Here is a 57,671-nt window from a genome sequence, read left to right as displayed (position 1 = left end):
CTCAGTGTCCGGGATGCGCGATTGCACCGCCGCGGAGGAGATGCCGATAAGCGCGCGCAGATCGCGCATGTCGGTTTTGCCGATTTGCTCCCCCATCACAAAGGCGGTGCCTTTCGAAGGGAACTCTTCGGCCGCAGCCATGCGCACCAGCGAGGTCTTGCCCGCGCCATTGGGGCCAATAATGACCCAGCGCTCATCGAGCTCTACTTGCCAGTCCACGGGTCCGACGAGGGTCTTGCCGCCGCGGCGCAGTTCTACGCCGCGAAAATCTACGAGCCAATCTTGATCAGTGGGAGTTACGTCGTTCACGCCTTCCATTGTGACTGATTTGTTCTTTGCCCGGTGAAATTGACACAGCTGCATTAGTCTTATGGGCATGACTACTCGCCTTGGTATTGACGATGTCCGCCCGCTTATCTCCGCCGGTTCTGTAGCCTCCAAAGCCGTTGTAGGCGAGGTAATTCCTGTCACCGCCCTAGTCTGGCGCGAGGGCCACGACGCGGTCTCGGCAACCCTGTCTGCGTGGGCGGCACGGACCACGGCTACCTCCTCCGTCACCATGCAGATCGACCCTAATGACCAAGATCGCGTACACGGCGTATTTACCCCGGGCACCCAAGGCACCTGGTACTTCCGCGTCGATGCCTGGTCCGATCCCATCGCCACGTGGAAGAACGCGGTAACCAAGAAGATGGCCGCCGGGCAATCCGCCGCGGAGCTGGCCAATGACCTGCAGCATGGCGCGGATTTGTTTTCTCGCGTGGCTCTGCAAACCCCGTCGGATGTGGTGGAACCGCTCTTTGTGGCTGCGCGGGATTTGGAGGATGAGTCCTTGGACGTCGATAAGCGCGTGCAGGTAGCGCTCTCGGAAGAGGTAGCAGGCATCCTGCACTCGCATCCCTTGCGCGACCTGCTGGTAGAGGGCGCAATCCACGAGGTATATGTGGAGCGCCGGGCCGCGCTCTATAACTCGTGGTACGAGCTTTTTCCCCGCTCCACGGGAGGCTGGGATGAAGAGGGAAATCCAGTCCACGGCACTTTTGACACCACTGCCAAGGCACTGGAGCGGGTGGCCGATATGGGCTTCGATACGGTGTACTTTCCGCCCATTCATCCCATCGGCAAGGTACACCGCAAAGGAAAGAATAATTCGGTCGTTGCCGAGCCCGGCGATGTGGGAAGCCCCTGGGCCATCCAAGACCACTCCACCACCCATCCGGACTTGGGCACCATGGAGGATTTCAAGAAACTAGTCTCCCGCGCCCAAGAACTCGGCCTAGAGGTAGCGCTCGATTTCGCTCTTCAAGCATCGCCAGACCATCCGTGGGCGAAGAGCCACCCAGAATTTTTCACCGTCCTTCCGGATGGCACCATCGCCTACGCCGAGAACCCGCCGAAGAAGTATCAGGATATCTATCCGCTGAACTTCGATAACGCTCCTGATGCCATCTACCACGAGATCTATGAGACCTTGATGATTTGGGTCGAAGCCGGTGTGAGTACTTTCCGCGTGGATAACCCGCACACCAAGCCGGCAAATTTTTGGAACTGGCTGATTACCCGCGTGCACGCCACCCATCCGGATGTCATCTTCTTGGCTGAGGCCTTTACCCGCGCGCCTCGCCTCTTCGGTCTAGCGAAGGCGGGGTTTTCCCAGTCCTATACCTATTTCACCTGGCAAACCTCCAAGCACGAGCTCACCCAATTTGGCCAGATGCACGTCGACCAAGCAGATATCTGCCGCCCCAACCTCTTTGTTAATACCCCGGATATCCTGCACGAGTCCCTGCAGACCGGCGGGCGTGCTATGTTCGCCATTCGCGCGGTCCTAGCCGCCACCATGTCGCCTCTATGGGGTGTGTACTCCGGCTTTGAGCTCTACGAGCACACCCCAGTAGCCCCAGGCTCCGAGGAATATCTCGACTCTGAGAAGTACGAACTACGCCCGCGCGATTTTGCGGCGGCGGCTGCGTCAGGAGATTCCCTCGAGTCCTATATCCGGCTGCTCAACCAGATCCGCCGCGATAATCCCGCTTTGCAGCAACTGCGCACCCTGCGGTTCCATGACACCGACAATGAAGCCATCATTGCCTATTCCAAGGCGGATCCGGCCACCGGCAATGTAGTCCTCGTCGTGGTCAACCTAGATCCGCGCAACGCGCAGGAAGCCACCGTGACGGTAGATATGCAGGCTATCGGCCGCCACCCCGGCGAGTCCTATACCGTCCAGGACACGATTACCGGCTCTGCCTACCACTGGTCCGAGCGCAACTTTGTGCGCTTAGAGCCGCTTCGCGACGTCGCCCATGTCTTCGTCCTTCCCCCTGCCGACCACGCCCTCCAGGAACAGCTCACCTGGCGGGCAGTAAGCGACTATCGCCCGTAAATATTCGCCCACCCGACCGCACCCGAACTAGGTACTGTGATTGTATGACTATCCCGGCCGCTGACCTCGCTCGCCTCAATGACTGCCGCCACCATGACCCGCACGGTTTCTACGGCTGGCACGAAGGTACCGTCCGCACCCGCCAACCAGGCGCTTGCGAGGTGCAGCTTCACACTCCCACGCAATCCGTGTCCATGGAATTGGTGGGCGATGACATCTGGGAGGCGGAAATTGGCGATAACTGCGATTACCGCTTAGAAATCTCCTATCCGGAGGCCCCTACCCGCACCGTGGCAGACGGCTATCACTTCCTTCCCACGGTGGGCTCGCTGGATCTGCACCTGATTGGGGAAGGCCGACACGAGCGCCTCTGGGATGTCCTCGGCGCCAACCTGCGTTCCTATGACACTGAGATGGGTACCGTGTCCGGCGTCTCCTTTGCCGTGTGGGCACCCAATGCCCAGGGCGTTGCCGTCGTGGGCGATTTCTGTGGCTGGAACCCCACCCAGTATCCGATGCGTTCGCTTGGCTCTACCGGCGTCTGGGAGGTCTTTGTTCCTGGTATCGGTGCTGGCGAGCACTATAAGTTTGCTATCTTTAGCCACGAGGGCCGCAAGGACAAGGCCGATCCCCTAGCCAAGCGCACCGCCTGCCCGCCGGAGACGGACTCTATCGTGGATTCCACCAGCTTCGCCTGGTCCGATTCCGCCTGGATGGACAAGCGCACCGGCAACCTCGATTTGCCTATGAGCATCTATGAGGTCCACGTTGGCTCGTGGAAGGTTGGCGCCGACTACAACCGCTTGCGCGAGGAGCTCATCCCATACCTCAAGGAGCACGGTTTCACCCACGTCGAGCTCTTGCCCGTGGCCGAGCATCCCTTCGGCGGGTCCTGGGGATACCAAGTCTCTGGCTATTACTCGCCTTCTGCGCGCTGGGGCTCGCCGGATGAATTCCGAGAGCTGGTCAATGCCCTGCACGAGAATGGCATCGGCGTCATCGTGGACTGGGTGCCGGCACACTTCCCCAAGGATGATTGGGCCCTTGGTCGCTTCGACGGCCAGGCTCTCTACGAGCACCCCGATCCCCGCCGCGGCGAGCAGGCCGATTGGGGCACCTATGTCTTTGACTTCGGCCGCAATGAGGTCCGCAATTTCCTCGTAGCCAACGCCCTATACTGGGCCGAAGAATTCCACATCGATGGCCTGCGCGTAGACGCCGTGGCTTCCATGCTCTACCTGGACTATTCCCGCGATGAGTGGCTGCCCAACCAATATGGTGGCCGCGAGAACCTAGAGGCGGTGCAATTCCTGCAGGAAACCAACGCCACCCTCAACCGCACGCATCCAGGCGTGCTCACTATTGCCGAGGAATCCACTTCCTGGCCGGGTGTTACCGCCCCAACCTCTGAAAACGGCCTGGGCTTTTCCCTGAAGTGGAATATGGGCTGGATGAATGACACCTTGGAGTACTTCAAGCACGAGCCCATTCACCGTTCCTATCACCACGGCGAGCTCACCTTCTCCATGGTCTATGCCTACTCCGAGCGCTACGTACTGCCCTTTAGCCACGACGAAGTAGTACACGGCAAGGGCTCGCTGTGGGAGCGCATGCCTGGCGACGACTGGAATAAGGCCGCCGGACTCCGCGCCCTCTATGGCTACATGTTCTCCCACCCCGGCAAGAACCTGCTTTTCATGGGGCAGGAATTTGGCCAGACTACCGAGTGGGCCGAGGGGCATTCTGTGGACTGGGGTAACCTCCACGGTTGGGGTAGCGAATGGCACCAGGGCATCAAGCGCCTCGTACGTGATATTAACCTCGTCTACCGCGATACCCCTGCCTTGTGGTCGCAAGACTTTAGCCAAGAGGGATTCCAGTGGGTCAAGGCGGATGATTCGAATAATAACGTGCTCGGCTACGTCCGCTACGGCGCAGACGGCTCTGCGCTGCTCGCCGTGTGCAACCTTTCTGGTTCTTCCATCCCCAACTATGGCCTCTGGGTTCCACACGACGGCGAATGGCGGATGGTGCTCAACACTGACGACGCCGTCTACGAAGGCGCTGGGAACCCACTTCCCCAGCGCATCCGCGTGGAGAACAACTCCACGACGCTGCATCTGCCGGCCAATTCCGTGCAGTGGTATGTGCTAGGGCGCTAAGTCCTAGTACAGGGCGCTCGCCAGCTTGGTGCGGGCGTCGAGCACGCGCGGGTCATTGCCTTCAAAGAGCCCAAAGAGCTCCAGCAGGCGCTCGCGCACGCGGGACTTCTCGTCGCCGGCCGTTGTCTTCATCGTCTCGATGAGGCGATCAAAGGCCTTTTCTGGGGCTCCGGCTACCACTTCGGCGTCGGCAGCCCGCATTTGCTTATCGACGTCCCCCTTATCCCCTTCCGCGGCCGCAATCGGGTCTTCGGTCTGGTTGGCAGGATCGAGGCGCTTGAGCAAGACTGTGGTGTCGCGCGCCTGCTTGATCTGCACATTATCGGGCTCGGATTCCAAAATGGAGTTGTAGACGTTGAGCGCCCCATCAAAGTCGCCGGCGTTCAAGAAGCTTTCTGCTTCCTGAAGGCGCGGATCCTCTTCTTCCTCCTGCGGCTGTTCCGATGCCTCATTGCCTTGCAAGCCCTTCAGCTGTGGACCAACATTCTGCACTAGGGTGTCCACCCATTGCTTTAGGGCTTCTTTGGGTTGCGCGCCCTCAAAGTTCGTCAGTGGCTGGCCAGCGCCCAATGCCACCACGGTCGGCAGATTCTTCACACCAAAGGCCTGCGCAACCTGCGGAGTAGCATCCGCATCCACGTAAGCAACCAAGAAGCTCAAGTTTCCTTGCGCGGCCAAATCCGCAAGGTCAGTTTTCAACTGCTCCGACTGGGTAGAGCGAGCAGTGCCGATGAGGACCACGACCGGAACTTCCGTAGAACGGCGAACCACATCTTGGTCGAAGTTGGCCTCGGTCACCGTGAAGAAAGGCTGGGCGCCGCCGGCACTTGTCTGCGGCGATTCCTGCGCCTTCTGCCGGGCCTCGGCTCGCGCCTTGACCTGGCTGAGGTCGAGCGCTCCTCCTACATAAGCATTATTTGGTGAAGTCATCTAGTCCTCCTTTGCAAGGCGGCGGTTAACCGCATCTACCTTGTCCGTTAGCTGATTAGTTACGCCTTCGCGAATATCGGCCTTGACCACCAAAGAAGTGCGTGGGGATACCGCACGCACTGCGTCGGTGGCCTTCTTAATCGTGTCAAAGACCTCGTCCCATTCGCCTTCAAGCAAGGTGAACATGGCATTGGTCTCGTTGGGCAGGCCGGATTCGCGGACTACGCGCACGGCCTCGGACACGGCATCGGCCATTTCTTGGGAGTCATTATTGACCACCGCAGGGGCTACAGAAAATGCAACAATCATGCCCGCTAGTCTACCTACGCTCCCAGCAGTGGCGGTGCCAGTGCCGGCGATCGTCGCCCTGGCGGCCCACGTCCCGCGGCCAGGCGACGATGTGTGCCACCCCGGGCGGAATGTTTTGGTTACAGCCAGGGCACAAGTAATACTTCTGAGCGCGAGCAGAACCGATATGCCGCATGACATAGGGCTCGCCGTGCGTCCAACTTGGTCCCTCGACAGTTTGCGAACCTAGAAAGGTTGAACCGTCTTTGGGCAGGGACCGGACTTCCACGGGTTTGCGCCTATTTCGCCGTGGCATTAGAACAGTCGCAATTCGTTCGACTCGAGCCCGCGTAGCTCCTGGTAATCCAGTACGACGCACCGAATGCCGCGGTCCTCAGCCAAGGTACGCGCCTGCGGCTTGATTTCCTGGGCTGCGAATACACCGGAGACAGGGGCGAGAAGCTCATCGCGGTTGAGCAGCTCCAGATACCGTGTCAGCTGCTCAACGCCATCAATGCCTCCGCGGCGCTTTACCTCGATGGCGACGTTATTATTGTTCTCATCCTTAGCCATGATATCCACAGGACCGATGGCCGTGGGATATTCGCGGCGCACCAACGTGTAGCGCTCGCCCAAGGTATCAATCTGGTCTGCCAAGAGCTCTTGAAGGTGAGCCTCGACGCCATCCTTGACTAGGCCTGGATCCTCACCCATGTCATAGGAGATTTCTTCATGAATCTCGGCAATGGTGATGCGCAACTGCTCGCCCTTGGGGTTTTCCACCAGCCACAAGATCTCGCCAGTGTCTTCACCGTCGAGGTCCTCAATCGCGGACTCCTTCAGGGTGCACGGTGGTGTCATCCAGTTAAGTGGCTTATAAGCGCGGTCGTCGGCATGCACGGACACGGAACCGTCTGCTTTGACGATGAGCAGGCGGTCTGCCATCGGCAGGTGGGCATCCAAGCGGCCCACGTAATCTACTGAGCATCGGGCGATTACTAAACGCATGTTCTCTACCCTAGCGGGTGGAGCTATCGCTTGGATTGACGGGTAGCGCGTTCGCGCAGTTCCCGGAAGTCAAAGCGCTGCTGGCGCTTGGATGGAGCGGCCTCTACCCACGCCCCGAAGGCCATGATTCCGTGGGCGTCCGACGCCAGTTCATATTCTCTTCCCTTGGCCCGAAAGCGAACGACTTCGGTGGCAGCGGACATAAAAGAAGCCTCGTCATCATCAAGCGGGCGGGTGCTCACTACTTCGATGTCGAGGCGGTTGATGCGCAGATCGCAGCGCGGAGAGACAGAACGGAGCTTGAAATACTCCACAAATTCGCCTTCATAACGCAACGAACCATGGCGCCAGGAAAGGGAATTCTTAGCCGGAACTCGGCGCAGAAGGACAGAAGTACCGCGCGATCGCACAGTGAAAAAGCGAAGCGCAGCCAGAAAAATAACTAGCAGCAGGGCCACTCCAAGGGCCCACAGAAGCACTGCAACCACCGTTGAATTCATGGGCCTTTCACGCCATCCTCGCTCTGTGGAGAAACTGATTCTTTGGATTGTAGCGCCTTGAAGGGCCACCACGCCAATAAGAAAAGGCAAAGAAAAAACGAAGAAGGCGCACCGGCTATAAACCGATGCGCCTTAAGAGAGCAGGAAGGGCGGCTATTGCTGCCCTCTCCTACCAATCCAAGGTATTAAGCCTTGGCGCGGCGAACTGCACGCTGTGCGGCCTCGCCACGGGACTTGGTGAGCTCGTGCTCAGAAGCGAAATCCTTCTGAGCCTTCTCCTCATCCACCTCATCGGACCAGATGGCCCAATCAGCGAGGACGGTGATCTTGTCCTGGGTAACGGAGAGGAAACCACCCTGCACGGCGGCGACGCGGCGCTCGCCGTCCACTGGGTGGATGGTCACCACGCCATTATCGATCAACTGACCGATCATTGGCTCGTGACCGGGAAGCACGCCGATCTCACCCTCGGTGGTCTCAGCCGTGACCATGGAGGCCTGTCCAGACCACAGCAGGCGCTCGACGGAAACCAATTCGGCGGTGATGTCAGCCATGTGCCTCTCCCTACTTCTCGTTCAACTTCTTGTATGCAGCCTCGACGTCGTCCAAGCCACCCAAGCCGTTGAAGGCCTGCTCTGGGTAGTGGTCAAACTCGCCATCGCAGATGCGCTCGAAGGCATCGATGGTCTCAGACAGCGGCACGTAGGAGCCCGGCAGGCCGGTGAACTTCTGTGCGACGAAGAAGTTCTGGCCCAAGAAGCGCTCGATACGGCGGGCACGCTGAACGGTGACCTTGTCCTCCTCGGACAGCTCGTCCATACCAAGGATGGCGATGATGTCCTGGAGTTCCTTGTTCTTCTGCAGAATACCGATGACGCGCTGTGCAACCTCGTAGTGCTTCTCGCCAACGATACCCGGCTCGAGGATACGAGAGGTAGAGGTCAGCGGGTTCACTGCTGGGTAAATACCCTTGGAAGCAATAGCACGGTCCAGCTCGGTGGTGGCGTCCAAGTGAGCGAACGTCGTAGCCGGAGCTGGGTCGGTGTAGTCATCGGCAGGAACGTAAACGGCCTGCAGGGACGTAATGGAACGGCCCTTGGTCGAGGTAATGCGCTCCTGCAGAACACCCATCTCATCAGCCAGGGTTGGCTGGTAGCCCACAGCGGAAGGCATACGACCCAGCAGGGTCGAAACCTCGGAGCCGGCCTGGGTGAAACGGAAGATGTTGTCGATGAACAGCAGCACGTCCTGGTTCTGCACATCGCGGAAGTACTCCGCCATGGTCAAGCCGGACAGAGCCACGCGCATACGGACTCCTGGCGGCTCATCCATCTGGCCGAAGACAAGTGCGGTATCTTGCAGCACGCCCATTTCTTCCATCTCCAGGAAGAGGTCGGTGCCCTCACGGGTACGCTCGCCGACGCCGGCGAAGACGGAGGTACCGGAGAACTCACGGGCGATACGGGTAATCATCTCCTGAATGAGAACGGTCTTACCCACACCTGCGCCACCGAAGAGGCCAATCTTGCCGCCCTTAACGTACGGGGTCAGCAGGTCAATGACCTTAATGCCGGTCTCCAGAATCTCGGTCTTACCCTCGAGCTGGTCGAACGCTGGCGGCTCGCGGTGGATGCCCCACTGCTCACCATCGCGGCCGAGGCCCGGCTCGTCGAGGCAGTCACCGAGGGCGTTGAAGACGTGGCCCTTGACGACGTCGCCGACCGGCACGGAAATTGGCTTTCCGGAGTCGATGACCTCGGCACCGCGGACGAGGCCGTCGGTCGGTGCCATGGAGACGGTACGGACAAGGTTGTCACCGAGGTGCTGAGCGACCTCGAGGGTGACGGTCTTTGCAACAGCTTCGAGCTTAATGTCGACGTGCAGTGCGTTGTACAGGGCCGGCAGTGCCTCACGTGGGAATTCCACGTCCACAACCGGACCGATGACGCGCACGACACGACCGGCGACTGCCGAAGACTGTGCATTCTGCTCTTGCAGAGCTGTAGTCATAATCTAGTCACTTTCTGCGCTGTCAGATAGCGCGCCAGCGCCACCGACGATCTCTGAAATTTCCTGGGTAATCTGTGCCTGACGAGCCTGGTTAGCCACGCGAGAGAGGTCCTCGACCATCTCGGTTGCGTTGTCAGTAGCAGACTTCATAGCTGTACGGCGTGCAGCGGACTCGGAAGCAGAAGCTTCCAAGAACATAGCAAACAGGATACGCGAGACGTACTGCGGAAGCAGCGCTTCCATCAGCGTATCTGCGTCTGGCTCAAACTCGAATCCTGCGGCAACATCGTCCGCAGACTCGGCGTCAGTCAGAGCGGAGTCACCGAGGTGATACTCCTCATCCTGAATGACCGGCTGAACTGGCAACAGCTGCTGAGCACGCGCGGTCTGGGTCAGCATGGACTCAAACTCGGTGTAGACAACGTGTACCTGGTCAAAGCCACGTACACCGGCGCCCTCACCCTGCGCATGCAGGCCGTCGCGGCCCTTGGTAGTGCCATGAGAACCAGCGATAAAGCCATCAATCAAGTGACGGCGCACATCGTGGGTGGTCTCCCAGGTTGGATCCTGAGAGAAACCGCCCCAGCTGCCAACTACCTCGTCCTCGCGGAACTTGTAGTGGCCGATGCCTTTATTACCAGTAACGTAGCGAACTACCTCGTAGCCCTTGCTTTCCAGGAGAGCCTGCAGCTGTGCAGCCTTCTTGAAGACGTTGTTGTTATAGCCACCGCACATACCGCGGTCAGAAGTGACCACGAGGATGGCGGCAACGTTCCCGTCTTCACGCTCACGCAGCATGTCATGCTCCAACGTAGAAGCCGCAGCCAGCTTGTTCATCATGCTGGTCATCTCAGCCGCGTACGGCTGAGAGGCCTCTACCCTAGCCTGCGCCTTGGTAATGCGCGAGGTAGCAATGAGCTCCTGGGCCTTGGTGATCTTCTTAGTCGAATTGACGGACCGGATGCGGTCACGTAGTTCGCGAAGATTAGCCATCGTTTCTCCTCCCTTCTTTAATCTAGACGGTTAGTTGTGAGTTCTGAACTCTACTTAGCCGTCTTGCGGGAGACGTTGAGCTCGGTGTTCTTTACGTCGCTTTCGTCCAAAGGCTCTACCGGTGCCTCGGAGCCCAGGTTATGGCCCTCGGAGGTGCGGAAGGTCGGCTGGAAGTCCTTAGCTGCCGCAACCAATGCGTCCTTGGACTCATCGGTCAGCGGCTTGCCACCGGAAATCTGCTCAAAGACCTCTGGGGTATTGGCGTTGAGGTACTCGTGTACCTCGTCCTCGAAGCGGCGGACGTCTTCAACGGGAACGACGTCGAAGATGCCAGCCTCGGCGAGGTAAATGGACACCATCTGGTACTCCACCGGCTGCGGGGAGGACTCGGACTGCTTCAGCAGCTCGACCAGACGGGAACCGCGCTCCAGCTGAGCCTTGGAAGCAGCATCCAGGTCAGATGCGAATGCCGCGAAGGCCTGCAGGTCACGGTAGGAGGCCAGGTCCAGACGCAGGTTACCGGCGACCTTCTTCATGCCCTTGGTCTGTGCAGCGCCACCGACACGGGAGACGGAAACACCGACGTTAATAGCCGGGCGAACACCCTGGTTGAACAGGTCGGACTCCAGGAAGACCTGGCCGTCAGTAATGGAAATGACGTTGGTCGGAATGAAGGCGCCGACGTCGTTTGCCTTGGTCTCGATGATCGGCAGGGCGGTCATGGAGCCAGCACCCATGTCGTCGGAAAGCTTTGCAGCACGCTCCAGCAGGCGGGAGTGCAGGTAGAACACATCGCCTGGGTATGCCTCGCGTCCCGGCGGACGGCGCAGCAGCAAGGAAATGGCACGGTAGGCCTCAGCCTGCTTGGTCAGATCATCGTAGATAACCAGGACGTGGTTGCCCTGGTACATCCAGTGCTGCCCCAGCGCTGCGCCGGAGAACGGTGCTAGCCACTTGAAGCCGGCGGAATCGGAAGCCGGTGCGGCCACGATGGTGGTGTAATCCAGTGCACCGTGCTCCTCAAGGGTGCGGCGCACGCCAGCGATAGTCGAGCCCTTCTGGCCGATAGCGACGTAGATGCAGCGTACCTGCTTGTCCTTGTCGCCGGACTCCCAGTTAGCCTTCTGGTTCAAAATGGTATCGATGCAGACCGCGGTCTTACCGGTCTTACGGTCACCGATGACCAGCTGGCGCTGGCCGCGGCCGATCGGGGTCATTGCGTCGATAGCCTTGATGCCGGTCTGCATTGGCTCTTCAACCGGCTGGCGCTGCAGCACGGATGGTGCCTGCAGCTCGAGGACACGCTCCTCTTCAGCGTTGATTGGGCCCATGCCGTCAATCGGCTGACCCAATGGGTTAATTACGCGGCCGAGGAATTCCTCGCCCACTGGGATGGAGAGAACCTCGCCGGTCCTCTTAACCTCGTCGCCCTCCTTGAGGGACTCGAAGTTGCCCAGGACCACGACACCGATGGAGTTAGTGTCAAGGTTCTGTGCGACGCCAATCACGCCGCCTGGGAACTCGAGCAGCTCATTCGCCATAACGGATGGCAGGCCAGAAACCTGCGCAATACCGTCAGCTGCCGAAATGACCACGCCGACCTCCTCACGGGAGGCCTCCGCGGAGTAGCTCGAGGTGTAGTTCGCAATCGCACTACGGATCTCGTCGGAGGAGATCGTCAGCTCCGCCATGTTCTTCCTGCTCTCGGTAGTATCTTCCAGCACTTACTTAAATCGTTTCTGTCGTTTCGGCTACGCCATCTGGGCACGCAGGCGGGCAATCTTGCCTGCCGTGGAGCCATCAATGACTTCATCGCCGACGCGGATGCGCATGCCACCGAGGAGGCTGGTGTCAACCTCAGAGTGAATGGACATCGCACGACCATAAATTTTGCCCAGCTTCTCAGCGAGTACTGCTTGCTGGCCTTCGTTTAGTTCACCCGCTGCGGTAACGCGCGCAATGGTGCGGTCCTGCAGGTCAGCTGCAGAATCAGCCAGTGCGGCGACATCATCGATCGGGTTCTGCTCTGGGCGGGAGATGGCCTGAAGCACGAGGGCCTCAGTAAACATCGTGACTTTGCCGTAGAGCACGTTTGCCAGCAATCCGCGCTTGCGGGCGGAATCAGCAGTTCGGTCGGAAAGCAGCTGGGTGAGCTCGCCCTCACGGTCAAGGATCTGAGACAGGCGGAAGAGCTCGTCTTCTACCTGGCCCAGCTGACCCTGCGCCTCAGCACCGCGCAGCAATGCGCGGCGGCCCAGGGACACCAATCCCTTGACAAAGTCCTTCGGGGTGGACCACTGTGCGGCCGCAGCTTCCTGGATGATGCGCAATGCGCCATCGGAAATCTTGGAGCCGAACAGGGTCTCTGCCAGGGACTTGCGTGCCTCGCTCGGGGCGGCGATATCGGTGAATGCAACGCGCAATTCGCGGTCTGCATCCAAGACATCGACAACCTCGAAGATATCCAGGCCCGCCTGCGCGGCGGTGGCGACATTGTTGTCGCCTGCCAGGATTTCATCCAAGCGGGTTTGCGAGGTTGCGAGTGCTTCGCGGCTAGCTGCCTTCATAGTTGCCTACTTTCCGGCCGGTGCCACAGAGTCGAGCTCGGACAAGAAGCCATCAATGGTGGAGGACTTCTTAGAGGCGTCGGAAAGCTCGCCGCCCAGAATCTTCTCCGCCAGGTTGATGGAGTTCTGGCCCATTTCGGAACGCAGCTCAGTAACAACCTGCGAGCGGGAAGCCTCCAGCTGCTTCTCGCCATTGGCGACGATGCGGCGGGACTCTTCTTCCGCGTTGGTCTTAGCCTCGGCCTCAATCTGCTTACCGCGCTCGCGCGCTTGCTCGCGGATCTCGGCTGCCTCTGCACGGGCATCGGCCAGCTGAGCATTGTACTTTTCCAGAGCAGCCTTAGCCTCGGCCTGCTGGGCCTTGGCACGCTTCAAGCCGCCCTCGATCCGGTCTTCACGCTCCTGCAGCATCTGGCTGTACTTCGGAAGAACGAACTTCGCGAAAATCAGCAAGATGATGGCGAACGGAATGATTGACCAGACTAAGTCGTACATCTTGGGCAGAAGGATGGAGTTGCCGCTCTCCAGCGGCAGGTGCTCACTTCCTTCTGCTGCAAGGTAGTAAATGACGTTGTTCATGGGTCTCCGTTCTTAAAGTTCGATTTACTTGTGTAAAGCGTTCTTTAGAACAGGAAGCCTGCAACGAGGCCGATGAGGGCAAGTGCCTCAACGAAGGCGATACCCAGGAACATGGTGGTACGCAGCTGGCCGGCCATCTCAGGCTGGCGTGCCATGCCCTCAACGGTCTTGCCAACGAGGATGCCGATGCCCAGGCCCGGGCCGATGGTGGCCAGGCCGTAGCCGAGGGACTGAAGGCCGTCGAAGGAGGTGGTTGCTGCGTCCTGAGCCAGGATGATCTCGTTCATGTGAAAGTCGTTCCCTTTCAATGTATATCCCGCGGGAGTGTCCTGCGGGGCGGTGTTGGTTTGATTTTGGGGTATTTAGTTAACCGCGAGGTTCGCGTTGTTGTTAGTGCGAATCTGCATGCAACGACAATTCGATGTATACCGCCGTCAGCAGGGCAAAGATGTATGCCTGCAAGAAGATGACGATAAGCTCGTAAAGCGTGAACAGAACCGCTGCGACCAGGGTCAAGCCACCCACTGCGGTCCAGGCGTTGAACTGGAAGAAGAAGAAGTTCGTAGCCGAGTACAACAGGACCAAAATGAGGTGGCCAGCCAGGAAGTTCGCCATAAGACGAAGAGCCAGGGTGACTGGGCGCATAACAAACGTAGAGAAAGCCTCAATCGGCACGACAAGAATGTGCAAGGCCGGCGGCAGGTTAGGAATGACCACCGAGGACTTGATGAACTTGCCAAAGCCATAGCGCTTAGCGCCGGCGTAAATCATGGCGATATACGCAACAGCTGCCAAGACGATTGGCATACCGATACGGGCGTTCGGAGAAATGTTCAGACCCGGCACAATAGTTGTGAGGTTCCAGAACAAAACTGCAAAGAAGATAGAGGCCAAAAGTGGAAGGAAGCGACGTCCTTCCTTCTTGCCCAAGATGTCTTCTGCGATCTGAACTCGCACGAAGTCAATCGCATGCTCGCCTACGTTTTGAATTCCTTTAGGAACCAGCTTGGGGTTCCTGAAGGCGACAACAAATAGGAGCACCAGCACGGCCGCCATCAGAAGGCGAACGAGCATGATGCGATCCAAAGCGAACCAACCGTTGGCAAAATCGCTCAACCAGAGGTCAACGACTCCGCCATCATCGGTTACGTGCCCCGGGAAAAATTCTGGGTCCAGTTCGGGTGCGTGAAAGCTACCCTTCATGGCCAATGTTGTAACGCTCAGCGTTCTCTCCCGTGTTCGGGCCACACAGCTTGTCGAAGGCCGTGTGGTGCGATGGACGTCTCAAACTCTCTGCCTCACACACGGACTCCGTCGCACATCAGCGTGCGTAAGACAGGGATTCACCGCTGCGAAAGCCAGCTTTTGCGCTAGCCCGCGGTAACCCGAAGAAAAGCGTATCAGTTAGATCAAGAGTTTTCGCACGTGGGGGGCCACTAACGAGCCTAGTTTCACCGCTGCGGGCCCAATTCCGCCACAAATTCACAACAAAAAGGCCACATTCTGCCTAAATCCTGCTACGTGGAGTTCATCACACCTGCCTATTTCCCCACCTTGACGGGGGTAACCACAACAGAAACGATTGCATGCACACAGAGCAAAAGGGCCCACTACCTTTCCTTCCAGAAAAGCGGTGGGCCCCAACAAAGGCCTCTTCCCTATTACGAGACGTAGGTGACGCGCGAGGTAACTACTGCCCACACCTCCGTGCCCAAGGTGGCAAAAAGTGCCAGCATGACGGTTACGAACAGCGCCATGGTGTCATAGAAATCCATATCTCGGATTACGAGAAGCACCATGACCAAGACGATGACCTTGAGCAGCCAACCGCCCAGCACCACGGCCATGGTGTTGGCAGGAGTGGTATTGGCGGTCAGCAAAACCGACAAAGCGGTGAACAAGACGAAGCCGCCACCGATAGCGGCACCGACCAGGACTCCCCAAATGCCGGGGAGACCGCTGATACCGCCCCAGACAGCCAAGGAGACCACCGTAATGACCAGCAGGGCTAGGCCGCCCAGTCTGACCGCCCTTTGCATGGGACGGCGGTGGTCATCAAATTCCGAGGGTTGCGTAGTCGCTTGTGCTTCACTCACGGCTACACACCCTACCTCACGAGGGCTCGGATTCCTTCACCACGACGGTCTCTCGCGCAGCAGGCCCAATCTTTCCTTGGCGTAAAGGGACGAGGGTCGCCGCGAACGCGAGGAGCAAGGCAACGACGGTAACACCAATGGCCACTGGTGCGGGCACGATGGAAAAGGACACCGCGCCGAAGGCTACGGCGGAGACCCACAGATAAAGGACCAGCACGGTCCGGCGGTGGGTATGGCCGAGCGAGAGTAGGCGGTGATGGATGTGCGCCTTATCCGCAGAAAACGGTGAGCGCCCCTGGGACAGGCGGCGAATGACGGCCCAGACAAGGTCCAGGACTGGAATAAACACCGCTGCGACCACAACGATGATGGGCGACATCAAGGCGACAATGTCCACCGTGCCGTAAAGAGACATGTTGATCTTGCCAGACGCAGAAGTCGAGGCCGCAGCGAGCAAGAGACCAATAAGCATCGAGCCAGAATCCCCCATGAAGATGCGCGACGGTTCGAAGTTATGCGGCAAGAATCCAGCGCACATTCCCACCAAGGCAGCGCTGATGATGGCCGGTGGGTAGGCCGAGACCGCACCGCCTTGGTCATGGAGAACGGTCAAAGAAAACACCAGAATTGCCCCGCCCGCAATCATGCCAAGGCCTGCCGCTAGGCCATCGAGGCCGTCGACAAAGTTGATGGCATTGATGAGCAGAACGGTAAAGAAAGCGGTGAGCAGGGTGCTTTGCAATTGGTCGAGGACGACCGTGGTGCCGCCGCCAAAAGGGATGAAAAGCAGGGTCCAGGTAAGGCCCAGCCCGCTCATCAAGGTGGCAGCAAAGAGCTGGCCAAACAGCTTCACTATGGCACTCAGCTCCACCAAGTCATCGACCACTCCGACAAGCACTAGCGCCAGGGCCGCCCAGAGCACCGCATTCATCTCCGGAGTGACGGGCATAAAACCCCGAGTCAAGGCTGGAAGCTGGGCTGCGAGGAATATCGCCGCCGCGAAGCCGGTAAACATGGCCACCCCACCCATGCGCGGGGTGGGCTGCGTGTGGGCGTCGCGCAGGCGAATCTCCGCCACGCGGCCGGTGCGCACCAAAACGGAGCGCACCACGCCGGTGGTGAGATACGTAAATGCTGCTGCGACGAGGATGACGAGGGCCAGCTCGCGCAGCGGTACACCACTGCCGCTCACGCGCATTCCTCCCTTAAGCCTGTGGGCGGGTACGCAGGGTCTGCGCGTCGACGCCAATGACCTCGCCGATTTCCTCGGCCGAGAGTGCCCCTTCTCGCAGCAGATACGGGCGCTCGCCGGAGAGATCAATGATGGTCGAGGGCTTGCCGACGGCCGTCTCTCCCCCATCCAAGTAAACCGTCACGGCTTTACCAAGCTGCTGCTTCGCCATGAGCGCCGTGGTCGGCGGCTGGTGGCCAGAAATATTGGCGGAGGAGACAGCCATGGGGCCAACCTCGCGCAGCAACTCGATGGCAATGGGATGCAACGGCATGCGCAGCATCACGGTGCCGCGGGTATCGCCAAGGTTCCACGGCAGCGATGGTGCTTGCGGGACTACGATGGACAGGCCACCGGGCCAGAAGGCCTCAACCAAGTCACGCGCGGTATCGGTATAGGAAGCAACGAGGCCGCGAACGGTATCCCAGGACCCCACTAAAACCGGCACCGGCATATCCGGGCCGCGCTGCTTGGTGGCCAAGAGGTTGGCTACGGCATCATTATCAAAAGCATCGCAGCCGAGACCGTAGAGCGTATCGGTGGGCATGACCACAAGGCGGCCGGATTGCGCAGCCTTGACCGCAATATTCATCCCCTCTTCGCGCTCGGCATCATCGGCGCAGTTAAAAATCTTTCCTTGCATAATCTTTTCCCCTTCTTGCCCTCAATGGTGTCTTAGTCTACCCCGCGCACCGCAGTGACAAAGCGGGGCGTTCCCGTCAGGTCTTGCAGCGGGGCGATCTGTTCAAAGCCGCCGTGGCGGACCAATGCGGCTTGTACGGCCTCGCTCGTGGAATCGTCGTGTTCGATGGCTAACTTGCCGCCTGGGCGTACAAGGCGCGCAATGGTCGGGATAAGGCCTGTGATGACCCCCATCCCATCCGTACCGGCAAAGACCGCGTTATGCGGGTCATGATAGACCTCCGGTTCAAGATCCGAGGTCTCTGGCACATAGGGCGGGTTGGTCACGAGCAGGTCCACGGTCCCATTCCATTCCGCCAAAGTATCGTCGACCGTGGCGTCAGCCTGGATGACCTCTACCCCGGTGTTACGGGTATTGGCTTGGGTATAGGCTAGGGCGGCGTCGGCAAACTCCACTGCCTTCACCTGCGCGTCAGGCAGATAGTGGTGGAGGTAGAGCGCCAACGCGCCCGTGCCGGTGCACAAATCAACCAGCCGCGGGCCTTCCGCATTGCGCACCGCCCAGTCCGCCATAACCTCGGTTTCCGGCCGCGGGATAAACACGCCCGGGCCCACCTTGAGCTCCAGCGGGCCGAACCAGGCGCTGCCTAACACGTACTGCAAAGGCTCGCGGTCCTCCCGGCGGCGAAGCAGCGCATCAAAGGCCACGTCGAAGCCGGGCATAGAAGACTGATTGAGCGGGATATCCATGTGGCCGCAGTGGATGAGGTGCGCGGCCATAATGCGTGCATCCCATTCAGGGCTGGCCACCCCGGCAGCACGAAGGCGCTGCACCCCGCGGCGCAGCGCCTGTCCATACGTGTTATCCACGCTGGTTTAACCCTCGGCCTCGAGGCGCTCGGCACGCTCTTGGTCCTGCAGGGCCTTAATAAGGTCATGCATGTCGCCATTCAACACAGAATCCAAGTTATTGGCCTTGTAACCAATGCGATGATCCGTGATGCGGTTTTCCGGCCAGTTATAGGTGCGGATGCGCTCGGAACGGTCCATGGTGCGCACCTGGGAGGCGCGCTGCTCGCCGGCCTCAGCCTCGCGGGCCTCGCGCTCCATCTGATCCAGGCGGGCCTGCAGGACCTGCAGCGCACGCGCCTTGTTTTGAATCTGGGAACGCTCCTTCTGGCAGGTCACGATAAGCCCAGTGGGCAGGTGGGTGATACGCACCGCGGAGTCGGTGGTGTTCACGCCCTGACCGCCCTTACCGGAAGAGCGGTAAACGTCGACGCGAATATCCTTGTCATCGATATTGACGGACTCGACCTCTTCCGGCTCCGGGTAGACCAGCACGCCGGCGGCAGAGGTCTGGATGCGGCCCTGGGACTCAGTGACCGGAACGCGCTGTACGCGGTGCACGCCGCCCTCAAACTTGAATACGGACCATGCACCATCGCGCGACGGGGACTTGGAGCGGAAGGAAATGGTCATATCCTTCACGCCGCCCAGATCGGACTCATTGAGGCCCAAGACCTCCCAATTAAAGCCCGTCTTATCCGCATAGCGCTCGTACATGCGGGCCAAGTCACCGGCAAAGAGGGCTGCTTCTTCGCCGCCCGCGCCGGCCTTGATTTCCATAATGATGTCCTCGGAATCCTGCTCATCGCGCGGCGCGAGCAGGTCAGCGAGCTTTTCTTCCAAGTTCTCCACGGACTTTTCTAGCCGGTCCGCTTCCTCCTGGAAGTCATGGTCCTCATAGGCCATCTCCTTGGCATCGGCGAGATCCTCGCGCGCCTGGGTGAGCTCATCATTGACCATGATGATGGGTCGCAGCTCCGCGTAGCGCTTGGAGAGCTTGCGGAATTGCTTCTGGTCGCCGGCTACTTCCGGATCGGCCATCTGCATCTCAATGCCCTGGTACTCGGACACGATGTCATCAACGAGTGAAACCTGATTAGACATAATCTTCTTCATCCTTATCCGCAGCCATCGGGGCCGAGGAGGCCACCTGCATCAAGAACTCGCCATTGGAGCGGGTCTTCTTCAGCTGCTTAATGAGCAGGTCAATGGCCTGGTGGGAATCCAGGGCGGAGAGGATGCGACGCAGCTTGGTCATGATGCGTGCTTCCTCTGGTACGAGCAGCAGCTCGTCCTTACGAGTACCGGACGGGTTAACGTCCACGGCTGGGAAGACGCGGCGCTCAGAGATGCCACGGTCCAGCTTCAGCTCGGCGTTGCCCGTGCCCTTGAATTCCTCGAAGATGACGGTATCGCCGGTAGAGCCGGTCTCCACCATGGCGGTGGCGATAATCGTCAGCGAACCGCCCTCTTCGATATTGCGGGCGGCACCCAGGAAGCGCTTTGGCGGGTAGAGCGCGTTAGAGTCCACGCCGCCGGAGAGAATGCGGCCAGAAGCCGGGGAGGAATTGTTATAAGCGCGACCCAAGCGGGTAATGGAATCCAGCAGAACCACGACGTCCTTGCCTTGCTCCACCAGGCGCTTGGCGCGTTCGATAGCCAGCTCTGCCACGGAGGTGTGCTCTGATGGCGGGCGGTCAAAGGTGGAGGCAATAACCTCACCGTTGACGGAGCGCTGCATGTCCGTAACTTCCTCAGGGCGCTCGTCTACGAGAACGACCATGAGGTAGCACTCCGGGTTATTGGTAGAAATCGCGTTGGCGATATTCTGCAGAATCGTCGTCTTACCAGCCTTTGGCGGGGAGACGATAAGCGCGCGCTGGCCCTTACCAATCGGCATGATGAGGTCAATGACGCGGGTGGTGAGGATCTTCGGATCCGTTTCCAAACGCAAGCGCCTATTCGGATACAGCGGGGTGAGCTTATTAAAGTGCGGGCGCTGCTTTGCGCCTTCCGGATCGATGCCGTTGACGGTATCGACCTGTACCAGCTGGTTGTACTTGCGACGGTTGCGGCCATTGCCGTGCGTATGCGTCGGGCCGGAGACCTTGACCTGGCCAGTGATGGCGTCACCAGAGCGCAGGCCCAAGCGGCGGACGATGCCGTTGTTCACAAAGACGTCGGAAGCCGCGGCGCGGTAGCCCGTGGTGCGCAGGAAGGCGACATTATTGTCTACGACATCCAAGATGCCGCCGACGGCCTGCAGCTCATCGCCCTCGCGGACCTGCAAATCGTTGCCGCCGTTATTGTCATTATTATTTCCGCGGCCGCGGCGGTTGCGGCGGTTGCGGCGCCCACGGCGGTTGCCGCGCTCGTGGTTATTGTTGTCCTCGTGGCGATTGCCGCGCTGCTTATTATCGCCGCGGTCATTCTTCTCGCCCTGATTATCGGAGCCGTCCTGGGAGTTATTGTCGCGGTTGTCCTTAGTGCCGCCCTGCTCCTCGTTGCGGTTGCGCTCCTCGCGCTCTTGCCGTTCCTGGCGCTCCTGACGCTCTTGGCGGCGGGCGCGGTTGCGGCGAGCGCGGCGGGCCTGGGAGCGCGACTCATAGCGCTGCTCCTCGCCAGATCCCTGCTGGCGGTTATCCTGCTTCTCGCTGGATTCTTCCTGCTTTTCCGCCTTCTGTGGCGCATTTTCCTGCGGCTTATCTGCCTTCTCAGGCTTCTCTGCCTTTTCCGCCTTTTCTACCTGAGCGGCCTTTTCCACCTTGGCCTTGGCCTTAGGCGGAACCTTTCCGGTCTTGATAGCGGTGATGAGATCCCCCTTGCGCAGGGCAGAGACACCACGTAGGCCGCGCTCTGCGGCCATTTTGCGCAATTCCGGCAGCTTCAGGGATGCAAGATCCTGTGCTGCGGTGTTGTCCGTTTCGCTCACGGATATCCTTTCGTTGCTTGACCAGGTCCGATTATGCGGGAGCCGCCGCAGCCTTTGCTCGCGGCGTTGCACTGGAAGCCAATGTGTATTTTTCTAGGACTTCTCGCCCTCGTGCCAAGGCGCATGCGCGTCCTGCCGGGCAATAAGTATGAGGCCTCTTCCGTGTCCTTATGGAGACTTCGCACAGCTAGTGCGCGAACCGGAAGAAATCAAGAAACGACTGCGGGCAAAATACTTCTCTGGGCCCGAATGCATAGGAAAGGGGAGCTAAAACTTTCCGGTTTCCTACCAGTCGCGAACAAGTATAACGCATAGGGCGCAACGCCCGCACCATGACACCGCTACAGTAGAGGCATGCTTTCCACGATGATGGATATCCCCCTCTCCCTGACCCGCATTTTGGAATACGGTGCCTCGGTACACGGGGACACCACGGTTACTACTTGGCACGGTGAGGGCACCGGCTCGGAATTCGATCCGGCCGAGGAAGTTACCTTCCGCGATATCGCTGCCCGCGCCGCCGCGTTCGCCCACGCCATTCACGATGAATTGGGTATCACCAGCGATGAGCGCGTGGGCAGCTTTATGTGGAATTGCGCCGAGCACTTGGAGGTTATGTTTGGCACCGCCTGCAAGGGCGCGATTTTTGCCCCGCTGAATAAACAGCTGATGAATGACCAGATTCGCCACATTATTAACCATGCGGAAATCTCCGCCATCGTGTGCGATCCCCGCTTAGCGCAACAGCTAGGCAAGGTGCTCGTGGGCACCGACTCCGTGGGAAGCGTCATCATCACCGGCGCCCAACCAGCGCAGCAGTTTGCCCACCTTTTCCCCCGCGGGGTTGAGGTGTATTCCTACGAGGCTCTTATCGACGGCCGCTCTACCGTCTATGACTGGCCCGAGCTAGATGAGCGCACGGCCGCGGCGCTGTGCTATTCCACGGGCACCACGGGTGCCCCCAAGGGAGTGCTGTATTCGCACCGGTCCCTCTATTTGGAGGCCATGCAGCTGCGTTCCTCGGACTCGCTGTGCATTACCCACGGCGAGACCTTCCTGTGCTGCATTCCCATCTGCCACGTGCTCAGCTGGGGCGTTCCCTTCACCTGTTTCATGACGGGCACCCCGCTGGTGCTTCCCGACGCCGACGTGTCCGCCCCCACCCTTGCCAAGGCCATCGCCGCTACCTCTCCGCGCGTGGCACACGGCGTGCCTACCATCTGGATCCAGCTCTTTGTCCACTACATGCACCATCCACCAGAGCGCATGACGCTCACCGAGATCTACGCCGGCGGCTCCCCCGTCCCGCCGACGCTGATCAAGATGTGGGAGGAGCGCTACGGCGTCGATGTGGTCCACGTGTGGGGCATGGTGGAAACCTCCACCGTGGGCAGCGTTGCCCGCCCGCCCCAGGGCGCCTCCGGCGATACCCGCTGGGCCTACCGCGTATCCCAAGGCCGCATCCCCGCCTCACTGGAATACCGCGTGGTCAACGACGGGCAAGTCGTCGCCCGCACCGACCGCAATGCCGGCGAGCTGCAGGTGCGCGGCAACCTGGTCACCGGTTCCTACTACCACTCGCCCACCGCTGAGCCGGGCGAAATCGCCTCCGAATTCCGCGGCAAGCAAGTCGAGGCCGCTGAGGATAAGTTCACCGCCGATGGCTGGCTGCGCACTGGCGACGTCGGCTCTGTTACCAAGGACGGCTTCCTTACCGTGGAGGACCGCGCCCGCGATGTCATTCGCTCCGGCGGCGAATGGATCTATTCCGTGCAGCTAGAAAACCTCATCATGTCCGACGAGCTTGTCGTCGAGGCCGCCGTCATCGGCTACCCCGATAAGCAATGGGTCGAGCGCCCACTCGCCGTCACAGTATTGGCCGAGGGCGCCTCGCCCACCATCGAGACCGCAGAACGCCTGCGCGCCAGCATGCGCAAGGAACTGCCGAGCTGGATGCTGCCAGAGTATTGGACCTTTGTGAAGTCCATCGATAAGACATCCGTGGGCAAGTTCGATAAGAAAGATTTGCGCGCCCACCTGGCAGAGGGCGAGTACAACATCATCCGCCTCAAGGGCCCGGGTGAATCCCAGCGGCTCGACGTCACCAACGCCGCCGATTTAAGCCGGGAAAACTAGGAATAAATTCGCCGTTGCAGCTTGGTGTACCTCGTCCCCTCTCTTAGACTGGCACCAATGACCCCTTCCTCCCAGCAGCCCGTGGTTTCCCTGCCCCTGCCTACCGTGGGCCGAGCGAAACCGCCGGCGGATCTGCCTGCACCGGCCGCTGATGGCACGCGCGCACTGGTGGATCGCTATGGACGCCAGGCCCGTGACCTGCGCGTCTCGCTGACGGATCGCTGCAACCTGCGCTGCACCTATTGCATGCCGGCCGAAGGCTTGGAGTGGATGCCCACAGAGCAAACCTTAAGCGATGAGGAAACCATCCGGCTGATCCGGATAGGCGTCGGCAAGCTGGGCATCCGCCAGGTGCGCTTTACCGGCGGCGAGCCCCTGCTGCGCAAGTCGCTGGAGAAAATTATTGCTGCGACCAAACAGCTGCGCACTGACCAAGGCCGCTCCCCATCCACCGCGCTGACCACCAACGGGCTTGGCCTAGAAAAGCGCGCCGGCGCCCTCGCCGCGGCCGGGCTCGACCGCATCAATATCTCGCTCGACACCATCGACCGCGAGCGCTACGCCGCACTCACCCGCCGCGATCGGCTCGACCACGTGTTGCAGGCCATCGCCGCCGCGGATGCCGCGGGCCTGCATCCCATCAAGATAAACGCCGTGGTCATGCCCGGGGTCAACGAAGAAGACATAGTCCCACTGGCGGACTATGCCGTCCACCACGGCGCCCAGCTCCGCTTCATCGAGCAGATGCCGCTCGGGCCCCGCGAGCAGTGGCGCCGCGAGGACATGGTCACGGCCGAGGACATCCTCGCCCGCCTGCGCACCCACTTTTCCATGGCGCCGGCACGCGAACCACGCGGCTCCGCCCCCGCCGCCCTGTGGGAGGTTAGCGCTCCGGATGGCACGCGCGGCACGCTGGGCATCATTGCCTCGGTCACCCACCCTTTCTGCGGCAACTGCGACCGCACCCGCCTTACTACTGACGGCGCCATTCGCAATTGCCTCTTTGGCAATTCCGAAACCCCGCTGCGAGACCTGCTGCGCTCCGGTGCGAGCGATGAGGACATCATGGAAGCTTGGGCCGGGGAAATGTGGGCCAAAAAGCCGGGCCACGGCATTGACGACGAAGGCTTTCTCCAACCGGACCGTCCGATGTCCGCCATTGGCGGCTAACCTGAATCTTATGTCCACGCCCCGCAGCATCTCCGCGCATCTCGATGCCGTACTCGCGCTGGCTTCCACTCCACCGGCTGGGTCCGCGCCCGTCGACGCCTCCCTCAGCGGCCGCGTCCTCGCTGCCGACGCCACCGCGCGCTTTCCCGTGCCACCCCACGCCAACTCGGCGATGGATGGCTTCCTCGTCCATGCCGCGGATCTCTCCTCCTCCGCACCATGGAGCCTCCCCGTCGCCGGCGATGTACCGGCCGGCGCGGCTCCCATCGATGTCCCCGCCGGCCACGCCGTTCGCATCATGACCGGTGCCCCCGTGGCCGATACCGCAGGAATGCTCGTCGTTCCCGTGGAAGACACCACCACCCCGGCCGGCCCGGTAGCACTTCCGGACGAGGTCACCATCACGGAGGCCCCCGCCAAGTCGCATATCCGCCCCGCCGGCGAGGACATCCAGCCCGGCGCGCCAGTCGCCACCGCCGGCACGCTTATCGATGCCGCCGTCATCGCCGCCCTCACCTCCGCCGGCGTATATACCGTTACGGCCTTTCGCCGACCCCGCATCGCGGTCATTTCTTCCGGCGAAGAACTCGTCTCTTCCCCAGCGCAGCTCGCCCCCGGCCAGCTGCCGGATTCCAATGGCCCGATGCTCGCCGCTCTCTGTGGCGCAGATACACACGTCCATGTGGGCGATGCCCCTGCGGACCTAGCCTCTGCGCTAGATGAGCTAGCCCCGTCCCACGACCTCGTCATCACCTCGGGTGGCGTATCAGCCGGCGCCTTCGACGTCGTCCACACCGTACTTGGGCGCACGGATTCCGCGTGGTTCGGGCACGTCGACCAGCGCCCGGGTGCCCCGCAGGGCTACTCCCTGTGGAATAACACCCCGGTTCTGTGCTTGCCCGGAAACCCTGTGGCAGCCTTCGTCGATTTTCAGCTGTATGCCCGGCCACTTATCGCCGCACTGTCCGGACACCCCGCGCCACGCCAACGGGTCAACCTGCGCGCCCGAGTGGACACGCGCCTTCCCGCCTCCCGCGGCCGGCCGACCATTGTTCCGGTCACCGTAGACTTTCAGGCAGCGCCCGCCATCACCTCGCACCTGCCCCACGGCAGTCACCGCATCGTGTCGCTGGCCGGCAGCAATGGCTTTTGCCTCATCGACTCCGAGCCGCCGGCCGTGGGCGAGGACATCACCGTTTATTTGTATTAAGGAGCAACCATGGAATTTACCCACCTGAACTCTGACGGCGCCGCCTACATGGTCGACGTCACCGAGAAGCAGCCCACCGTGCGCACCGCCACTGCGGAGGGCGAGGTCGCTTGTTCCCCCGAGGTGATGACCGCGCTGCGCGATGGCACCGTACCCAAGGGCGATGTCCTCGCCGTCGCCCGCATCGCCGGCATTTCGGCCGCCAAGAAGGTCCCCGAGCTACTTCCCTTGGCACACACCATCGGCGTACACGGCTGTGCAGTGGAGCTCACGCTTGCCGACGACCACGTTTCCATCTCCGCCACCGTCCGCACCGCCGACCGCACCGGCGTGGAAATGGAGGCGCTGACGGCCGTAAATGTTTCCGCGCTCGCCATTATCGACATGGTTAAGGGCGTGGACCGCTCCGCCTATATCCGCCGCTGCGGAATCGTGGCGAAATCCGGCGGCCGCTCCGGGGACTGGTCCCGCACCCTCCCGGAGTCCTAATGCTCGGCGCGGTCATCCTCGCCGGCGGCCACGGCAGGCGCATGGGCGGCGCCGATAAGGCCTCCCTTCTTGTCCACGGCACGCGCTTTGTCGACCGCCTGCTCGCCCAGCTTCCCTACGGCATCCCGGCCGTAGCTGTCTCCCCGCATTGCCTCGGCGTGCCCCAGGTGTGCGAGTCACCGCTCTACGGTGGTCCCGTCGCCGGCATCGCGGCCGGCGCCCAGGCGTTATCCCACTGCTCCGAACTCGCCCTCTTCGCCGTGGATGCCCCCGATTCGCCGCGGCTCCTTCCTCATCTGCGCTCGACCCTCGCTTCCTCCTCTGCTGATGCCGTACTCACCCGCGCCGCCGACGGCTACCTCCAGCCGCTGTGTTCCCTCTGGCGCGCTCCCGCGCTCCACGCTCAGCTCGAATCCCTTCCTACGACTCGGAACGTCTCCGTCCGCCGCCTCATCCGTGGCGCCAATTTCATCGAGATTCCCGGCACCGGCGCCGAACGCGACTACGATACCCGTGCGGAGCTGCGCGAGCTTCCTGCGTTGCCTCCCCACACCGCCCTTCGCGCTCACCGGCAGCCGCTCGGCTAGTCCTCCACTTCCGCCGGTGACCGCCAAGGGAGAAGTCTCCGCCTCCCCTCCCTTCGCGCTCACTGGGAGCCGCAGCAAGCGCGAAATCGCCGCCTCCGTGAGCGCGAGGGGTGGACGAATACACAAACCCGCCCTTCGCGCTCACGGTGGGCATCAAATGTGACCACGAACGGTCGCTGGTGAGCGCGAAGGGCGGGAGGAACAGGAGGAGCGGGAGGGGCCGAACCGCGGGAGGGCTACTCGGTCACGATGAACTTGCCGTGCTGGCCTTTCTCCGCGTTAGTCATGATGTGGTTGACAAAGGAATAGGTACCGGGCTCGTTGAAGGTCATTTCGACGAATCCGCCTTGCGCCGGGAGGAGGTCAAGGGCTTGTGAACCGGTGGAGTCTTCATTCTTGATGAGGTAGGCGCCTTCCTTGTAGGCGGTATCGAATTGTTCGCCTACAACATGGAAGCTCAGCGGCTGGTCGGGGCCTAGGTTGGTCAGCCACAGACGGACGGTATCGCCTACCTTGGCCTTGATGGGCTCTGCGTCATACTGGCCAGGGTAGTAATTGAAGGCCATCAGGTCGAAGCGGCCGTCGGCAACGCGCTGGGCGTCGGCGCCGGTGGATTCCTCGCCGAGGAAGATGTCGGTGGCCATGAAGTTATACTCCGCGTCAACGGGCTTAAGGTCCGGCGGATCGATAATGACATTGCCGGCCATGCCGTTGGCGATGTGTAGGGACATGGGCATCGTGGAGCAGTGATACATCCAGATGCCGGAGCGGTTCGCGGTGAACTTGTAGGTCAATTCCTCGCCCGGCTGGATGGATTTCATGGTCTTATCTGGGTTGACCTCGCCGGCGTGGAAGTCAATGGAGTGGGCCATGGAGCCCTCGTTCTTGATGGTGATTTCGAATTTATCGCCCACCTTGCCGCGCAGGGTGGGACCAGGGGCTTGGCCGTTGAAGAGCCAGCGCATCTGCTTGATGCCGGGGGCGACCTCCACGACTTCCTCGGTCATCGTCCAGGTCTCTTTGTGCGTCTTCGTCTCAGCGGCCGGCTGCAAAGAGGCGTCGAAGGCGGAAAAATCGTCGCGTTGTGCGCCGAGTTCGGCGGCGGTTGGCACGTCTACGTGCGGGTTGCTAGCAGAAGACACCGCATGGTCATGTCCTGCAGCGGCACCGTCTCCCACGTTGACCTGGAAGGTCATGCCCTGCATCTTGTGGCCGGCGATGGTGCAATAGCCTTCCTCGGAGGAGTCGATGACTCCGGCGTCGAGTTGGACGGTCTCGCCGGGGTCGACGCGGCCGGTTTCGGCGTCGCCAATCTTGAGGTCGTGGACTTGGTCGCCGGAGTTGGTGAAGTTGACCACCAAGTGGGTGCCGGGGTCGATATCGATGGACGAGGGGGTAAAGGCCATGCCGTCTACGCCCACGTCAATGGTCTGCGTTTCGCCAGAGGATACCGGTGCCGCGGACTCCGAGCCCTTACCAGTGGAATTAACCACCGCGAGCGCGATGACCGCCGCCAGCGCGATGCCGATGAGCAGCCATGAGGCCCAGGAGGAATCTTTGGGTGCGGGTTTGTCCGCAGGTTGTGAGGAAGAAACGCTCAGCATTTAACTCTCCAGTCTTTTCTTAAGGTAGATGGCTCGGCCGACGGCGATAACGTTGGCGGCAAGGCCTATCCCCATCATGATAAGCCCGGCCACGGTAGCGCCCAGCAATGTCAGCAGTCCGCCCACGTTGATGAGCAGCAGGCGGGCGTAGCCGGTGCGCTCCGCGGTATTAGGACGCGCGCCGGTAAGGATCGGTAGCAAGTGGTGCAGGACCCCGGTGACCAACTGCAAGAGGCCGGCACCGAGAAAGGCGGGTAGCAAAATCAGGGTAATGGTGCGCGGGTAGGCGCCTACCGCTGCGGAAATGGCATCGCCGGCGCACAGCGCCAGCATCCACAGCAGGCCGGCGATGACAGCAACGGTGGCGGTGGTCAGCCGCGGCGAACGCCCCATGACGGTGGCAAGCACCGGCTGGATGATGAGCACCGCCGCCAGGACCACGAGCAGTTGGGCCACGCCTGCGGCGCGGGTAAGGCCCACCGCGTACAGCGCCATCGCCAAGGACAAGCCAACGCAGTGCACGATGAGCGCGCGAGTACACCGCGCGCGAGCGGTGGGCGAAATCGCCGTGGCCGATAGCGTGGGGAGCAACGTAACCACCGTGCCGATGACGGTCAGCCACGCGAAGCCCCAGACCATGCCGCGCGAGTGGGCGCCGACGAGGAGGGAGTACTCGCCCACCCCATTACCGCTGAGGATGACAAGCACCACGGAGGCAATCATGAACACAGCCGCCGCGATATAAAAGGGCACGGTCACGGCAAAAGAACCAGACAGTGAGCCGCGAAGGCGCCGCGCAACGAACCACAGGTGCCAGGTGAGGGCGGCGATGATGAGGGCAGAGGCGGCGTCGGCAAGCGGGCCCCAGTCATACCCCGCCCTATCAATGAGCAGCAAGATAAGCCCGAGCTGCACTAGGCCCACGCGACTGCCGACGCCCCGGTAGTCCCCGCCCGCAGTCCGGGTCAAGGCCTCGGTGAAATGGGTGGAAAAGACGATGATGGCCGTGGTCAGAGCACCAATGGTGAAGGGATGGATGATATCCCACCACACCACAGGAGCGCCCAAGGAGCCAGCAATGAGTAGGCCGAGACCAATAAGGATCCACAAGCCAATAACGGCGGCGCTCAGGGTATGCCAGCGGCCGCGCACGGCCAGGGATACGTCATGAATGCGCACGTCGCGCCTCCTTCGCAGTCAAGGCAATGCCGCAGGCAAGAAATGCTAACACTGCGATTATCGTAACCACCCCGCCAGTGTGGAGGGCCGAGGTGTGCTCGGCGCAATCGGCAAGAATGCGCAGCGCGAGGCCGCCATGTAAGAGCGCCACCGGCACATAGAGCACCGGGCGATACGGCAAACGGCGGCGGATAACGGAGGTGAAGATGATGGGAGCGTGCGCAAAAATCATGGACATGACAAAGCCCAAGAAGATGGCGTGCACGGAGGCATCATAGGCAAAGCCGGTGGACTGTCCGTATAGCAGCCAGAGGTAACCGCCGAGGGCGAGCCAGCCGTAGCCGGCCAACATGCACGCCGCCGAGTAGCGCGGCAGGCCGTGCGAGCGCACCAGATTCTTGGCCACGTCTACCCGCGCGGTGGCCGCAGCGATGGCGATGAGCACCACGCCCATGGCGCGATAGCCCACCGCAGGGGCAAGCACGTAGATGACGCTGACCGCCGCCAGCCCCAGAACCAGAAGGGTGAGGTGGTTTTCGGCGCGGGTTCCGGCCATGGTGACGCGCGCTAGTTCCATGCGCTCGCCGATGATGGTGGCCACGGCGTAGAGGACGCACAACGGCATCGCCGCGGTGAACCCCGGACCCATGGCCCATAGGGCAGCTGCTGCTATTCCCCCGATAACTCCGGCTGCCTGCACCAAGATCGCAAGGCTCGCCTGACGGCGATAGATGGTGGCGTAAATGAAGCCAAGGACAAGGAAGCTCGCGGCAAAACACACGGCCGGGACCGCCCGCGGCAGGCCGGCGAGAATGCTCAGCACGCCGGCGACGTGGAACACGGGCCCGGCCCATGCCCAGGAGGTGCGCACAGCGACGGTGCGCTCCAGTCCGATGGCTCCGCCCACGAAGCCGAAGACCATGAGCGGTCCGTGGTCGGCGGCAAAGGACGCGCCAGGGGTGGCGGTCAACCCCAAAAGAGTGGCGCCCGCAGCTAGGCCCACCAGCAGCGATAGGCCAGCGAAGGCGAGGAAGATGAGGCGATGCGCCACGCTATTATTTTGCACGGGTTTTATCGTACTAATATTGCTAACAGAGCGAAAACCGCACCCCTTAAGAAAGGACTACAAACCATGCAACTGCCCATTTCCGATGCCAATAAGCCGCACTCCATCCCGACCCTGAACGCCTCCGAAATTCCGCACGCCGTTCGCCACGGCGCCATCCATGGCGCGCTGGGCACCCTCAACGTGGGCGAAGCAATGATCCTCATCGCCCCACATAACCCGGTTCCTCTGCTCAAGGAAGTCGAAGCACGCGAGGAAAAATTCGAGCTCGATTACCTCAAAGAAGAAGAAAACGATTTCCACATCAAGTTCACCCGCGTGAGCTAAACCATTGCCGGGGCGGAGGGCTATCCTGGATAGGTCACACTCTCCGCTGTAGAAGGAGCCCTCCGCAGATGAAGAAGCGCGCCGCCGCACTCCTCGCCGCCCTCGCATTCGCCCTAGCGGCCTGCGCTCCCCCAACGTCAACGACCTCCGCCCAGGACGCGGATGCTCCCACGCTCAATGTCCTAGCTGCATCCTCCACCCGCGTCATCAATGACGAACTAAGTCAGCGCGCAGGCCAGCTCACGCCGCCGGTAAATCTGAACTTTGAAAATGGCGGCTCCTCCGATTTGGTAAGCAAGCTGCGCGAAGGCGCCCCGGCTGATCTTCTCCTCACGGCATCGAAAAAGACCATGGATAAGGCGGTGCAGGATGGCACGGTTGCCACGCCCGAGGTGCTTGCCACCAATGTCATGGTCATGGTCGTGCCCAAGGGCAACCCGGCGGGAATCCAGTCAGTGGAGGATCTCCCCCACTCCGATCACTTCGTGCTTTGCGATCCCCAAGTTCCCTGTGGCGATATCTCCTCCCAGATCATCGACGATAAGCGCCTTGACGTCCACCCTTCCTCCCAAGAGCGCCAGGTAGCTGACGTATTAGGCAAGGTTGCCTCGGGCGAGGCCGATGCAGGGTGGGTCTACTCCACCGACGCCGCTGCGGCAGGCGATGATGTCGAGGTGATTGACATTCCTGGCGCGGAGAAGTTCTCTAACCAGATCGTGGGCGCCGTAGCCAAGGATGCATCCCACCCCGATCAGGCTCGCGCGGTGCTCGATATCCTGAGCGGCGACTTTGCGCCCACCTGGCGCGACCGCGGCTTCACCCCAGCGGAGTAGACTATGTCCGCCCCACAACCCATTCGCCCCAAAGCCCCGCTTCTTATCGGCCTTATTGCCCTCATCGCGGTGGCGACCATCATCGTCCCCGTTGCCGCTCTTGGCCTGCGCGTGCCCTGGGCGCGCATTAGCGACTACCTCGCGCGCCACGAGATCCGAGACATGCTGCTCATCTCAGTGGCAGCCGCCTTCCAATCCATGGTTCTTGCGCTCGTGCTGGGCTTGGGGCTGGCCTTGTGGGTGCAGCAGCTCGGCCGCGGCAGCTCCGTAGTGCGCCTCCTGGTCTACCTCCCCCTAGCCATGCCACCGGTGGTGGGTGGCTTGGCTCTTACCGCAGCCTTTGGCCGCAAGGGGTACCTGGCCCCGCTTTTCGACGCCCTAGGCATCCACCTCGCCTTCGCCTTCCCCGGAGTCGTTATGGCGCAGACCTTTGTGGCGCTGCCCTTCGTGGTGGTCGCGGTTGATTCGGCATTGCGCCAGCTGGACCAGGAAATCCTCGCCTCTGCGCGCGGCGTGGGCTTGGGCCGGTGGGAGGTCCTGGGCAAAATTATCCTTCCCTCCATCGCCCCGGCCTTGGCCACGGGCGCGGGGTTGGCCTTCGCGCGCTCGCTGGGCGAATTTGGCACGACCCTGACCTTTGCCGGCTCGCAGCCGGGGGTTACCCGCACCATGCCGCTGGGTATTTATCTGGAGCGCGAGGTCGATGCGGATGGCGCGTACGTGCTCTCCGCGCTGCTTATCGGGTTGGCCTTGGCCTGTCTGGCGCTGGCGGGCTTGCCTGCCCTTCGGCGGCGAAGCTACCAGCCGCAGGCCAGGAGGTTGCATGGGATGGACGTCGATAAGCTCCGCGCCCTTACCCGTCCCACTGATGCGCCGGCACTGTCCGTGACCGTCGACGGGGCGCGCACGGATTTTTCCCCGCGCGCCATAACGGCCGTAGTGGGCCCGAATGGTTCCGGCAAAACAACCTTGATGGGGCGCATTGCCGGGCGCCTGAGCGGCGGGAAGATCTCCCCGGAGGGCGCCGACGTCGTCTTGCTCACCCAGCGTCCGGACTTGCCGCCGCGCTCGACGGCCGTGCAGGCGGTCGCCATGGTCACCCGCGATAAGACCCGTGCGCAGGAACTCCTGGCGGCGGCGGGATTGCGCGAGCTTGCCGACGTCCCCGTGCCCGCCCTGTCCGGCGGCCAGGCCGCCCACGTGGCGCTGGTGCGCGCGCTAGCCGCACGGCCGGCGGTCTTGATTGTGGACGAGCCCCTTGCCGCAGTCGATGTGAAATCGGCCGAGAGGTGGCGCCGCTTCTTACACGCGGCCCGCGCAGACCGTACCACGCTGCTTGTTACCCATGATGCGCTCGATATCGCGCACCTGGCGCAGGACATGCTGGTCATGGAATCCGGCCAAGTGCGGGCCCACGGCGCAACCGCGCAGCTGCTTGAGGCACCGCCGACGGGCTTCGTTGCGGCGCTAGCGGGTCTCAACCGCCTCGAAGGAACCGTGACCGCGATCGGCGCCTCCGCCGTCGAGGTCGCGTGCGGCGATATTTCCGTTCTGGCGACCACGGAGCATACGTCTTTTGAGCCCGGGCAGAAGGTGGCGGTGACCTTTGACCCGCAGGCGGCCACCATTGGCGCGGCGGAGGAACCATGCAATCAGTGGGCGGTGCGAGTCCTTGCGGTCGAGGCCACCAGCCTCGCAGCGGCGCAGCTGCGCGTTGATCTGGGCGGCCAAGAGGCTACAGTACCGGTAGACCGCGAGTTCGCTTTAGGCGTCGCGGTGGGTAACATCGTATCCTTAGCGATATCTAAAGCACACGTTTTTGCCCACCCCAACTAGTTTTTCTGTATTCGCAGACCCCAAGGCGGATTTCCACCATGCCTGATTCACTTCCCCGGCCCACCACCGAACTTTTTCCTGAGGCCCTCAACCTCTCGCCCAAGCAGCGCGAGGTGCTCACCGCTGTGCAGCGCCACCCCGAAGGCGCCAAGGCCGGCACCGTGGCCGAGGAACTAGGCATGCACGTCAACACCGCCCGCGGACACATCGATGAACTGGTCAACGCTGGGGCCGTCAACGTAGTATCCGCGCCGAGTAAGGGCCGCGGGCGCCCCTCCCTCATCTTCCAAGCCCGCATTCCAGATAATAAAGCGGTGGCAGAGGAATACATCACCTTGGTGGAAGTGCTGACCACGATGCTAGCGGATAAGGAAGAGCTTGATGACGCCGCCTCGGCCAAGGCCCTCGAGATCGGGCGACGCTGGGCGCGCGCCGCGGGCGCGGATGCCTCCGATGGTGCGCTCGATACGCTCTTTGCCACCCTGCGCGATATGGGCTTTGATCCTGCCACCAAACCCGATTCAACCGACATCGAGCTCCATGCTTGCCCGTTTGTCTCTTCAGGGCTTGAGCCTTCGCCGTTCCTGTGCGCGGTACACGCTGGCTTCCTGCAAGAAACCAGCGATGATGACACCTCGATCACCTTGGTGCCGCGCCAGCACCCCAACGTGTGCCGGCTAAAAATTAAACCTGCGTAAGCTCCACGCGGACGGGGCCGGCCACGGTGAGGTCGATGACGCGGAGGTTTTGCTCGCGGGCGTCGGCAAGAATGCTTTCCTCAATTTCCTCGGTGTGCAACACCATGACGGTGGGGCCGGCGCCGGAGAGGTAGGCCGCATAGCCGCGGTTGCGCAGGCGGTTGACCCACTCCGCGGTCACGGGAAGCACATCCGCGCGGTACGGCTGGTGCAAGCGATCGCGGGTTCCCTCCCACAGGAGATCCGGGTAGTTCTGCAATGCCGCCACCTGGACCGCGGTGCGCGAGACGTTGAACGCCGCATCCGAATGCGTCACGTGCGAGGGCAGGACGCGGCGCACCGCCTGGGTGGAGGCGTGGAAATCAGGCACGAGCGCGGTGGCGCGGATATCTTCGTGCACCTTGATGGACGCGGCGCGGTAGTCCGGCAAAGAATGGCCGTCGACAGGGACATTGGTCCACGACACCACGGCGTCACCCAACACGGAGGCGGCCGCATTATCGGGGTGGCCCTCAAAGGCGGAAGAAAGCTGCACCACTTGCTCTTGGGTCAGCGGGCTTCCCGCCAGCGCATTGCCGGCGGCCACGCCCGCCACCGCGGCGGAGGCGGAAGAGCCCAGGCCGCGCGACTGCGGGATATTATTATGCGAGACCACGCGCAGGCCGGGCACCGTGGCGTCGGCCGCCGAGAGTGCGGAGCGAATCGCCTTGACCACCAAGTGGGAGCCATCGCGCGGAAGGTCTTCTGTGCCCTCGCCGAAAATTTCCACCGTAAGGCCCGAGGCGGTGACCTCTACCTCGACGGTGTCATACAGGCTCAACGCCATGCCCAAGGTGTCATATCCTGGGCCCAGGTTCGCCGTGGAGGCGGGAACGGTCACGATGGCTTTAGTGCCGACTTCAACTTCGATACTCATAGCTGTCCAGTCTATTTGGCCGGGCTAGCTGCCGAGGCGGATTACGGAATGAACGGCCTTGACCTCTTCGAGCTCGCCCAAAGCAGCCACAATCGTGTCCAAGGTCGCCTCCTTCGCGGCATGGGTGACCACGATGAGGCGGGCGGTGTCCTCGCCGTCTTCCTGGCGCACGGTGCGCAGGGAAACGCCATTATCGGCAAAGACGGCGGAGATGGCGGCCAGCACACCGGTGCGGTCTTGGACTTCCATATCGATGTGGTAGCGGGTTTCTACCTCACCGAAGTCTGCGATAGGCAGGTTGGCATAGGTATTCTCGCCCGGTGCGCGGCCGCCGTGGACGATATTGCGGGCTGCCCCGACGACGTCGCCAAGCACGGCAGAAGCCGTAGGATTGCCGCCCGCGCCGTTGCCGTAGAACATCAGGGAACCTGCGGCCTCAGCCTCGACGAAGATGGCATTATAAGACTCGCTCACGGAAGCCAACGGGTGCTCCTTAGGCACCAACGTGGGGTGCACGCGGGCATTGACCGCCTCGGAGCCGTCCTCACGCTGAAGGCGCTCGCAAATGGCCAGCAGCTTGATGGAATAGCCGGCATCATTGGCCGCGGCGATATCCGCGGCAGTGACCTTGGTAATGCCCTCGCAGTGGACGTCCTCAAACTTCACGCGGGTGTGGAAACCCAAAGACGCCATGATGGCGGCCTTAGAGGCGGCGTCATGGCCCTCTACATCCGCAGTGGGATCGGCCTCGGCATAGCCCAGGCGGGTAGCCTCCGCCAGCGCTTCATCATAGGAAGCGCCCGTGGACTCCATCGCGTCCAAGATGAAGTTGGTGGTGCCATTGACGATGCCAGAGATGCGCTCTACCTGATCGCCGGCCAAGGAACGACGCAGCATGCCCACTACCGGAATCGCGGCGGCTACGGCAGCCTCGAAGTAGAGATCTACACCGGCGCGGTCGGCGGCCTCCGCCAGCTCGTCTGCGTGCGCGGCCACCAGGGCCTTATTGGCGGTCACCACCGACTTTCCGGAATTGAGTGCGGCGAGCACCAGCTCGCGTGGGAAGTCGATACCGCCGATAACCTCAACCACGAGGTCGATATCATCGCGGGCGACGAGCGCCTTGGCGTCATCGGTCAAAAGCTCCTTGGGCACACCCGGGCGCAGCTTATTTTTATTGTGGATGGCGATGCCGCGAATCTCGGCTGGGCCACCGATGCGGTGAGCAAAGGCATGAGCATTCTCTCCTAGCAGGCGAAAGACCTCAGCACCAACGGTGCCGAAGCCCAGCAGCGCGATACCAACGGTCTCGCCCTCGCCCTTGCCGGAATGCTCGTGTGCCTGAAGCTCGCTAGTCGATGCAGCCATAGTCCGTCTCCATTGTGCGGTTGGGGTAAAGGTTTAGTGCCCGCTAATTGCGGATACAGGACACTATACAGAACAAGCTGTCTACTTTCGCCCTAAATAGAGCCATTAATAGAAAAGTCCCCGTCACAGGGCGTGAATTAAATTCCGCCATGTAACGGGGACTGAAGGATGGAGGTTAATCCGCCTCTAAGGAAAGAAGATCCTCGATGGTCTCGCGGCGCAGCATGGGCTTGGTCTGGCCCACGCGCGTGGCGACGACCGCCGGGCGCACCGCACCGTTATAGCGCGAGGACATCATGTACTGGTAGCCGCCAGTCGCTGCAAAGGCGATCAAGTCTCCCGGCTGGATATCATTGGGCAGCTCGCCGTCCTCAAGGAGAATATCGCCGGACTCGCAATGGAAGCCCACCACGCGGGAAGGCACCTCTTCCCCATCACTAAAGCGGTTGACCACGCGCACGTCATAGGCCGAACCGTAAAGCGCAGGCCGGATATTATCTGACATTCCACCATCGACGGAGATATAGCGACGCAGCGGCAGATCCGACTTGCCAGTTTCTACATCCTTGACGGTACCCACGCGGTAGACGGTCACCGCCGAGCCGGCGACCAAGGAGCGACCCGGTTCCACCAAGAGGAAGGGTGCCTCAATGCCCAACTCCTCTGCGGTGTGCTTGACTGCGCCGAGCATATCGCCGGCCACGCGCTCGATATCCAGCGCCTCCTCATAGGGCATGTAGGGAATACCAAAGCCGCCGCCTAGATCGAGCTCTTCCAGCGTCACACCCAGCTCGGTATAAATCTGGCGGTACAGCCCCATGACGCGCTCCGCGGCAAGTTTGAATCCCTCCGCATTAAAAACCTGGGATCCCACGTGGCAGTGCAGGCCGCTCAGGTGCAGGTTGTCCGCCTCCAAGCAACGCTTGGCAGCAGCAAAGGCCGCGCCCGTGGCGAGCGAAATACCGAACTTTTGATCCTCATGCGCCGTGGCGATGAATTCGTGCGTATGCGCATCAACGCCCGGCTTGACGCGGATCATCACCGGCTGGACCTTGCCGGCCTCGCCCGCAATGCGATTGAGCTCTTCCAGCTCGAGCTCGTTATCAATGACCACATGGCCCACACCGGCGTCTACGCACAAACGCAGGTATTCCTCGTCCTTATTATTGCCGTGCGTGGTGATGCGCTCGGCCGGGAACTCTGCGGCCAAGGCAATCTTGAGCTCATTGAGCGAGGCCGCGTCCAAGCACAGGCCTTCCTCATTGACCCAGTTCACGATCTTCTTTGAGATGAATGCCTTGGAGGCATAGTGCACGTGCTCGGGTCCACCGAAAGCGCGGGCCATGTCCTGGCAGCGGGACCGGAAGTCATCTTCATCGAAGACATAGAGCGGGGTCTGGAATTCCTCCGCCAAATCCGGCAGCGGAACACCAGCAATGGTTACTACGCCGTCTTCCTCGCGCTTTGCATTGCGCGGCCAGACGTGGGCCGGCAGCTCATTGAAATCCGCCACTTACATCTTCTCCGGGGTGCTCACGCCCACCATGGTCAAGGCATTGGCCAAGACCACGCGGGAGGCTTGTGCCAGCGCGAGGCGGGCACCATGGATAGGAGCTTCATCCTCGCCAGCCTTGGGCAGGACCTGGCAGGAGTCATAGAAGCGGTGGAATACCGCGGCGAGGTCCTCGGCATAGCGGGCGATGCGGTGCGGCTCGCGCAGCTGCGCGGCTTCTTCCACCACGGCTGGGAACTCACCCAGGGTGCGGATGAGGTCGCCCTCGCGATCATGGGTGAGCAAGGAAAGATCCGCGCCTTCCGCATCGACGCCCAGCTCGGCTGCCTTGCGGCCGATAGAGCACAGGCGGGCGTGGCCGTACTGCACGTAGTAGACGGGATTATCGGAAGACTGCGTCTCCCACAGGCCCAAGTCAATATCGATGGTTTGATCCACGGAAGAGCGCACCAGGGAATAGCGCGAAGCATCCACGCCAATGGCGGCGACGAGATCCTCCATGGTGATGACCGTGCCTGCGCGCTTAGACATGCGCACCGGCTTGCCATCACGCATGAGGTTAACCAGCTGGCCGATAAGAACCTCGACGGCATCGGCGTCGTAGCCTAGGGCAGCCGCTGCCGCCTTCAAACGCGGCACATAGCCGTGGTGGTCTGCGCCCAGCATGTAGATATTCAAATCGTGGCCGCGATCAAACTTATCGGCCACGTAGGCAATGTCACCTGCAATATAGGCTGCATTGCCATCGGACTTGACCACCACGCGGTCCTTGGAGTCGCCATAGTCGGTGGACTTGAGCCACCACGCATTCTCGGCCTCGTACATATGGCCTTCGGCCTTGAGCTTTTCCAACGCTGCATCCACAGCACCGGAGTCAAAGAGGGAGTTCTCGTGGAAGTAGACATCAAAGTCCACGCCAAACTCGTGCAGGGACTGCTTAATCTGCGCAAACATCATCTCCACGCCGTCTGCGCGGAAAGCTTCCTGGACCTCTTCGTCGCTGCCCTCTAGCGCGGATGGGTTCTTCTCCACAACAGCCTGGGCGATGTCCTGGATATAGGCTCCACCGTAGCCATCCTCCGGAGTCGGCTCGCCCTTCGCGGCAGCCACCAGGGAACGGGAGAAACGGTCAATCTGGCCGCCATGGTCATTGAAGTAATACTCGCGGGTAACCTCCGCGCCAGAGGCCTCCAGCACGCGGCCCAGGGAATCGCCTACGGCCGCCCAACGGGTGCCGCCAAGGTGGATCGGGCCGGTCGGGTTCGCGGAGACAAACTCTAGGTTGACCTTCTTGCCCGCAAAGGCATCATTATTGCCATACTCCTTGCCTGCGCGGAGAATCTGCGCGACGATTTCTCCCTGGGCGTCGGCAGCAAGGCGAATATTAATGAACCCAGGTCCCGCAATGTCAGCCTCGGCAACGGCGTCATTTTCTGCCAAGGCCTCTGCCAACCAGCCGCCTAGCTCACGCGGATTAGCACCGGCCTTCTTGGCCACCTGCAGCGCCACGTTGGTGGCATAATCGCCGTGCTCAGGGTTGCGCGGACGCTCAACGGTTACCGTTTCTGGCAAGACAGAGGAATCAAGCTCATGGCTTTGCATGACCTTAACGGCAGTTTCTTTAATCAATGTGGCCAAATCAGCTGGTGTCATGTCGCACGATTCTAGTGGACTGAAAAGTCAAGTGTGAAAAGGGCCGCGCCAGAATACTCCCCTTTGCAGCGCAAACGGTGGATAGCAGTTTTCTACAACACTAATATTGCGAAATAATTGCTGGTCAAGCGGGGGACGCATTACGCACGTACTACTTAAAGGGAGTAAGGTCGTGCCTACCCCATGTAAAAAATCAACGAGGAGCACCGTATGCGCATTGCGCTATTTTCCACTTGCATTGGTGACGCCCTTTTCCCGGACGTACAAAAGGCAACGGCACTGGTTCTCTCCCGCTTGGGCCACGAAGTGGTCTTCCCGGAGGAACAGACCTGCTGTGGCCAGATGCACATCAATACCGGCTATCAGAAGGAAACCCTGGGCATGATTCGCTCCTATGCGGATGCCTTTGCCGACCCCTCCATTGATTATGTCGTCGCGGCCTCCGGCTCCTGCGTCGGCGCCGTCCGCGAGCAGCACGAGCGCATCGCTGACCGATTTGGCAACTCCGCCGACGTCGACGGCGCGCGCAAGACCACTCAGAAGACCTTGGATCTCCCGGAATTCCTAGTGGATGTTGCCGGCGTGACCAACGTCGGCGCATTCTTCCCGCACCGCGTGACGTACCACCCCTCCTGCCACGGCCTACGCTTTTTGAAGCTGGGAGACCGCCCACTCCAGCTTCTCCAAGAAGTAGAAGGAATCGACCTAGTCACACTCCCCAATAAGGAAGAATGCTGCGGCTTCGGCGGCACCTTCGCCATCAAGAACGCAGAGGTATCCCGCGCGATGGTCACCGACAAGACTCGCCACATCAAGGAGACTGAGGCTGAGTTCGTCACCGGCGGTGACTCTTCTTGCCTCATGAACATCGGTGGTGCCCTGAGCCGCCAGCGTTCCGGCGTCCGCGCCGTGCACATGGCTGAGATTTTGGCTTCCACCAAGGAGCACCCATGGACTCCGACCTCCGCCGCTTACTCCAAGGAGACGATGCTCTAATGACCTCTTTCCTCGATACCACCCCACCACGCGCGCCGGAAGGCTACGGCAACCTGCGTGGCAGCAAGGCCTTTGTTCCCCTGGCACACGTTGGCCTGAATAACGCCACCCAGCGCCACAACCTGCAGCACGCCACCACCTCCATTCGTGAGAAGCGCTCCAACGCTGTGGAGGAGCTGGACGATTGGCAGGAGCTGCGCGCTGCGGGTTCCGCCATCAAGGAAGATGTTGCCGCTCGCATGCCAGAACTGCTCGAGCAGTTCGAAGAGGCAGTCAAGGCTCGCGGCGGCATCGTCCACTGGGCACGCGATGCCAAGGAAGCTAACCAGATCATTGAGGGTCTGATTCGCGCTACCGGCGAGACCGATGTGGTCAAGGTTAAGTCCATGGCCACCCAGGAAATCGGCTTGAATGAACACCTGGAGGCCGCGGGCATCAATGCTCGCGAGACCGACCTGGCCGAGCTCATCGTGCAGCTAGGTGAGGATAAGCCGTCCCACATTCTGGTTCCGGCTATCCACCGCAACCGTGCGGAGATTCGCGATATCTTCGTCAACAAGATGCCGAATACCGATGACACCCTGCAGGCTGAGCCGGCAGAGTTGGCCGAGGCTTCCCGCCAGTTCCTGCGCGAGCAGTTCATGCAGGCCAAGGTTGCCATTTCCGGCGCCAACTTCGGTGTAGCAGAAACCGGCACCATCAACATCGTGGAGTCCGAGGGCAATGGCCGCATGTGCCTTACCCTGCCGGAGACCCTCATTACCGTGATGGGCATCGAAAAGCTGGTTCCTACCTTCCAGGACCTGGAGGTCTTCCTCCAGCTGCTGCCGCGTTCTTCCACGGCAGAGCGCATGAATCCATACACCTCCATGTGGTCCGGCGTTACTGAGGGCGATGGCCCGCAGAACTTCCACTTGGTGCTGCTGGATAACGGCCGTACCGCGGCCCTGTCCTCCCCGATTGGTCACCAGGCTCTCAAGTGCATCCGTTGCTCGGCTTGCCTGAATGTTTGCCCAGTCTACGAGCGCGCCGGCGGCCACGCCTACGGCTCTGTCTACCCTGGCCCGATCGGTATTTCCCTGACGCCGCAGCTGACCGGCATGAAGGACCACAACGATCCTTCCGCCAGCCTGCCTTATGCGTGCTCGCTGTGTGGCCGCTGCGACGAGGTGTGCCCGGTGAAGATTCCGCTTTCCGACGTCATTTTGGAAAACCGCCACCAGAAGGTTACCCACGCCACCCCACCAATCGAGCCGAAGCTCTTCAAGACCATTCAGCTTCTGTGGAGCAACCCGAAGCTGTGGAACAAGGCAACCCACATGGTCGCCTTGGGCCGCATCTTGGGTGGTACCAACAAGACCATCGAATCCCTGCCACTGTTTATGTCCGGTTGGTCTGAGGGCCGCGACACCGCGGTTCCGCCAAAGAAGTCCTTCCGCCAGTGGTTCGAGTCCGAAGAAGGCAAGGAGCTTCTTGCCGAGGCCCGTGAGGAGTCCAAAAAGTGAACGCAAAGCAGGAAATCCTAAGCCGCATCCGCTCCGCCCAGAAGCAGGCTGGTTTGCCCGACCACGTTGATGCCCCGCGCGACTACCACCGCGAGGGCCCCCTGAACGCGGACGAGCTGCGCGATATGCTCATTGACCGACTCGAGGATTACAAGGCCGAGGTGCACGTCACCGAGGAAAGCGAGCTCAAGCAGACCATCGCCACGATCCTCAAGGACCGCGAGTGCAACGACATTCGTTACGCCGAAGGCATGGACGCCACCCTCTTCGAGGGCTTCGACGCCAAGCCGGACGATAAGGCTGTCGATCCGCGCACGCTGAACGAGACCGACGCTGTGGTTACTTATTCCCACGTCACCTCCGCGCAGACCGGCACCATCGTGCTCGAGTCTGACGAGCGTTGCGGCCGTCGCGCACTGACCCTGGTTCCGGACCGCCACCTGTGCATCGTCCACCAGAATGAGATCGTCTACGGCATTCCCGAAGTCATCTCCCGCATGAACCCGGAGAAGCCAGCGACCTGGATCTCCGGCCCGTCCGCTACCTCCGATATCGAGCTCACTCGTGTCGAGGGCGTACACGGCCCGCGTGACCTCATCGTTGTCATCGTCAAGTAGTACTGCGTAGCCCCTCTCCTGCCCCGGCCGGTGAGGGCACCCACCTACTGTGAATATGATGCCAAAAGCATCAAAAAAGCATAGGCTAGGTCTACCAATCATTTTTATTCTGGAGACCTAACCTATGCTTTCTTTTTCTTCTAAGCTTGCGGCCACGCTCGGAGCTGCTGCGGTCGCCATTGGTGTCACCGCGCCGATTGCCACGGCTGCACCGGCCCCCGCACCGCAGGACACCAAGCCCGCCATTTCCTGGGAAGAATGCCCCGAGCAAGTGGACGTCGCCAATGCCGAATGCGGCCGCATCGACGTGCCTACGTATTACGACAACCCACAGGCCGGAACCATTAGCGTCGGCTTCGTGCGCGTTCCCGCCGCAAACCCAGGCGCCCGCCGTGGCGCATTGTTTACCAACCCTGGTGGCCCAAGTGGCGATGCCTATGGATGGGCCGGCAATAGCGCTATTCCGTGGCCACAGGCCGTGCGCGATGAGTGGGACACCATCGGTGTACAACCGCGTGGCCTGCCTGGCTCCACGCCAGTAAAGTGCGATGCCACGGCCACCAGTAATCCGCTCCAAGGAAGCCTCCAGGTAGGTAAGCTCACCCGCGATGCCTGCGAAAAGCACACCCCGGGCTATACCAACTCGCTGACCACCGCGAATACCCTGCAGGACTGGGAAATGGTGCGCCGTGCTTTGGGCGAGGAAAAGATTGATATCGCCGGCACCTCCTATGGCACCTACCTCGGCTCCGCCTACGCCACCAAGTATCCGGAGCACACCGGCAAGGTCCTGCTAGATTCGGGCATGAGCCCCAAGCTGGCGTGGAATGGCATCTTTGCTTCGCAACAGCGTGGCTATGAAAAGGGACTGCATGATCTCTTCGGGTTCATTGCTAAAAATGACGCCAAGTACCACCTCGGCACCACCCCATTACAGGTCTATGAAAAGTGGTCGCAAAAGGTAGCCCGCGAGGCCGGCGTTCGCCCCACGGTCTTGCCCCCAAATGCCAAGATTGGTGACCTCCCACCAGGGCTCGAGTTTGCCGGCCAGCCTGGTGCTGACATCATGACCGCCACCGGCCCGCTGCGGGTGCAGGCGGAGTTTCTCAGCCAGAAGATTCAGCACCCCAATGCTGTGCAGGTTTCCTCCCCACTCTTGGGGATGACGCGCGTCGTTGTTCCGGTTCCTGCGCAGTGGGATGCCTTTGCCAAGCACTTGAATGGCAGCGAGCCTATGGATGCCGAGCAGCCCGATCCGGAAGCAGTGCGCAAGGAGCAAGAATCCCTGGCCCAGGCGATGAATATGCAAAACCTCATCGTCTGCAATGAAAACACGGTCCCTGGCAATCCACTGCTGTACCCAAGCTACCTGTGGGCCAACTTCGTCAGCGTTGATCCCTTCACGCTCATCAATTCCCTCTACGGCTCCGGCGCGGGATGCGGTGGACGTGCACCGGTGACGGGCCAGGCACCTCTCGACGGCTCCAAGTTGGCCACCAAGCCCCTCCAGATTCAGGCTACGGGCGACCCACAAACGCCGTATCAGTACCACACCAGCCTCTCGAAGCCGATGCAGTCTCGAGTTGTCACCGTCCATGGCCCTGGCCATGCCCACTTTGCCTCTAAGAACAAGGTCGTTGATGACATTGGCGTGCACTACCTGCGCACCGGTGAAGTCACTACTTCCGACGCCCCCGGGTTGATTTAGTCCCCCACTAACCCATGCGCTAGAATCACATCGTTGGGAATTCTCCCAGAGATGTCTCCGTAGCTCAGCGGATTAGAGCATCGGTTTCCGGTACCGAAGGTCGCAGGTTCGATCCCTGTCGGGGACACATTCACCGCTGACCACCAAGATTTTCTGGTGGTCAGCGGTTCATTTTCCCTCCGGCCAGCTAGTCTTTCCTGGCTGAACACGAGCCTTCTATTGCCACTCCGGGTTGTCGGTATCCACCCCTTGTGCCTTAGCTGCATGCTCAATCGCGTCTGCCAGCCACTGCGCCAACCCCTCCTGCTGCGTCTCATAGTGGGCACGGAAGCGTTCATCAGCCACATAGCCGCGCGAGATTAAAAAGTGCTTTGCCGGTGTGACGGGAAAGAAGGCGCTGAGGGCCGCGCGGTGCTTGTCGACGAGCCCCTGCGCCTCCTCCGACCCAGCAGCCACACCGTCTGCTACGGCCTGGGCCAGTTCTTTTTCCACCTCAGCGACGCCGGCTTGCGCATCACTCCAGTTCTTCTCCGACCAGCCGGCAGTGCGCTGCTGATACATAGCCCAATCCTCGCTCGATCCGTAGGCCTCCTCGGCTTCTTGTTGGTGCGCGGCGAAGTTGGCATCGCCGACAATTTGTCCGATTTCTTCGGTGGTGAGCTTTCGGTTATTCATTGCATCCTCCATCAAGGTGTCAATTGCTGCCAGCATGTCGCTAAGACTGTCTCGCTGCGCGAGCAGGCTTTCTCTTTGCCTCCGCAAATGTTCCAGATCGGAAGCATCGCCATCTAGCAGCTGTTTAATATCGGTCAATTTCATACCGGTAGCGCGGTAGATCAGAATCTTCTGCACGCGGGCGCAGTCTTCCTCGGTGTACAGCCGGTAATTGGACCAGCTGCGCCACGTGGGAGACAGCAAGCCTTGTGCCTCCCAGTGGTGCAAGGTGCGCACCGTAATGCGGAAGAGCGCTGCTACCTCGCCAACGGTATAAAGAACTTCATCGATGTCGTCCATGGCTTCATTGTCGCGCCTAACGCCACGTCAGGGTCAACCCCAGAGAAAATCTGCAGAAACTGTTGCCAGAGTGTTGGGTTTATGCAACACTTGAATGCATGACAGCAAACGACGCCCCTGTTTCAACAACGATCCGCGCCGAACGGTTCCGCAGGCCCGGCCCCACCCGTGGATTAATCGCGGCAATGTATGGCTGCGTGGCCGTATCCGCGATTTTCCTCATCCTCGCATTGGCGATTTCTTCTTACTGGGCACTGTTAGGAATGTCTATCGCAATGGTGCTTTCTTGCATTCCGTGGACCATTCTGCGGGTATCAATTGATTCCAAAGACCGCAAGCCGCTGTCCTCTCTTGATGAGTATGAGGCCCAGGTTCTCGACCAGTGGCGCCGGAAGGCTTTGCAGCTGTCTAACGCGTTTCTTTTTGCCGGCGGTCTTGTCACCCTTCTCGTAGGCAATTGGTTCCTAGGCGGAGGAATTACCGGCACTATTGGCACCAAATATTTGCTTGGAGCTGGCTACTACCTGCTCTTTAGTTACTTCATCTCTGCCACGTTGCCCGCTGTCGGATACGCGCTAACCTTCAACCAGAACTCGGAGGACTAACTCATGCCCACCTTGACCATTGACCACCTCAATAAGTCCTTCGGGGAGACTCAAGCCCTGCGGGATATGACCTTTAGCGTTGGTGACGGCGAAATCTTCGGTTTCGTCGGTTCCAACGGCGCCGGAAAGTCCACCACCATGCGCATTGCGCTTGGTGTGCTGGCCAAAGACTCTGGCGAGGTCTACTTCGATGACGCCCCAATCAATGACGATAACCGCCGCCGCATTGGTTATATGCCAGAAGAGCGCGGGCTCTACGGCAAGGAGCCGCTGCTTAGCCAGCTGGTTTTCCTCGGCACGCTGCACGGCATGGATAAGCCCGCCGCCAAGCGCGCCGGCATTGAACTACTAGAACAGCTGGGGCTGGGCGAGCGCATGGACGATAAGCTCGATGACCTCTCCTTGGGCAACCAGCAGCGAGTACAGCTCGCGGCCTCCCTTATCCATGACCCAGACATGCTGATTCTGGACGAGCCCTTCTCCGGGCTGGACCCGGTGGCGGTCAACGTCATGTCAGACATGCTGCGCGAGCGCGCCAATCGCGGTGTGCCCGTTATTTTCTCCTCGCACCAGTTGGACCTGGTGCAGCGCTTGTGTGACCGCGTGGGCATTGTGACGAAGGGGCATATGGTGGCTGAAGGGGGCGTCGATAAGCTGCGCAGCCAAGGCCCTCCCCGCTTTGAGGTCGCTACCCCAGCGCGCGGCTGGTATCCGGAAGGCACGGAGCTGGTGGCAGAAACTGCCGATGCCGTCGTGCTCGAGGCCGATGAAACCATCGATGACCAGGCAATCCTGCAGGCAGCCCTAGCCGCGGGCCCAGTGCATTCCTTCGGCCGCAAGATTCCGGATCTCACCGAGCTATTCCAGGACGTCGTGACCAGCAACCAGAATGAGGAGGCCTAGGCCATGCAGTATTCCGCAATGAAGACCATCGGAGTTGTAGCCAAGCGTGAGATGGCAGTCGCACTGAAGTCGAAGATGGTGGTAGGCACCATGCTGCTGCTCATCCTCGGTGCCATTATCGCCCCTATTGCCATCAATATTTTCGGCGGAGATGATGAACCGGATTCCGTAGCCGTCGTGGGGATGGAAGCCTCTGCCTTTGATGATTCCGGCATCGATGCCACCGCGGCGAAAGACCGCGCAGAAGCCCAGCAAATGGTAGAGAATGAAGAGGCCGATGCCGCCCTAGTGCCGGCCGAGGATGACGGCTGGGATCTCCTCAGCAAGGGCGACACGCCTGCCGCGGTAACTACCACGGTCAACCAAATCGTTTCTTCTCAAGCACAAGCAACGGCGCTGGATACGCTCAATATTGACCCGCAGGAGCTGGAAGACGCAACGCCATCCACCACGGTCAATCAGGTGAACTTAGAAGAAGAGGACGGCACGGAACAAAAGATGGCCGGCGTAGCCACGGTCCTCATTGGCGCAATGGTGGTCGTCTTTTCCGTCATGACCTTCGCCGGCCTCATTGGCGGCCGCGTCACGGAGGAAAAGTCGTCCCGAGTGGTGGAAATTATCTTGTCTTCTGTGCGTCCGGTGGACTTTTTGGCCGGCAAGATTCTGGGCAATACCATCGTTGGATTCCTAGCCACGCTGCTCATTTTGGGCGGCGGTGCAATCTCGCTTGCTGCGACCGGCCTGGCTAGTGACATCGAGCTGGACTATGGCTTGGTAGCCGTGCTCCTTGTTGGCGAGATTCTAGGCCTGCTCTTCTTTGGCAGCCTCTACGCTGCAGCCGGCTCGATGGTGCAGCGCACCGAGGATCTCCAGTCCACGCAGGCCCCTATCCTGTTCCTCGTATTTGCCACCATGTATGTACCGATGTTCGGCTGGATGCACCTGGATGCCACGTGGATGCAGGTCATGACTTGGTTGCCGCCGGTGTCCATGCTGGTCGCTCCGCTGCAGGTGGCCGGAGGCAACCTCAGCTGGCTAGGCCTTGCCGCAAGCTACCTACTGATGGCCTTGACCACTGCACTTATTATCGTCATGGTTGGCCGCATTTACCGCCGCGCCATTTTGAACAATGGCCGCAAGATGACCTGGCGCCAAGCACTGAGCAAGTAAAAATAATCCGGCTCCCCGCCGATTGTGTGGGAGCCGGATTCTTTTATGTGCCGAAGCTACTGAGTAATGAACTCGTTGGTGATCGGCTGGGTGATGTCCAAGGTGCCGTGCTCGATGTAGTACATACCGAAGAACATGGCTGCCAGCATCACTACGGATAGCAGCATGGAAGGGATCCACTGAAGGAATACGGGAACCCAGCCATTGCCCTTATCGCGGGCTGCTGCTTCGCGCTGTTCCTGAGCCTCACGCTCGTTCATAATGATAAAACCTTTCGATCCACCGAGGATTAACTACGGATATCTTAACAGTTAGATGCTCATAAGGCCGCATTCCTCGCACTTTTGATTGACGCCGAAAATCAGCAATTAAATTCCTGGGTCTTCATTATTGAGCAGTGCTTCTACGAAAGACTCGCGGTCCGCCAGCATGCGCTCAATATCCTCTTCCGCGCCTACAATCCACAGTTCAGTGTCTTGGTCATAGGTCAGCGCAGAATCCGGGTAGGCCTCTAGCGCTTCCTCCATGGCGGCAACTTGGTCCTCGCTGGCAGCATCATCCAGGTGCACCTCAGGGTCACCGATGCGCGGGCTAAGCTCCTCCAACGCGGTGATGCCGTAGGTCTTGTATTGCTTCTTCGGGTGCTCAAAGAGCTCTTGTCCCATCATGGAGCTTAATCCTTTCCGTGTAGTAGCCAATCTGGCACGTACCCCTCATAGCCCGGGATGTTATTGACCTGAAGAACTCCGGCGAAAAAACGCCGCAGCGCCGGTACGTCCTCGGGTTGCATATGGTCAAAGACCATGCGGCGCACGGACTCCACGTGTTCAGGAGCGGCACGTCGCAGGTGTTCTAGGCCCACGTGGGTCACGCACACGTAGATGCCGCGAGCATCGTCCTCGTCCGGTTCTTTGGTGAGCAGGCCGCGCTTTTCCATCCTCGTTACTTGGTGGGAGGCGCGGGAGCGGTCCCACTGCAGCTGCGTACATAGCTCGCGTAGGCGCAGGCGCTGTTCGGGTGCCTCTGAAAGAGCGACCAGGACGGCAAACTCGGAGGCAGAGACTTCCCCGCCGGCTTTCAGCGTTTCATCCATTCCCCTATCTATTTTGCGCACAGCGGCAAGCAACAGGCGCCATAGCTCCTGTTCTTCGTCGTTTAACCAGCGAGTTTGATAAGGCATGGGGCCTAGATTACCCCTTTGAGGGAAGCTATGTCGCGCTCGTCGCGTCCCGGCACCCGGGAGTAGCGCTCTGGCATGCAGGTAAAGACCAATACCTGATTGTCCCGGCCGACATGGGAAAAGAGCGTGGCCATTAGTTGCAGACGGTGCGCGTCAGTAGAACCCAGCGCATCGTCGACGATGACCGGTACCGACTCCGCCCCCACTAATTGCGCAATGGCAAAGCGGGTGAGGATGGCCAATTGCTCGCGGGCACCACCAGAAAGGCTAGCCAGACTTACCGTCTCATTGCCCTGAGTGCGAGCGATCACACGGAGATCTTCATCCAGTTCAAAGGTGATTTCGCCACCATAAACGGTGCGCGCCAACTGTGAGAGCACAGCCACGAAGGGCGCGGCGTAGCGCTGGCGGGCGGCATCGCGGTGCTTGAGCAAAAGTTCGCGCAGGTACCGTGCGGCTTGCGCACGCTTGTCCACGCTCTCGTACACCGCCCGGGCCATCTCCACCGCCGCGGTGGCCTGTTGGGCGCGCTCGGCGGCACCGGAGTGGAAATTCACCTCGCTGGAAAGCCGGCCGAGGTCTACCTCGCAGCGTTGAATGCGTTCGGTGAGGTAATCCAGGTGGGACTGCGCGCCTTCTACCAGGGACTGCGCGGTAGCAAGGTCAACGGCTTCCATTTCTTCGAGCTGCCCGCGCAGGTCCACCACTACGGATTCCAGGCGAACGACCTCGGCATGCAGATCATCGTCAGCGGCGCGTTCGCGCGCGGAGGAAAGCTCTCGAGTCACGCGCTGCGCGTTTTCGCGGGCCGCGGCAAGTTCGGCATCGAGGCGCACAGCCTCATGGGCCAGGCGGCTTTCGCGATACGGCACAAGCTCGCGGTCGAGCGCATCGACCTTTTCGCTAGCATCTTCCTCCGCAGCTTCGGCGGCGGCGACATCTACCTCTTCCACGTCCGCAAGGTCCGCGATCTTCTCAGCCAGCGCAGCATGCTGGGCGCGCAGCTCGCCCAAATCATCCGGTCCCAGTTCCGCGGCAAGGGCGCGGGTGGCGGCGTCGAGGGCATCGTTCTGCGAACGGTGCACCTCATGGGCCTTCTCAGCCGCAGCCACTGAACCTACGCCCAGGGTATCGAGCAGATCGTGCAGCCGGGTGCGGGCCTGTTCCACATCGCGCTGGGTGTCCTCCGCGGAATAGGAACCGGCCGAGAAGCGGGCGGTGATATCGCTGATGGTGATTACGCGGGAATCGACAAGCTCGACGGCGGTGTCCTCCCCTACCTCGATGTCCTCGCCATCGACGCGAATGGTAGAACCCGCCGGCCCAGAAAAATGCACCTTGGCGGCCGCAGCCTCGTGCAGGCGCTCGGCCACCGACAGCGCTGAGTCTGCCTTATGCAAACCGGTGATATCGGCCGCGGTCACCTCGCGGCCGCGCTGCGCAACGACGGAGCGGGCTTGATCCGCCTCGGCGGCAAGGGCGTCAAGCGATTCTAGCCGGGCACTGAGCTGCTCAAACTTCTGCTTATCTTGCTGGCGGCGCGCTTGCTTAAGTGTGCTGCGGGCCGCCGCATAGTCCTCTTTGGCCTCCGCCAGGCGCTTTTCTAATCTTTCCTTCTCCTCGGCCTCCTCTTTAGCCTTGTCCTGCGCGGCGGTGAGCTTGTACTGGGCAGCCTCGGTAGCCCTGGCAGATTCCTCGGCGGCGGTAACGAGCTCGCCGCGCTCGGTGACTGCGGATTGCGCACGAGCGAGATCGTCCGAGGCGCGCTCAAGCGTGGCTTTATGGGAGTCCAGCTTGGCCTGCGCGGTTGCGGCTTCCTTGGCCCGAGACTGCTTGTCAGTGAGATCGGCCTGCGCAGCGGGAAGTTCGGACTGGGCGGCGGCTTGGTCGCGCTCGAGTTGCTCGTAACGCTCGACCACGGAATCGAGCTCGCGCAGTACGCGGGTGGCTTCTGTGTATTCCTCTTCGGCGCGAGCTAGGGCTGCGGCGGATTCCTTGTACTCGCCTGCCGGATTACCCTTCGCTGCAGTGAAGTAGCGCTGATATTCCTTATCCACTCGGGCCAACAACGCGGAGTCATCGCCAGAGACTTCTTCCTCAGCCAGGCCGGATTCGCGCTCTAGCGCCCGGGTTAGGCTGGGGATGCCGACGGCAGAAATGGCCTCGCCGGTGTCGTCTTGGCGCATAAAGAGGGCGTCGACAAGCGAGCGATCCAAATGCTCAGAGAGGATGCGCTCCAGCTCATCATCGGCTTGGCTGCCGGTAAACTGCGCCGGCCGGGGTGCGGTGATAGTCAGCTCGCAGGATTTCTTGGATAGCCAACGCTTGGCAATGCGGAAGCGGTATTCCCCTACGCTTAGCTCGGCCGTAACTTCCGGGGCAACGTCCTTGCCCGCCGGCTGCAGGGAGCGAATGCGCTTGGAGCGGCCGCTGTGCTTTTCGGTGAGCACCACGTCGAGTGCCTCCACGATGGTGGACTTGCCGGCCTCGTTCTCGCCATGGATGACCACGACGCCGGTCTCGGGAAGCTCATCAAGGACCAAGTGCTCAATGCCGCGGACGTTGGTAAGTTCTAGGCGGTGGATGCGCATCAGGACTGTCCCTCCAGGCGGAATAGCAGGTTGGCGGCGTCGCGGGCGACGGGATCCTCGCGGTTATCCAACAGTTCATGCAGCGCCTCAGCCGCGTAGCCGGAGATATCGAGGCTGGCCAATTCCTCCTCGCTGGGTTCCAGGTAAAGGTCCATGGTGCGCTCGCGCGGGCGCAGGGAGGCAAATACGGCTTCGTACTCATCCAAGCCACGCTGCAGGCGGGCATGGGCCGCGACTCCGAGCGTTCCGCGCAGGCTATATTTCACGGCCGTGCGCACCTTATCGGGGTACTCGCCTAGGTGCGCGAGGAAGCGCTCCACGTCCTCGGCGGAATCCACAGCGGCATCAATGGCCTCAAAGGTCCAGCGGCCGATGCGGCGCTTCTCGACGTCCACCTTATCCCCCACGCGCACCACCAGCGCATTGCCGGAATCGGCCTCGCCGCCACCGGTGCTCGTTTCCTTATAATCCGTGGTCTCCGGGCTGCCGGAGAACCACACCCGGCCGGTGGTACCGAGGCTGGCGGTGGAGTGGGTATCGCCCAGCGCTAGGTAGTCGATCACCCCACGGCCCAGGCAGTCCTCGACAAAGGCAAGGTCGATGGTATCGGCGTCATCCTCGCCGGAGCGGGAATCCACTTGGCCGTGGCCGACGGCGATGCGAATGCCCGCGGCCGGTTCCAACGGTTCGAGCGCTTGGCGGACCAAGTCGTGGTTTGCTCGCTTGGACAGGTACGGCGCGCCGACCAACTCCACGCCGGGTGCGACCTCGATGGGCTCTGAGTCTGCGATGACGTGGACATTCTCGGCGCTGGTCTTATAAAAGACCGAATCCGCCACCAGCGGATCGTGGTTTCCCGGCAGGACATAAACCGGCACCGGCAGGCGCTTGAACATCTCCGTGGCGCGGGCAAGGATGTCGCGCGAGAGGGCATTGTGCTCAAAGACGTCGCCGGCCACGACGATGAACTCCGCGCCGGTCTCCTCAGCCAGTTCTCCCAGCCGGACGATGGCGGCCTCGCGGTCATCGTTAAACCGGCCTTGGGCTTCACCCTTCAAGAACCACCGGGTCATGCCCAGCTGAAAATCGGAGGTATGGATAAACGTGGTAGCAGTCATTAGTGCGAGAGGTGGTAGTAGAGGTCTTCAATATCGGATACCGCGCGCAGGAGGTCCAGGTTGGTATGCGAAACCGAACGCATGGCCTTGCGCAAGAGGTCCGGATCGGAGTCATCTATGGCCGGGGCGACCTTGGGCTGCGGCAGCTTCGGCAGTTCTCGCCCGTTCCAGAAAATGTCATTCTTCTCTTCCTCGGACAGGTCGCTCGGGGTGAAGCTTTCGCGGCTGACCGCCTTGGCCTGCTCTAAGACCATGCGCTCCAGCCGAGCAAAGTCCAGCCCGCGCATATTAAAGATGACGGCCGGATCCGCATCGGCGCGGGTGGCGAGCTTATCGCCCACCGCCACGATGTGCTTGCATACGTACTCGCCGTCGGGGCAGTCACAGGTCAGGCGCAAGTCTTCGGCCTCGTGGGCGAAGAGGGTGTCTAAGGCGGCGTCGGAAAGCATGCCCTTGCGCGCATTGGCCACGGAATTGGGGGTGCGGGCGAACTCGGTGGCTAGCTGGGCAATATCGTCGTTATTGCGGTACGGCAGCTGGATGAGCACCGCAAAGGGCTCGTTCTGGGAGCCGGCCACGCGGCCATGGATGGCGCCATTGCGCACCTCGAGGCCTACGACGTGGCCGCCCTCGGCATACTGACGGCCGCGAGTAATTCGGCCGCGATCCGCGCCATGCGAGGTAAAGGCCGCAATCCGCGCAGCCGTGGTGGACAGTATGCGCCCGCTGCGGTCTACGTGATTGACCTCGGCCGGGGTGCTCACCCGCTTGCGGGTACCAAAATTGGCATAGATGACGTTGTCGTCGCCTTTAACAGCCATGGATTACTCCCTCCCCCGGTAGCTCATGAGTGCGGCCAGCTGATCGGGGTCTAGCTCGGTAAGCCAGCCCTCGCCTTCGCCCACCACGGCGCCGGCCAGCTGCGTCTTACCGTCCAAGATATCCTGGATGGATTCCTCCAGCGTACCTGCGGTGATCATCTTATACACCTGCACATTGCGGCGCTGGCCAATGCGGAAGGCACGGTCCGTCGCCTGGTTTTCCACCGCCGGGTTCCACCAGCGGTCCATGTGCACGACGATAGAGGCGGCCGTGAGGTTCAGGCCGGTGCCGCCCGCCTTGAGCGATAGGATCATCGCCGGCGGGCCGTCCTCGGACTGGAAGTCCTCCACCATCTGGTCGCGCTTATTCTTGCTTACCCCGCCGTGCAGGAAGGGGATCTCGCGGCCGAGCTGGTCGCTTAGGTAAGGCTGCAAGATATCACCAAAGGCCTTGTACTGGGTAAACACCAGGAGACGCTCGCCGGATTCGGTGGCCTCATCCACGATGCGCATGAGCTCTTTGACCTTGCCGGAGCGGTGCTTTCCCTTGAGCACCACCGGTGAGTTATCGCCTAGGTAGTGCGCGGGGTGATTACAAATCTGCTTAATGCGGGTGAGTGAGGCCAGCACCAAACCGCGCTTATTGATGCCCGTCGCTTCCTGCAGGTCCTTTTTCACCTGGTTGACCAGCGCCTTATACAGGGCAGCCTGTTCGGTGGTCATGGATACGGTGAGGATCTGCTCGGACTTTTCCGGCAGGTCATCGATGATATTCGGATCCGTCTTGACGCGGCGGAGGATAAACGGCGCGGTGAGCTGGCGCAGGCGCTCGGACATTTCCTCGTCATTATTGCGCTCGATGGCCTTAGCAAAGTGATTGCGGAAGAACGAAGCGGTGCCCAGCACGCCGGGATTGCAGAAATCCAGGATGGAGCGCATCTCCGAGAGGCGATTTTCCACCGGGGTGCCGGTTAGCGCCACGCGGTGTTCCGAGGGCAGCGAGCGCACGGCCTTGGACGAGCGGGTCGCGGAATTCTTGATGGCCTGGGCCTCGTCGAGGACAACGCGCTGCCAGCCGACTTCGCCCATGTCCTTAAAATCGCGGCCCACGGTGCCGTAGGTGGTGATGACGAGGTCGCACTCGCCGGCCTTCTTAATAAAGTCCTCGCCGCGCGGGCGGCTGGGACCGTGCTGCACCATGACCTTGAAGTCTGGGACGAAGCGCTGAGCCTCGCGGGCCCAGTTGCCCACCACGGACGTTGGTGCCACCACGAGCGTGGGACCGGTCTGCTCACCGCGGTCCTTTTCTACCGCGAGGAGGGACAGTAGTTGGAGGGTTTTGCCGAGCCCCATGTCGTCGGCAAGCACTGCTCCAATGCCACTGCGCGACATCCAGTACAGCCAGTCGACGCCGCGGCGCTGGTACTCGCGCAGCTCCGCATGCACAGTCGTAGGAATCTCCACGCGCTCCGGGGCGACCTTATCCACCCCGCCGAGCAGCGCCGTGTGCCAAGTGCTGCCGGTGAACTCGATGGGCTCTTGGGTCATGGACTCCAGCGCCAGCTCGCGCAGCTCGGCCACGGTGACCTGCTCGTGCTCCTCGCCGCCCTCGTTGAATTCTTGGCGGCGGCGCTCCACGTCCGCCATCAGAGCTTCCCACCCTGGCTGGTCGAGCTGCTTAGCCATCTCTGCGGAGGCTGCTAGCTGCTCGAGCTCCTTCTTCTTGCGCGCGATGGCCTTCTCCCGCAGCGCGTCCATGTAGCCGGAGACTTGGGAGACGACCTGCTTATCGGCCATGACCCACTTGCCGCGCAGCTGGATGAGGCCGGACTTGGAATTGACCAGGTCCTCCATCTCTTCCTCGGTCAGCTCCACATCGCCCACGGACATGCGCCAGTTATAGTCCACCAGCTTATTCATGCCGATGTGCTTCTTCGTGGCGGCTTCAGCCGGATCGCGGGCCTCGTGGGTTTCCAACTTGGCCTTAGTCTCCATCTGCGCCCAGGCTTTGGGAAGCATGACGGTCACGCCGCTGGCCTTGAGCTTATCCACCTCGTGGGTAATAAAGTGGGTGAGCTGGTGGGTTTCAAGGTAGACGTCCCAGTCGCCGTCGCCAGGCTGCGGCAGTTGCGCGGTCTCCCTCAGTGTGGGTGCGATGCGCACTGCTTTGCGGTGAGCCTCGCGCAGCTTTTCCACACTCGCCCTATCCAAACTCTGCGCCGACACCGGCCGCGGAGAATCCGTGCCCGAGCGAACCCGCACGCGCACTGGCCACTTGGCCGTATCCGGGTCATCGTCAAGCGGCTCCTCCACGATGTAGACCAGCTGGAGCTCTACCTCGTAAATGGAGTTCTTCCACTCATTGAGCCCGCGCAGCAGCTGCGATCGCCCCCGTCGGATCGGCCGCGTATCGAGCAGGGCGCGAGCAAACTCGTGCCATGGCATCGGCCGCGGCGCCTCCGCCACGGGCCGCAGCTCGCGGAAGGCAATCCAGTGGGTAAGCTCATCGGCCATATCATCCGACAGCGCACGGTTATTAACGTGCAAGATTCCTGGCGCGGCCGCCATCATCTCCGCGAGCCAGCCGCGCTCGCCCAAGCCGGAGGCCAGCTGCCACATGGGGAACCACTCATTGGCCTGGTAAGCCAGCCGGAAGGTCACCCGCCCGGCGCGCACAAACTTGCACAGGCCGCTGTAGGCGTGGATGAGCCACTGGAGGTCTGGCGCGATGGTGGCGGGCGGCTTGTGGTTCAGGTGCTCCATTTGGGCAAGCGCCGCCACGGCCTCTTCGGGTCCGAACATCGCCATGGGCACCATCAGGGAGACATCCTTGCCCTTTGGCGTACGCAGCGATACCCGCGCTCGGTTGCGGAAGGATTTCTGCGCCAAGATGGACTCCACCGCTGGCGGGAAGGTGCCCTCGGGGACGGCGTTGGGCATGACGATCTTGTGTCCTTCTACCTGTTCAATCCATAGACCTAGTCCCGTAACGGGGAGCCACAGTCCATGCACGAGGTAAGAAGCCATAGCCGCCAGCATAGCAGCCCCTTTTGGTTTTGTTACAGGCTCGTTATGTTCCACCCTTTTCCCAGTTGAACGACAGAAAATCGAAACGGAGATCTGCGCCACACCTGTATTTTCGCTTGGGTTAACCTTGTGACCCCGTTAACGTGAGAATGTCATCACACATCTACAAGGAGTAAATCGTGCAAGATTCAACTTGGTACGTCATTGCGATGATCGTGTATCTCCTCGCAATGGCAGCCATTGGCTATTGGAGCTACAAGCAAACCGATCAATATGACGATTATGTTTTGGGCGGCCGTGGTCTGCACCCATTCGTAGCGGCTCTCTCCGCAGGCGCTTCCGACATGTCCGGCTGGCTCCTCATGGGCCTGCCTGGCGCGCTCTTCCTCTCCGGCATGTCCGAGCTATGGATGGCCATCGGCCTGCTCGTCGGCTGCTGGGCAAACTGGAAGTGGGTCGCACCGCGCCTGCGCTCCTACTCGGAGATCGCGGCCAACTCGATTACCGTGCCGTCCTTCTTTGAAAACCGCCTGCACGATAAGTCCCGTCTGCTGCGCATCATCTCTGCAGCTATCATCATCTTCTTCTTTACCTTCTACGTCTCCTCCGGCATGGTCTCCGGCGGCCGCTACTTTGAGTCCACCTTCGGTGGCGACTA

The 57,671-nt window shown here is 61.0% G+C and carries 54 protein-coding genes and 1 tRNA gene (2 of these 55 only partly in view); 20 read left to right on the top strand and 35 right to left on the bottom strand.

What is annotated here, in order from left to right; genetic code table 11:
- Positions 1-318, bottom strand: partial view of an ABC transporter ATP-binding protein gene (locus QP965_RS03375; protein WP_239277977.1) — the start only. It extends 504 nt beyond the left edge of the window; 318 of the gene's 822 nt are visible here — the first part of the coding sequence; its start codon is at positions 316-318; its stop codon lies off the left edge, out of view.
- Between the two features lie 58 nt (positions 319-376).
- Here QP965_RS03375 and QP965_RS03370 point away from each other — a divergent pair, with 58 nt between their 5' ends.
- On the top strand, positions 377-2,386 hold the full coding sequence (locus QP965_RS03370; protein ID WP_284844009.1) for a maltotransferase domain-containing protein: 2,010 nt from the start codon (positions 377-379) through the stop codon (positions 2,384-2,386).
- A 44-nt stretch (positions 2,387-2,430) separates the two neighbouring features.
- On the top strand, positions 2,431-4,548 hold the full coding sequence (gene glgB / locus QP965_RS03365; RefSeq protein WP_284844010.1) for a 1,4-alpha-glucan branching protein GlgB: 2,118 nt from the start codon (positions 2,431-2,433) through the stop codon (positions 4,546-4,548).
- 3 nt (positions 4,549-4,551) lie between these two features.
- Here the strand turns inward: glgB and QP965_RS03360 are convergent, their stop codons facing one another.
- The 19 genes from QP965_RS03360 to rho form a co-directional block, all read right to left on the bottom strand.
- Positions 4,552-5,478 (bottom strand): tetratricopeptide repeat protein, encoded by a 927-nt coding sequence (locus tag QP965_RS03360; RefSeq protein WP_284813922.1) that lies wholly within the window; start codon positions 5,476-5,478, stop codon positions 4,552-4,554.
- Entirely contained in the window at positions 5,479-5,787 is a 309-nt protein-coding gene (locus tag QP965_RS03355) for a thiamine-binding protein (protein WP_005323373.1), read from the bottom strand. It lies immediately after the preceding gene.
- 10 nt (positions 5,788-5,797) lie between these two features.
- A complete protein-coding gene (locus tag QP965_RS03350; RefSeq protein ID WP_225747088.1) occupies positions 5,798-6,082 on the bottom strand; it encodes an Rv1322 family protein in 285 nt (94 codons plus the stop codon).
- Entirely contained in the window at positions 6,082-6,774 is a 693-nt protein-coding gene (gene nucS / locus QP965_RS03345; protein WP_250410351.1) for an endonuclease NucS, read from the bottom strand. The genes QP965_RS03350 and nucS overlap by 1 nt, the downstream gene beginning before the upstream one ends.
- A gap of 23 nt (positions 6,775-6,797) precedes the next feature.
- Positions 6,798-7,274 (bottom strand): DUF2550 domain-containing protein, encoded by a 477-nt coding sequence (locus tag QP965_RS03340; RefSeq protein ID WP_239277971.1) that lies wholly within the window; start codon positions 7,272-7,274, stop codon positions 6,798-6,800.
- A gap of 185 nt (positions 7,275-7,459) precedes the next feature.
- A complete protein-coding gene (locus tag QP965_RS03335; RefSeq protein WP_238801023.1) occupies positions 7,460-7,828 on the bottom strand; it encodes a F0F1 ATP synthase subunit epsilon in 369 nt (122 codons plus the stop codon).
- A 10-nt stretch (positions 7,829-7,838) separates the two neighbouring features.
- Positions 7,839-9,284 (bottom strand): F0F1 ATP synthase subunit beta, encoded by a 1,446-nt coding sequence (atpD, locus tag QP965_RS03330; RefSeq protein ID WP_049361377.1) that lies wholly within the window; start codon positions 9,282-9,284, stop codon positions 7,839-7,841.
- A 3-nt stretch (positions 9,285-9,287) separates the two neighbouring features.
- Entirely contained in the window at positions 9,288-10,277 is a 990-nt protein-coding gene (locus tag QP965_RS03325) for a F0F1 ATP synthase subunit gamma (protein ID WP_284766274.1), read from the bottom strand.
- Between the two features lie 50 nt (positions 10,278-10,327).
- On the bottom strand, positions 10,328-11,968 hold the full coding sequence (gene atpA / locus QP965_RS03320) for a F0F1 ATP synthase subunit alpha (RefSeq protein WP_023021750.1): 1,641 nt from the start codon (positions 11,966-11,968) through the stop codon (positions 10,328-10,330).
- A 60-nt stretch (positions 11,969-12,028) separates the two neighbouring features.
- Positions 12,029-12,844, bottom strand: coding sequence for a F0F1 ATP synthase subunit delta (locus QP965_RS03315; protein WP_179386382.1), 816 nt, complete (start codon positions 12,842-12,844; stop codon positions 12,029-12,031).
- 6 nt (positions 12,845-12,850) lie between these two features.
- On the bottom strand, positions 12,851-13,423 hold the full coding sequence (locus QP965_RS03310; RefSeq protein WP_049361380.1) for a F0F1 ATP synthase subunit B: 573 nt from the start codon (positions 13,421-13,423) through the stop codon (positions 12,851-12,853).
- Between the two features lie 44 nt (positions 13,424-13,467).
- Positions 13,468-13,710, bottom strand: a complete 243-nt coding sequence (locus QP965_RS03305) for an ATP synthase F0 subunit C (RefSeq protein ID WP_049361381.1) — start codon at positions 13,708-13,710, stop codon at positions 13,468-13,470.
- A 103-nt stretch (positions 13,711-13,813) separates the two neighbouring features.
- Complete coding sequence (atpB, locus tag QP965_RS03300; RefSeq protein ID WP_049361382.1) at positions 13,814-14,626, bottom strand: F0F1 ATP synthase subunit A; 813 nt, start codon at positions 14,624-14,626, stop codon at positions 13,814-13,816.
- 458 nt (positions 14,627-15,084) lie between these two features.
- Complete coding sequence (locus QP965_RS03295; protein ID WP_284844147.1) at positions 15,085-15,462, bottom strand: Cg1360 family ATP-synthase-associated protein; 378 nt, start codon at positions 15,460-15,462, stop codon at positions 15,085-15,087.
- Positions 15,463-15,535: 73 nt separating this feature from the next.
- Entirely contained in the window at positions 15,536-16,711 is a 1,176-nt protein-coding gene (locus QP965_RS03290; protein ID WP_284844011.1) for an MraY family glycosyltransferase, read from the bottom strand.
- A 13-nt stretch (positions 16,712-16,724) separates the two neighbouring features.
- Positions 16,725-17,393 carry an L-threonylcarbamoyladenylate synthase gene (locus QP965_RS03285; protein WP_005327639.1) on the bottom strand — a complete coding sequence of 223 codons (669 nt, stop codon included), beginning with the start codon at positions 17,391-17,393 and terminating at the stop codon, positions 16,725-16,727.
- A gap of 32 nt (positions 17,394-17,425) precedes the next feature.
- Complete coding sequence (gene prmC / locus QP965_RS03280; protein WP_284813911.1) at positions 17,426-18,262, bottom strand: peptide chain release factor N(5)-glutamine methyltransferase; 837 nt, start codon at positions 18,260-18,262, stop codon at positions 17,426-17,428.
- Between the two features lie 6 nt (positions 18,263-18,268).
- Positions 18,269-19,345, bottom strand: coding sequence for a peptide chain release factor 1 (gene prfA / locus QP965_RS03275; RefSeq protein WP_239228092.1), 1,077 nt, complete (start codon positions 19,343-19,345; stop codon positions 18,269-18,271).
- A complete protein-coding gene (gene rho, locus QP965_RS03270) occupies positions 19,338-21,173 on the bottom strand; it encodes a transcription termination factor Rho (RefSeq protein ID WP_284844012.1) in 1,836 nt (611 codons plus the stop codon). The genes prfA and rho overlap by 8 nt, the downstream gene beginning before the upstream one ends.
- 354 nt (positions 21,174-21,527) lie before the next feature.
- Here rho and QP965_RS03265 point away from each other — a divergent pair, with 354 nt between their 5' ends.
- Genes QP965_RS03265 through mobA form a run of 5 tightly spaced genes read left to right on the top strand, consistent with a single transcriptional unit; the run spans position 21,528 to position 26,765 of the window.
- A complete protein-coding gene (locus QP965_RS03265) occupies positions 21,528-23,309 on the top strand; it encodes a long-chain fatty-acid--CoA ligase (RefSeq protein ID WP_284844013.1) in 1,782 nt (593 codons plus the stop codon).
- A 57-nt stretch (positions 23,310-23,366) separates the two neighbouring features.
- Positions 23,367-24,479 (top strand): GTP 3',8-cyclase MoaA, encoded by a 1,113-nt coding sequence (gene moaA, locus QP965_RS03260; protein WP_284844014.1) that lies wholly within the window; start codon positions 23,367-23,369, stop codon positions 24,477-24,479.
- A gap of 10 nt (positions 24,480-24,489) precedes the next feature.
- The gene (locus QP965_RS03255) at positions 24,490-25,689 is read left to right on the top strand and encodes a molybdopterin molybdotransferase MoeA (RefSeq protein ID WP_284844015.1); all 1,200 of its coding nucleotides are present in this window, start codon (positions 24,490-24,492) and stop codon (positions 25,687-25,689) included.
- 9 nt (positions 25,690-25,698) lie between these two features.
- The gene (moaC, locus tag QP965_RS03250; protein ID WP_198492889.1) at positions 25,699-26,178 is read left to right on the top strand and encodes a cyclic pyranopterin monophosphate synthase MoaC; all 480 of its coding nucleotides are present in this window, start codon (positions 25,699-25,701) and stop codon (positions 26,176-26,178) included.
- Positions 26,178-26,765, top strand: coding sequence for a molybdenum cofactor guanylyltransferase (mobA, locus tag QP965_RS03245; RefSeq protein ID WP_284844016.1), 588 nt, complete (start codon positions 26,178-26,180; stop codon positions 26,763-26,765). The genes moaC and mobA overlap by 1 nt, the downstream gene beginning before the upstream one ends.
- A gap of 236 nt (positions 26,766-27,001) precedes the next feature.
- Here mobA and QP965_RS03240 read toward each other — a convergent pair whose 3' ends face one another.
- From QP965_RS03240 to QP965_RS03230, 3 genes are read right to left on the bottom strand one after another with little or no spacing between them, the layout of a single operon-like run.
- Positions 27,002-28,369, bottom strand: a complete 1,368-nt coding sequence (locus tag QP965_RS03240) for a multicopper oxidase domain-containing protein (RefSeq protein ID WP_284844017.1) — start codon at positions 28,367-28,369, stop codon at positions 27,002-27,004.
- Positions 28,370-29,548 (bottom strand): beta-carotene 15,15'-monooxygenase, encoded by a 1,179-nt coding sequence (locus QP965_RS03235; protein ID WP_284844018.1) that lies wholly within the window; start codon positions 29,546-29,548, stop codon positions 28,370-28,372. It abuts the gene before it with no gap.
- The gene (locus QP965_RS03230) at positions 29,535-30,614 is read right to left on the bottom strand and encodes a DUF8744 domain-containing protein (RefSeq protein WP_284844019.1); all 1,080 of its coding nucleotides are present in this window, start codon (positions 30,612-30,614) and stop codon (positions 29,535-29,537) included. The genes QP965_RS03235 and QP965_RS03230 overlap by 14 nt, the downstream gene beginning before the upstream one ends.
- Before the next feature lie 66 nt (positions 30,615-30,680).
- Between QP965_RS03230 and QP965_RS03225 the strand changes: the two genes are divergently transcribed.
- The 4 genes from QP965_RS03225 to QP965_RS03210 all read left to right on the top strand — a co-directional run bounded on the left by QP965_RS03225 (position 30,681) and on the right by QP965_RS03210 (position 34,308).
- Positions 30,681-30,941, top strand: a complete 261-nt coding sequence (locus tag QP965_RS03225; RefSeq protein ID WP_284844020.1) for a DUF2249 domain-containing protein — start codon at positions 30,681-30,683, stop codon at positions 30,939-30,941.
- A gap of 68 nt (positions 30,942-31,009) precedes the next feature.
- The gene (gene modA / locus QP965_RS03220; RefSeq protein WP_284844021.1) at positions 31,010-31,774 is read left to right on the top strand and encodes a molybdate ABC transporter substrate-binding protein; all 765 of its coding nucleotides are present in this window, start codon (positions 31,010-31,012) and stop codon (positions 31,772-31,774) included.
- A 3-nt stretch (positions 31,775-31,777) separates the two neighbouring features.
- Positions 31,778-33,610: an ATP-binding cassette domain-containing protein gene (locus QP965_RS03215; protein ID WP_284844022.1), complete on the top strand. Its 1,833-nt coding sequence runs from the start codon at positions 31,778-31,780 to the stop codon at positions 33,608-33,610.
- Positions 33,611-33,648: 38 nt separating this feature from the next.
- Positions 33,649-34,308, top strand: a complete 660-nt coding sequence (locus QP965_RS03210; RefSeq protein ID WP_284767486.1) for a helix-turn-helix transcriptional regulator — start codon at positions 33,649-33,651, stop codon at positions 34,306-34,308.
- Here the strand turns inward: QP965_RS03210 and thrB are convergent.
- The 4 genes from thrB to argS form a co-directional block, all read right to left on the bottom strand.
- A complete protein-coding gene (thrB, locus tag QP965_RS03205) occupies positions 34,295-35,224 on the bottom strand; it encodes a homoserine kinase (RefSeq protein ID WP_284813889.1) in 930 nt (309 codons plus the stop codon). The two genes, QP965_RS03210 and thrB, sit on opposite strands and share 14 nt — an antisense overlap.
- Positions 35,225-35,248: 24 nt before the next feature.
- Positions 35,249-36,592 (bottom strand): homoserine dehydrogenase, encoded by a 1,344-nt coding sequence (locus QP965_RS03200; RefSeq protein WP_284844023.1) that lies wholly within the window; start codon positions 36,590-36,592, stop codon positions 35,249-35,251.
- A 175-nt stretch (positions 36,593-36,767) separates the two neighbouring features.
- On the bottom strand, positions 36,768-38,105 hold the full coding sequence (gene lysA, locus QP965_RS03195; protein ID WP_284844024.1) for a diaminopimelate decarboxylase: 1,338 nt from the start codon (positions 38,103-38,105) through the stop codon (positions 36,768-36,770).
- Positions 38,106-39,758, bottom strand: coding sequence for an arginine--tRNA ligase (gene argS / locus QP965_RS03190; RefSeq protein ID WP_284844025.1), 1,653 nt, complete (start codon positions 39,756-39,758; stop codon positions 38,106-38,108).
- 210 nt (positions 39,759-39,968) lie between these two features.
- Here argS and QP965_RS03185 point away from each other — a divergent pair, with 210 nt between their 5' ends.
- From QP965_RS03185 to QP965_RS03165, 5 genes are all read left to right on the top strand, one after another.
- Positions 39,969-40,754 (top strand): (Fe-S)-binding protein, encoded by a 786-nt coding sequence (locus tag QP965_RS03185; protein ID WP_284844026.1) that lies wholly within the window; start codon positions 39,969-39,971, stop codon positions 40,752-40,754.
- Positions 40,754-42,259, top strand: coding sequence for a lactate utilization protein B (locus tag QP965_RS03180; RefSeq protein ID WP_239278031.1), 1,506 nt, complete (start codon positions 40,754-40,756; stop codon positions 42,257-42,259). The genes QP965_RS03185 and QP965_RS03180 overlap by 1 nt, the downstream gene beginning before the upstream one ends.
- Positions 42,256-42,876: a LutC/YkgG family protein gene (locus QP965_RS03175; protein WP_284844027.1), complete on the top strand. Its 621-nt coding sequence runs from the start codon at positions 42,256-42,258 to the stop codon at positions 42,874-42,876. Before QP965_RS03180 ends, QP965_RS03175 begins: the two co-directional genes overlap by 4 nt.
- 124 nt (positions 42,877-43,000) lie before the next feature.
- Positions 43,001-44,584, top strand: coding sequence for an alpha/beta fold hydrolase (locus QP965_RS03170; protein WP_284844028.1), 1,584 nt, complete (start codon positions 43,001-43,003; stop codon positions 44,582-44,584).
- Positions 44,585-44,637: 53 nt separating this feature from the next.
- Positions 44,638-44,711 (top strand) — tRNA-Arg (locus QP965_RS03165).
- 89 nt (positions 44,712-44,800) lie between these two features.
- Here QP965_RS03165 and QP965_RS03160 read toward each other — a convergent pair.
- Entirely contained in the window at positions 44,801-45,598 is a 798-nt protein-coding gene (locus tag QP965_RS03160; RefSeq protein ID WP_239277940.1) for a MerR family transcriptional regulator, read from the bottom strand.
- Positions 45,599-45,696: 98 nt separating this feature from the next.
- Here QP965_RS03160 and QP965_RS03155 point away from each other — a divergent pair, with 98 nt between their 5' ends.
- The 3 genes from QP965_RS03155 to QP965_RS03145 are packed head-to-tail and all read left to right on the top strand — an operon-like array spanning position 45,697 to position 48,276.
- Positions 45,697-46,203, top strand: a complete 507-nt coding sequence (locus QP965_RS03155) for a hypothetical protein (protein WP_284767494.1) — start codon at positions 45,697-45,699, stop codon at positions 46,201-46,203.
- A gap of 3 nt (positions 46,204-46,206) precedes the next feature.
- On the top strand, positions 46,207-47,106 hold the full coding sequence (locus tag QP965_RS03150) for an ABC transporter ATP-binding protein (protein WP_284767495.1): 900 nt from the start codon (positions 46,207-46,209) through the stop codon (positions 47,104-47,106).
- A 3-nt stretch (positions 47,107-47,109) separates the two neighbouring features.
- Entirely contained in the window at positions 47,110-48,276 is a 1,167-nt protein-coding gene (locus QP965_RS03145) for an ABC transporter permease (protein WP_284844029.1), read from the top strand.
- 56 nt (positions 48,277-48,332) lie between these two features.
- Here the strand turns inward: QP965_RS03145 and QP965_RS03140 are convergent, their stop codons facing one another.
- The 7 genes from QP965_RS03140 to QP965_RS03110 all read right to left on the bottom strand — a co-directional run bounded on the left by QP965_RS03140 (position 48,333) and on the right by QP965_RS03110 (position 57,013).
- Positions 48,333-48,536, bottom strand: coding sequence for a hypothetical protein (locus tag QP965_RS03140; protein ID WP_284766303.1), 204 nt, complete (start codon positions 48,534-48,536; stop codon positions 48,333-48,335).
- A 108-nt stretch (positions 48,537-48,644) separates the two neighbouring features.
- Positions 48,645-48,944 carry a molecular chaperone GrpE gene (locus QP965_RS03135; protein WP_284844030.1) on the bottom strand — a complete coding sequence of 100 codons (300 nt, stop codon included), beginning with the start codon at positions 48,942-48,944 and terminating at the stop codon, positions 48,645-48,647.
- A gap of 5 nt (positions 48,945-48,949) precedes the next feature.
- Entirely contained in the window at positions 48,950-49,456 is a 507-nt protein-coding gene (locus QP965_RS03130) for a MarR family winged helix-turn-helix transcriptional regulator (protein ID WP_284844031.1), read from the bottom strand.
- 5 nt (positions 49,457-49,461) lie between these two features.
- Positions 49,462-52,047, bottom strand: coding sequence for an AAA family ATPase (locus QP965_RS03125; protein WP_284844032.1), 2,586 nt, complete (start codon positions 52,045-52,047; stop codon positions 49,462-49,464).
- On the bottom strand, positions 52,047-53,165 hold the full coding sequence (locus QP965_RS03120) for a metallophosphoesterase family protein (RefSeq protein WP_284844033.1): 1,119 nt from the start codon (positions 53,163-53,165) through the stop codon (positions 52,047-52,049). The genes QP965_RS03125 and QP965_RS03120 overlap by 1 nt, the downstream gene beginning before the upstream one ends.
- Positions 53,165-53,986, bottom strand: coding sequence for an SWIM zinc finger family protein (locus tag QP965_RS03115; RefSeq protein WP_284767501.1), 822 nt, complete (start codon positions 53,984-53,986; stop codon positions 53,165-53,167). The genes QP965_RS03120 and QP965_RS03115 overlap by 1 nt, the downstream gene beginning before the upstream one ends.
- A 3-nt stretch (positions 53,987-53,989) precedes the next feature.
- On the bottom strand, positions 53,990-57,013 hold the full coding sequence (locus QP965_RS03110) for a DEAD/DEAH box helicase (RefSeq protein ID WP_502869234.1): 3,024 nt from the start codon (positions 57,011-57,013) through the stop codon (positions 53,990-53,992).
- 179 nt (positions 57,014-57,192) lie between these two features.
- Between QP965_RS03110 and putP the strand changes: the two genes are divergently transcribed.
- Positions 57,193-57,671, top strand: partial view of a sodium/proline symporter PutP gene (putP, locus tag QP965_RS03105; protein ID WP_284844035.1) — the 5' portion only. The gene runs 1,087 nt beyond the window's last position; the window shows 479 of its 1,566 coding nt (coding positions 1-479); its start codon is at positions 57,193-57,195; its stop codon lies off the right edge, out of view.

The organism is Corynebacterium sp. MSK074, from assembly GCF_030229735.1.
In the GTDB taxonomy this organism is placed as follows: domain Bacteria; phylum Actinomycetota; class Actinomycetes; order Mycobacteriales; family Mycobacteriaceae; genus Corynebacterium.
Note: the sequence above shows the minus strand (reverse complement) of the source record. Positions and strands in the feature narration are given on the sequence as shown.

Bases quoted from the DNA above. Each gene is read 5' to 3' on its own strand.
- QP965_RS03155 (WP_284767494.1), top strand. From the start codon at position 45,697: ATGACAGCAAACGACGCCCCTGTTTCAACAACGATCCGCGCCGAACGG.
- atpD (WP_049361377.1), bottom strand. From the start codon at position 9,284: ATGACTACAGCTCTGCAAGAGCAGAATGCACAGTCTTCGGCAGTCGCC.
- glgB (WP_284844010.1), top strand. From the start codon at position 2,431: ATGACTATCCCGGCCGCTGACCTCGCTCGCCTCAATGACTGCCGCCAC.
- modA (WP_284844021.1), top strand. From the start codon at position 31,010: ATGAAGAAGCGCGCCGCCGCACTCCTCGCCGCCCTCGCATTCGCCCTA.
- QP965_RS03335 (WP_238801023.1), bottom strand. From the start codon at position 7,828: ATGGCTGACATCACCGCCGAATTGGTTTCCGTCGAGCGCCTGCTGTGG.
- QP965_RS03150 (WP_284767495.1), top strand. From the start codon at position 46,207: ATGCCCACCTTGACCATTGACCACCTCAATAAGTCCTTCGGGGAGACT.
- QP965_RS03215 (WP_284844022.1), top strand. From the start codon at position 31,778: ATGTCCGCCCCACAACCCATTCGCCCCAAAGCCCCGCTTCTTATCGGC.
- QP965_RS03180 (WP_239278031.1), top strand. From the start codon at position 40,754: ATGACCTCTTTCCTCGATACCACCCCACCACGCGCGCCGGAAGGCTAC.
- QP965_RS03370 (WP_284844009.1), top strand. From the start codon at position 377: ATGACTACTCGCCTTGGTATTGACGATGTCCGCCCGCTTATCTCCGCC.
- QP965_RS03125 (WP_284844032.1), bottom strand. From the start codon at position 52,047: ATGCGCATCCACCGCCTAGAACTTACCAACGTCCGCGGCATTGAGCAC.
- QP965_RS03200 (WP_284844023.1), bottom strand. From the start codon at position 36,592: ATGGCTGCATCGACTAGCGAGCTTCAGGCACACGAGCATTCCGGCAAG.
- atpB (WP_049361382.1), bottom strand. From the start codon at position 14,626: ATGAAGGGTAGCTTTCACGCACCCGAACTGGACCCAGAATTTTTCCCG.
- nucS (WP_250410351.1), bottom strand. From the start codon at position 6,774: ATGCGTTTAGTAATCGCCCGATGCTCAGTAGATTACGTGGGCCGCTTG.
- QP965_RS03315 (WP_179386382.1), bottom strand. From the start codon at position 12,844: ATGAAGGCAGCTAGCCGCGAAGCACTCGCAACCTCGCAAACCCGCTTG.
- QP965_RS03285 (WP_005327639.1), bottom strand. From the start codon at position 17,393: ATGCAAGGAAAGATTTTTAACTGCGCCGATGATGCCGAGCGCGAAGAG.
- QP965_RS03115 (WP_284767501.1), bottom strand. From the start codon at position 53,986: ATGGCTGTTAAAGGCGACGACAACGTCATCTATGCCAATTTTGGTACC.
- QP965_RS03240 (WP_284844017.1), bottom strand. From the start codon at position 28,369: ATGCTGAGCGTTTCTTCCTCACAACCTGCGGACAAACCCGCACCCAAA.
- QP965_RS03350 (WP_225747088.1), bottom strand. From the start codon at position 6,082: ATGCCACGGCGAAATAGGCGCAAACCCGTGGAAGTCCGGTCCCTGCCC.
- QP965_RS03295 (WP_284844147.1), bottom strand. From the start codon at position 15,462: ATGCAAAGGGCGGTCAGACTGGGCGGCCTAGCCCTGCTGGTCATTACG.
- QP965_RS03305 (WP_049361381.1), bottom strand. From the start codon at position 13,710: ATGAACGAGATCATCCTGGCTCAGGACGCAGCAACCACCTCCTTCGAC.
- moaA (WP_284844014.1), top strand. From the start codon at position 23,367: ATGACCCCTTCCTCCCAGCAGCCCGTGGTTTCCCTGCCCCTGCCTACC.
- moaC (WP_198492889.1), top strand. From the start codon at position 25,699: ATGGAATTTACCCACCTGAACTCTGACGGCGCCGCCTACATGGTCGAC.
- thrB (WP_284813889.1), bottom strand. From the start codon at position 35,224: ATGAGTATCGAAGTTGAAGTCGGCACTAAAGCCATCGTGACCGTTCCC.
- QP965_RS03355 (WP_005323373.1), bottom strand. From the start codon at position 5,787: ATGATTGTTGCATTTTCTGTAGCCCCTGCGGTGGTCAATAATGACTCC.
- QP965_RS03325 (WP_284766274.1), bottom strand. From the start codon at position 10,277: ATGGCTAATCTTCGCGAACTACGTGACCGCATCCGGTCCGTCAATTCG.
- QP965_RS03255 (WP_284844015.1), top strand. From the start codon at position 24,490: ATGTCCACGCCCCGCAGCATCTCCGCGCATCTCGATGCCGTACTCGCG.
- argS (WP_284844025.1), bottom strand. From the start codon at position 39,758: ATGACACCAGCTGATTTGGCCACATTGATTAAAGAAACTGCCGTTAAG.
- QP965_RS03185 (WP_284844026.1), top strand. From the start codon at position 39,969: ATGCGCATTGCGCTATTTTCCACTTGCATTGGTGACGCCCTTTTCCCG.
- QP965_RS03110 (WP_502869234.1), bottom strand. From the start codon at position 57,013: ATGGCTTCTTACCTCGTGCATGGACTGTGGCTCCCCGTTACGGGACTA.
- QP965_RS03135 (WP_284844030.1), bottom strand. From the start codon at position 48,944: ATGATGGGACAAGAGCTCTTTGAGCACCCGAAGAAGCAATACAAGACC.
- QP965_RS03120 (WP_284844033.1), bottom strand. From the start codon at position 53,165: ATGACTGCTACCACGTTTATCCATACCTCCGATTTTCAGCTGGGCATG.
- QP965_RS03310 (WP_049361380.1), bottom strand. From the start codon at position 13,423: ATGAACAACGTCATTTACTACCTTGCAGCAGAAGGAAGTGAGCACCTG.
- prfA (WP_239228092.1), bottom strand. From the start codon at position 19,345: ATGTCTAATCAGGTTTCACTCGTTGATGACATCGTGTCCGAGTACCAG.
- QP965_RS03360 (WP_284813922.1), bottom strand. From the start codon at position 5,478: ATGACTTCACCAAATAATGCTTATGTAGGAGGAGCGCTCGACCTCAGC.
- QP965_RS03225 (WP_284844020.1), top strand. From the start codon at position 30,681: ATGCAACTGCCCATTTCCGATGCCAATAAGCCGCACTCCATCCCGACC.
- QP965_RS03170 (WP_284844028.1), top strand. From the start codon at position 43,001: ATGCTTTCTTTTTCTTCTAAGCTTGCGGCCACGCTCGGAGCTGCTGCG.
- QP965_RS03130 (WP_284844031.1), bottom strand. From the start codon at position 49,456: ATGCCTTATCAAACTCGCTGGTTAAACGACGAAGAACAGGAGCTATGG.
- QP965_RS03160 (WP_239277940.1), bottom strand. From the start codon at position 45,598: ATGGACGACATCGATGAAGTTCTTTATACCGTTGGCGAGGTAGCAGCG.
- QP965_RS03145 (WP_284844029.1), top strand. From the start codon at position 47,110: ATGCAGTATTCCGCAATGAAGACCATCGGAGTTGTAGCCAAGCGTGAG.
- QP965_RS03265 (WP_284844013.1), top strand. From the start codon at position 21,528: ATGCTTTCCACGATGATGGATATCCCCCTCTCCCTGACCCGCATTTTG.
- QP965_RS03140 (WP_284766303.1), bottom strand. From the start codon at position 48,536: ATGAACGAGCGTGAGGCTCAGGAACAGCGCGAAGCAGCAGCCCGCGAT.
- atpA (WP_023021750.1), bottom strand. From the start codon at position 11,968: ATGGCGGAGCTGACGATCTCCTCCGACGAGATCCGTAGTGCGATTGCG.
- mobA (WP_284844016.1), top strand. From the start codon at position 26,178: ATGCTCGGCGCGGTCATCCTCGCCGGCGGCCACGGCAGGCGCATGGGC.
- QP965_RS03210 (WP_284767486.1), top strand. From the start codon at position 33,649: ATGCCTGATTCACTTCCCCGGCCCACCACCGAACTTTTTCCTGAGGCC.
- QP965_RS03340 (WP_239277971.1), bottom strand. From the start codon at position 7,274: ATGAATTCAACGGTGGTTGCAGTGCTTCTGTGGGCCCTTGGAGTGGCC.